This is a genomic window from Paraburkholderia sp. RL17-383-BIF-A (genome assembly GCF_046028015.1).
Lineage (GTDB): Bacteria > Pseudomonadota > Gammaproteobacteria > Burkholderiales > Burkholderiaceae > Paraburkholderia.
The window spans coordinates 287,460-343,047 of record NZ_JARESR010000003.1; the positions used below are offsets into that span (position 1 = coordinate 287,460).

Below are 55,588 nucleotides of genomic sequence, written 5' to 3' on the forward strand. Positions count from 1 at the left end.
GAAACGCCGCGTGCGCGCCGATCATGCCGGCCCAGCGGTCGCTGCCGAGCGTATGCGGCGCGGTGTAGCTGTTGGTCACGCCGCATTGCTCTGGGCACGCGCGGATCGTGGTGAGCGGCAAGTGTGGCCAGTGCGCGTCGAGCAACGCGGCAATCCGCTGAGCGACGCCTTCACCCGCCACATTCGACAACCATGCGCCGCCGGGCGTGGGCAAGTTCGACCAGTCCGGCTGATCCTCGCCGCCGTGCCCCAGCGCGCCGCCCGCAATCTGCGAACCGCCCGTCTGCACCAGCGCCCACTTGATGCGGCTATTGCCCGCGTCGATCAACAGATCAGGCTTGCCGCTCGTCATGCAGCACCGTCGGCCAGACGCAGCGAGATGTCGCCCGTCGCGACGATCTGGCGGCCGGTCGCGGTATCGAGCAGCAACTGACCGCGCTCGTCGACGCCCGCCGCCACGCCGCGCATCTGTTCCTCGCCTTGTTCCAGCAACACGACTTCGCGGCCTGCGTAAGCGTGCACCGCGTTCCAGCGCGCCTGGAACGGCGCGAAGCCTTCAGCGCCGAAGCGCTGCAAAGCCGGTTCGAGTGCATTCAGTTCGGCGGCGAGCGTATCGGTGAGGTTGGCGTTGGGGAGCGCGCGCTGCAATGCGGTCGGAACGGTTCCGCGCGCCTGCGGCGGCGCACTGGCGTTCAGCGCACCGACTTTGGCGGCGAGTTCGTCCGCGCCCTTCACGTTGGTGCCGATGCCGATCACCACCGCGCTGGCTTTATCCGTGCTCCACGCGGTTTCGATCAGGATGCCGGCCAGCTTGTCGCCTTCGAGCAGGACGTCGTTCGGCCACTTCAGCGCGATCTGGCCGGGACCCGCGACCGGCAGCGAGCGCAGCCCGTCGACCAGCGCCACGCCCACGGCGAGACTCAGGCCCGCGAGTCCTTCGAGCGGGCGCGGCAGCACGCAGGCCACCGAAAACAGCAGCGCATTGCCCGGCTCCGCGTACCACGGACGGCCGCGGCGGCCACGCCCGGCCGTCTGCAGATACGCGACCCGCACGATCGGCCGCGGCAATGCGCCGGCCTTGCGCGGCAACGCTTTGACGCGGGCCATCAAATCGGCGTTGGTCGAGCCGGTTTCCTCGACGATCTCGATCGGCCAATCGTTCGCCTGCGGGCCGAACAGGGCGACGGCGCGCTCGCGGTCGATGCGCCAATCGGTTGGGTGCGCGGCTGCGGCGGCGGCCTGCGGGGGAGTCTTGGAAGCGTTCATGACTCATATTGTAGCGACAGCGAACGCGCTCAGCCCACGTGGACGGTCCTTCTGCCGCGCCTTCGTTACAATGGCCCCTAAACCGATAACCAGATTCAGCGATCCTTGAACTACGACACTCCGCCCGGCCTCGAAGTCGCGGCAGGCAGCCAAGGCAAGATCGTCCGGCTCTCGGGCCAGTGGACGGCGCTCGCGCTCGCCCGCGACCGGGCCACCGGGCACGTGATTCCGCTGCTGCGTTCACTGGTCGGCACCGAAGGTATCGGCCAGTGGGACCTGTCGCGCATCGACCGGATGGACCACGTCGGCGGCCAGGCGCTGTGGCGCGTGTGGGGGCACAAGATGCCGGCGGATACCACGCTCACCGACACGCAGCGCGACATTTTCGAGCGCATCGCGCTGCTCGACACCGTGCGCGAGACAGCCGAGCCGGTAATCAAACTCGATCCGTTCACGCGGCTGGGACTCGCGATCTTCTCGTTCTTCGAGCATCTGTATGGCGGCGTGGCCATGCTCGGGCGCGTCGTGCTCGATCTGATAGAGATCGTGCGCAAGCCGAAAATCACGCCGTGGACCGAGATCTCCGCGAATATCTATAACGCCGGCACCAAGGCCTTGCCGATCACGGCGCTGGTCGCGTTCCTGATCGGCATCGTGCTGAGCTATCTGTCGGCGCAGCAACTGCGGCTTTTTGGCGCAAACCAGTACATCGTCAATATTCTCGGCCTCTCGGTGATTCGCGAACTCGGGCCGGTGCTTTCGGCGATTCTGGTGGCGGGCCGCTCGGGTTCGGCCATCACTGCGCAGATCGGCGTAATGCGCGTGACCGAGGAACTCGACGCCATGCGCGTGATGGGCATTCCGCACGGCCTGCGGCTTATCCTGCCGCGCGTGCTTGCGCTCGGCGTGGCCATGCCGCTGCTCGTCATGTGGACCAACATCATCGCGCTGACCGGCGGCGCACTGGCCGCCAAGATCGTGCTCGGCATCGACATGAGCTACTTCGCGCGGGCGTTGCCGGGCGTCGTGCCGGTTGCGAATCTGTGGATCGGGCTCGGCAAGGGCGTGGTGTTCGGTATGCTGATCGCGATCGTCGGCTGTCACTTCGGTTTCCGTATCAAGGCCAATTCGCAAAGTCTCGGCGAAGGCACGACGACCTCGGTGGTGACCTCGATCACGATCGTGATTCTCGCGGACGCCGTGTTCGCGATCCTCTTCCAGAACGTGGGGCTCGGATGATCGCGCCACTCACTCAGGCCGTGCGCGGCCAACCCGTCCCCTCGATCGCCGAGCCGGTGATCGAAGTGATCGACGTGACCAAGCGCTACGGCCGCAACATCGTGCACCAGCATCTGAATCTGGACGTGCGGCGCGGCGAGATCATGGCGATCGTCGGCGGCTCGGGTTCCGGCAAGACCACGCTGGTGCGGCAGATTCTCGGTCTCGAGCGTCCGTCGTCCGGCACCATCAAGCTGTTCGGCGAGAATCTCGCGACCATTTCGCCGGAGACCGCGCTGCTCATGCGCAGCCGCTCCGGCATGCTGTTCCAGCGCGGCGCGCTGTTCTCGTCGCTCTCGGTGTTCGACAACATCGCGCAGCCGGTGCGCGAACTCGGCCAGGTGCCCGAAGATCTGTTGCGCGACATCGTGATGCTCAAGCTCGAGATGGTCGGCCTGCCGTGCAAGCATGCGTCGAAAATGCCGTCGGCGCTGTCGGGCGGCATGATCAAACGGGTGGGCATTGCCCGGGCTATCGCGCTCGAACCCGAACTGCTGTTTCTCGACGAGCCGACAGCCGGACTCGATCCGCAGGCGTCCGATGAATTCGTCGAACTGATCTCCGCGCTGCACCGCGCGCTCGGCCTGACGGTGGTGATGGTTACGCACGATCTCGACACGATGATCGCGCTGTCCACCCGCGTCGCCGTGCTGGCGGATCGCAAGGTGCTGGTCGCCGCGCCGGTCGAAGAGGCGGCGGCGGTCGATCATCCTTTTATCCGCGAGTATTTCCTCGGCTTGCGCGGGCGGCGCGCATTGCAGGCGTTGCCGCCGGAGCGCCGCGCGAAGCTGCCGCGCGCGGCGCTCGAGCCGGCGTCGTCCGAATTGCCGCTGTGAACCAGGGAACCTGACAATGGAAAACAAATCACATGCCTTCTGGGCCGGGCTCTTCACGATCGTTTTGCTGGCGGCAGTCGCGGTGGCGGCTTTTTTGTTCAACGTCGACCGTTCCGTGCGGGTGCCGTACGATCTGATTGCGCGCACCAACGTCACGGGCCTGTTTACCGACGCTGCGGTGCGCTATCGCGGGCTCGACGTCGGCAAGGTGCAGTCGATCAAATTCGATCCGGATCATCCAGGGCAGATTCTGATCCGTATTCTCGTGGACACGCACGCGCCGATTACGCATTCGACATTCGGCAGCCTGGGTTTCCAGGGCGTGACCGGTATCGCCTTCATTCAGCTGGATGACAACGGGCGCGATCCGACGCCACTGCCGTCGTCGGCCAAACAGGTGGCGCAGTTGCCCATGCGCCCCGGCTTGCTCGATCAACTGCAGCAACGCGGCGACGTGCTGCTGCGTAAACTCGAAAAAGTCGCAAACGACGTCGACAATCTGTTGTCGCCGGAAATGGCCGCGCAGTTGCAAGGCACGGCGGCGAGCCTTCAGAAGGCTGCGGACGGCGTCGCCACGCTGACCCAGCAGATCGCGCCGGCCGCCGGCAAGTTGCCCGGCACGCTGGATCAGTTGGACCGGACGCTGGCGTCGACCAATCAGTTGATCACCGGGCTGAACCGCCCGAACGGTCCGTTCGAGACCAACCTGAACAAGGTCGGCACGGCCGCGCAACAGGCGGGTGATGCGCTGACGTCGATGAACGGCTCGTTGCAGGAACTGTCGGCGCGGGTCGGCTACGACACCTTGCCGCGCGTCAATTCGCTCGCTGAAGACGTGCGCTCCGCCGCCCGCTCGGTGGATCGCGCAGCCGATACGTTCAGCACCAATCCGCGCAGCGTGCTGTTCGGCGCGCCGGGTGTGGCGCCTGGCCCTGGCGAAGCAGGATTCCAGTGGCCTGCCGCCCGCGCCGCCAAATGATTTTGAAGGTTTGAAGAAAGGAAGATTGTCATGTCACGCTCGATTCACCGATTGTTCTCCTCGAGCGCCGCGCTAGCGGTGTTGCTCGCATTCGGCGTGCTGGCCGCGGGCTGCGCCGGTAACCCCGCGGCGCTCTCGGACATTCGCTACGACTTCGGGCCGCCGGCTCCGGCGGCGTCCGCGGGTACGTCACCGGCTGTGAAGGTGCTCGACGTCAGCGCACCGGACGTGCTCGAATCGGACAAGCTGGTTTACCGTCTTAGCTTCGCCGACGCACAGCAGACCGCTGCTTACGCGAACAGCCACTGGACCATGATGCCTTCGCAGTTGCTGACGCAGCGTCTGCGTGGCGCGCTCAGCTCGCGCGGCACCGTGCTGACGGGCGCCGACGGCGTGTCCGCGCCGGTGTTGAAGGTCGATCTGAGCGAGTTCGAACAGGTTTTCGACAGCCAGTCCGAAAGTCACGCCGCGGTTACCGCGCGCGCCACGCTGATTCAGAGCGGCAAGGTGATCGGTCAGCGCACCTTTATCGCGCGCGCGCCGTCCAGGTCGGCGGACGCCGCCGGCGGTGCGCAGGCGCTCGCCAGCGCCAGCGACGATCTGGTCGCGCAGATTGGCGCGTGGCTCGGCGTGCAGGCGCTGGTCGCCGCGCAATGACCGGCTCGCAGCGCACGCAACGGAGCGCTGCATGAGCGAACGACCCTGGCTGCGCCGTCCGTCGGCGCTCGCCCGGCAAGCGCTGGTGCTGTATGCCGCGTTGATCGTCTACGGTTCGTGGTATCCGTTTTCGGGCTGGCGTTCGCTCGGCCTCGGTCCGTTTGCTTTCCTGTCCGATCCCATGCCGCAGTACCTGACGGCGTTCGACGTCGTCACGAACGTGCTCGGCTATATGCCGTTCGGCGCGCTGGTGGTGCTTGCGCTCTATCCGCGCTGGCGCGGCACGCTGGCAGTCGCGCTCGCCTTCGTGCTCGGCGGCCTGCTCTCGGGCGCGATGGAAGCCGTGCAAACCTATCTGCCGACGCGTGTCGCTTCCAACCTCGATCTCGCCGCCAATGCGCTCGGCGCGCTGCTCGGCGCGGCCATCATGTCGCCGGCCACGGGCGCGCTGCTCGACCGCGGTTTGCTGCGGCGCTTGCGGCTCGTGTGGTTCGAGCGCGATCGAGCCGCGCTCGCGTGTCTGATCGCGGCGTGGCCATTCGCGACGATGTACCCGGCGCCACGCCTGTTCGGTCTCGGCAACTGGCCGCGCGCGCTCTGGCTGCGTTTCGATTCGACCACCCAGGATGCGTTGCTCTCGTGGACGCCGCCGGGCTGGCACGTTGGCGCCTGGCCGGCCGTCGTCGCCGCCTGGATGCCCGACGACGTGTGGGAAGCGGTGATCACCACGTTCAACCTGTTCGCGGCGCTCGCGCTGGCGTCGTTGCCGGTGCGTCGGCATGCGCCGCGCGTGCGTTTGTTGCTCCTGTTCATTTTCATGACCTTGTGCGTGAAGGTCGGCGCGACGTTTTTGCAGTCGCAGTCCGGTCTCGCGTTCGACTGGGCCACGCCCGGCGCGCTCGCGGGGCTCGTGTGCGGCACCGCGGCCGCACTGTGCGCGCTGCGACTGCGGCGCCGGTCCCGCGCGATGCTGGCAGGTGTCGCGCTGACGGTCGCGCTGGTGTTCGTCAATCTGTTGCCCGTGAATCCTTATTTCGATGCCGTGCTCGCCGACTGGCGGCAAGGGCGCTATCTGCACTTCAACGGGCTGGCGCACTGGCTCGCATGGATCTGGCCGTACGCCGCGCTGGTGTGGCTGGCGTATGTGGTCGAGCAGGCGTGGCTCAGGCGGCGCGTGAAGCGCGCATAAAGCCCGCGCGAAGCGCAGCCGGCATCGGCGGCCGCCGGTCCCGCTCGTTATAATCGTTCGCACAACAGGCGCGCCGTCGTGCATTCAGCGCCATTCCCACCCTGGCAGTTTCGCCCCGGACATCATGGACTCTTTCTACAAGTACCACGTCTTCTTCTGTCTCAATCAGCGCGAGCCCGGCGCCGAGCGCCCGAGCTGCGCGAACTGCAACGCGCAGGAGATGCAGGAGTATGCGAAAAAACGCGTGAAGAAACTCGGTCTCGCAGGTCCGGGTCAGGTACGTATCAACAAGGCCGGTTGCCTCGACCGCTGCGAGCTCGGCCCAACGCTCGTCGTGTATCCGGAAGGCGTCTGGTACACGTATGTCGACGAGAGCGACATCGACGAAATCGTCGACTCGCATCTGGTGAACGGCAAGATTGTCGAGCGTCTGAAAATCGATCAATAAGCCTCGCCATGAACACACATACGAAGAAGTATCTGATCGACGGCCCGGTCGGCAAGATCGAGGTCGCGCTGGATCTGCCCGATGCAACGCGCGAGAGCGGCGCCGCGCCGCGCGGCATCGCGCTGGTCGCGCATCCGCATCCGCTGTTCGGCGGCACGATGGACAACAAGGTCGCGCAAACGCTCGCGCGCACGCTCGTGCAGTTGAACTACGTGACCTATCGCTCGAATTTTCGCGGCGTCGGCGAAACGCAAGGGGAGCATGACGCGGGCATCGGCGAGCGCGACGACCTGCGCGCCGTGCTCGATCACATGCGGGCCGAACCGGGCCAGGCCGATCTGCCGCTCGTGCTCGCGGGTTTTTCGTTCGGCACTTTCGTGCTGTCTCACGTGGCCGCGAAGCTGCGCGAAGAAGGTCAGGAGGTCGAGCGAATGGTGCTGGTCGGCACGGCGGCGAGCCGCTGGGAGGTCGCGCCCGTGCCGGAAAACACGCTCGTGATTCACGGCGAGACCGACGAGACGGTTCCCATTCAATCCGTTTACGACTGGGCGCGTCCGCAGGAATTGCCCGTGGTCGTGATTCCGGGGGCGGAACATTTTCTGCATCGCAAGCTGCACGTTCTGAAGCGGATCATCGTCGACGCGTGGCGGTGATCGGCATGCGCCGTGTGTTTTCCGGGGTACAGGTACGCGCAAACGCAAATTAATCGCCGGCCTTTGCGCAAAGTTACCGGGAGAGCACGCGTATAATGGCGACTCTTTTTTGGGCGCAGCGCCGCCCATCCGGCAGTTCGCGCGACGCGTAGCGTCTTTTCGCCGCAGCGGTGCCGGATGCAGGGCGTGCTGCGCGAACCGATCGCGTGGCCGGAAGTCCAATGGCGCTGTGTCGTTTTACGGCCAGACGCCGCCGACCGGCTCTTCCAAACAATGCGCCCTGCGCGCGATGTACTTTTCTGCACGAATCGACCCTATGCGTTTCTCCACCTCCGGCCGCACGTCGTTCCCTTCTGTTGCTTCCTTCGTTTCCCCTACGCTTAGCCGTGCCGTGACTCTCGGCATCGTGTTGCCGGCCACGCTCGCCGCCAGCACGGCGTTCGCGCAGGTGCCGCCGCCGGCGGTGAACGCGCGCTCGTGGGTGCTCGTCGACGCCACGAGCAATCAGGTGCTCGCCTCGGGCAACGCCGACGAACGCGTGGAACCTGCGTCGCTCACCAAGCTGATGACGGCGTACCTCGTCTTCGAAGCACTGCAGACGAAGAAGATCACGATGGAACAGACGGTCATGCCGAGCGAAGCCGTGCGCCGCGTGCGCACCGACGAATCGCGCATGTTCATCGAAGCGAACAAGCCGGTGACCGTGCACGATCTGGTCTACGGCATGATCATCCAGTCGGGTAACGACGCGGCGATCGCGCTGGCCGAACTGGTCGGCGGCAGCGAAGCGCAGTTCGTCAACATGATGAACACCGAAGCGCAGCGCCTCGGCATGAAGCACACGCATTTCGCCGACGTGAACGGCATGCCCGACCCGCAGCACTACACGACCGCGGGCGACCTCGCGATCCTGTCGGCGCGTCTGATTCGCGACTTCCCCGACTACTACAACATTTTCTCGGTCAAGGAATTCACGTACAACAAGATCAAGCAGCCGAACCGCAATCGCCTGCTGTGGATCGACCCGACGGTGGACGGTCTGAAAACCGGTCACACGCAAGCCGCCGGTTACTGCCTGATCGCCAGCGCGAAGCGTTCGCTGCCGGGCACGACGGACGCATCGCGCCGTCTCGTCTCGGTCATGATGGGCGAGACCAAGGAGCACGACCGCGTGCAGGACAGCCTGAAGATGCTGAACTACGGCTACACCGCGTACGACACGGTGCGTCTGTACAAGGCGAATCAGGTGGTGGGCACGCCGCGCGTCTATAAGGGTGCGCAGGACACCGTGCAGATCGGCGTGAAGGGCGATCAGTACATCACCGTGCCGAAGGGCATGGGCGACAAGGTGAAGCCGCAGATCGAGCAGATCGATCCGCTGATCGCGCCGCTCGCGAACGGTCAGCAGGTCGGCACGGTGAAGCTGGTCGCCGACGGCAAGGTGCTGGCGCAGTTCCCGGTGGTGGCCTTGCAGGCCGTTCCGCAAGCCGGCGTGGTTGGCCGCGTGTGGGATTCGCTGATGCTCATGTTCAACAAGAAGAAGTAAGAGCCCGATTGCAATGACCGCTGTTACCGATGTTTCGCCTGATCCGATTGTCTATCTGAACGGCGAGTTGGTGCCGTTGTCCGAAGCGCGCGTGCCGGTTCTCGACCGCGGCTTTATTTTCGGCGACGGTATCTACGAAGTCGCGCCGCTCTACGCTCATCCCGCGCAAGCGGGCGGCCGTACGCCGTTTCGTTTCCAGCAGCACCTGGCGCGGCTCGCGCGCTCGGTCGGCAAGATCGGCATCGCCAATCCGTTCGACGACGCCGGCTGGCGCGCGCTGATCGGGCAGGTGGTCGCGGCGAACGAGGCGGATGGCGGTTTGCGCGCCGATCAGGACGCAATTGCCTATATTCAGGTCACGCGCGGTGTCGCGAAACGCGGTCATGCGTTTCCGGCCGGCATTCAGCCGACCGTGTTCGTGATGGTCACGCCGCTGAACCTGCCGGACGCGGCGCAGCGCGCGCAAGGCGTGCGTTGCGTCACCGCGGAAGATCGTCGCTGGCTCAATTGCGATATCAAGTCGGTCTCGCTGCTCGGCAACGTGCTGATGGCGCAATACGCCGCGGAGAACGACGCGTTCGAGACCATCCAGTTTCGCGACGGCATGCTGACCGAAGGGTCGTCGTCGAATGTGTGGATGGTGAAGGACGGCGTGTTGTCCGCGCCGCCGCGCAGCCACAAGATTCTCGAAGGGATTCGGTACGGCCTGATCGAGGAACTGGCGAGCGAATGCGGCATCCGTTTCGAGGCGCGTGAGATTGGCGAGGCCGAACTGCGCGCGGCGGACGAGATCATTGTCAGTTCGGCAACCAAGGAAGTGCTGCCGGTCACGCAGCTCGACGGCCAGCCGGTCGGCGAGGGCAAACCGGGTGCGGTCTTTGCGGCGCTGTACGCGGCTTATCAGCGAGCCAAGACCCAGGAAGCGCGCGAGGCGCAGCAAGGAGTAGAAAATGAGTCCCGTGAACGAATCACTGTTTGAGTTTCCCTGCGATTTCCCGATCAAGATCATGGGCAAATCGCATCCCGAGTTCGCCGAGACGATCGTTACGGTGGTCCGGCGGTTCGACAATGAAGTCGACGAATCGCGCGTGGAGATGCGGCCGTCCAGCGGTGGCAACTACACCGGCCTGACCGTCACGGTGCGCGCCACGAGCCGCGAGCAGCTCGACGATATCTACCGCGCGCTCACCGGCCACCCGATGGTGAAGGTCGTGCTGTAACGCTTCTCCCCGCGTCTGATTTACGGCGTGATGCGCAATGCGTCCGCCGTCCTTCCCGCGCTTGAGCCGGGTCCCGCCTCGCAAGCCCGGTCGAAAAGCTGCTTGAAGCGTCCCACCTCTTCGAACACCCAGTCGCGAAATGCTCTGACCCGGGCGGTTTCGAGCATCTGCGGCGGGCAGATGAAGTAGTACTGCCACGGGCTCGGTCCATCCACATCGAATAGCCGCACAAGGCGGCCTGCCGCGATCTCGTGCATGGCCAGTGAGCGGCGCGTGAGCGCAACGCCCTGGCCGTCGATGGCCGCTTGCAGCAGATTCGACGAATCCTGGTACAACACGCCGCGCTTGGGCTCGGGCCAGTCGGTGAGGCCGGCGGCGTCGAACCAGGGGCGCCATAGCTCGTCGTCGGAACGCAGCAGCGGGACGTTGGCCAGATCGGCCGGCTTTTGGGGCAGCTTGCCGCCGTTGAAATTCGGCGCGCAAGCGGGAAAGAAAATCTCCTCCAGCAATAATTCCGAATGCAGCCCCGAATATTTGCCGAAGCCAAAACGGATCGCCACATCGACGTCGTCACGCGCGAAATCCGTTAGTGCGTTGGTGGACAGCAGTTCGAGGTCCCACTGCGGATGCGCCTCGATAAAGCTGCCGACGCGCGGCGTCACCCAGCGCGCCGCAAACGACGACAGCATGGACACGACAAGCCGCCGCTCGCGGTCGCCGGCGCGGATCTGGCGGGTGGCGTCGGCGAGCGCCATCAGCGCGGAGCGCACGTGCGTGGCATAGCGCCGGCCGGTCTCGGTGAGCCGCACCCGCTTGCCGTCGCGCGCGAACAGCGAGACGCCCAGTTCGGCCTCGAGCGCGCGGATCTGGTGGCTGACGGCGCCGTGGGTGACGAAGAGTTCGTCGGCCGCGCGCGAGAAGCTTTCGTGACGGGCGGCGGCCTCGAACGCCTTGATCGCGTTCAGTGCGGGGAGTTGCCGGAGGTCCATGCCAATATTTCTCACATAGAGGTGAAAATAGATCGTTTTGCGTAAACCCTTGCTACGCCTAGGATTGTAGTCACGAAACGTTTTTTGGCGAGGGCATCATGCGAGAAATTTCCTCTAGCATCGCGTTTGAAATCCGCAGTGGCGAAACACTTCCGTTGAAGGTGGCGCGCAGTACCAAGCTGGTCGTTCGCGGCGGCGCGGTATGGGTCACACGCAGCGACGACATCGAGGATTACTGGCTGCAACCCGGTCACACGCTGCGACTTCGGCGCGGAGAACGGTTGTGGCTGAGCGCTGAAGGCGACACGCAGGCAAAGGTGGCGTTTTCCGTGCCGACGCGTTGCGATGAGCGCGCGCTGAACTGGTTCGCGCGGATCGGCGAACGGCTGGCGGCGCGCGTGCGGGGCGGCTGGCGGACGGTTTGACGGATGCCACGGGCGCGCCAGGTTCGGCGAACGATGCTGCTGAACGGTTGAGCGTCGCCTCTGGCCTGAGCACGCTGCTGGCTCAGCCACGCGACGGCGGCTGGCAAGACCGGCGAGGCTGGACCACACCGGTTTTGCCCTTCAAGGGCGAACGAGTCGCCCCCGACGTGACACTCCCAACGCGCCCAGTTCCGGCGAGGATTCCCGTATTTCGGTAAACTGGCGAAATCATGTGCGCCACCCCGGTTTTACCCAACCCCTTGCCTGCCTCTGTGCCGCTTACGCTGCGTTGGCGTGGCAGCGAACCCTACCAGACCAGTTTCGACGCCATGCGCGCGTTCACCGACGAGCGCACGGCAGATACCCCCGACGAAATCTGGCTGGTCGAACACCCTCCCGTCTTTACGCTAGGCCAGGCGGGCGATCCCGCCCATCTGCTGGCCGCCGACAGCGGCATTCCTCTGGTCAAAGTCGACCGGGGCGGGCAAATCACGTATCACGGGCCCGGCCAGGTCGTGGCTTATCTGCTGCTCGATTTGCGCCGTCGCAAGCTGATGGTGCGCGAGTTGGTCACGCGGATCGAGCAAGCCGTGATCGACACGCTTGCGGCGTATAATCTCGCCGGAGAACGAAAGGCGGGCGCACCCGGTATCTACGTGGCGCCCGGGCCGGACGCCGGGTTGCATGCCGGCGCCAAGATCGCGGCGCTGGGTTTGAAAATCCGCAACGGCTGCAGCTATCACGGCGTGAGCCTGAACGTGAGCATGGATTTGCGACCGTTTCTGGCCATCAATCCGTGCGGCTACGCAGGGCTCGAAACGGTCGATATGGCAACGCTAGGCGTTACCGCCGGCTGGGACGACGTGGCCCATACCTTTGCAGCACGCCTCACCGCAAACCTCGACGGCAGTCCCGCGGCCGTCGCCCAACCACAGGCCGGTGCACTCACCGCCTGACTGGACCGAACGAATGACTGACGTTACCGCGAACCTCGCAGCTTCTCCCGCTCCTGATGCCGTGCCGGCCCCCGCCGCCTACGACGCTACCGCGAAGCAGAAAGCCCAAGCCAAGACCGCCCGTATTCCCATCAAGGTCATCCCGATCGAGAAGCTGAAGAAACCGGACTGGATTCGCGTCAAGGCGGCCACCGGCAATTCGCGTTTCTACGAAATCAAGCAGATTTTGCGCGAGCACAATCTTCACACGGTGTGTGAAGAAGCGAGCTGCCCGAACATTGGCGAATGCTTCGGCAAGGGCACCGCGACCTTCATGATCATGGGCGACAAGTGCACGCGCCGTTGCCCGTTCTGCGACGTCGGCCACGGCCGCCCAGATCCGCTCGACGCGGATGAGCCGGGTAATCTCGCGCGCACAATTGCTGCGCTGAAATTGAAGTACGTGGTGATCACCAGCGTTGACCGCGACGATTTGCGCGACGGTGGCGCGGCCCACTTCGTGGAATGTATCCGTCAGACGCGTGAGCTTTCGCCGGAGACGCGCATTGAAATTCTGACGCCGGATTTCCGCGGCCGCCTGGATCGCGCGCTCGGCATCCTGAACGCCGCACCGCCCGATGTGATGAATCACAACCTCGAAACGGTGCCGCGTCTGTACAAGGAAGCGCGGCCGGGTTCGGACTACGCGCATTCGCTGAAGCTGCTGAAAGACTTCAAGGCGCTGCATCCTGACGTGGCCACCAAGTCCGGTCTGATGGTCGGCCTTGGCGAAACCGAAGAAGAGATTCTGCAAGTAATGCGCGACCTGCGCGAGCACGACGTGGACATGCTGACGATCGGTCAATACCTGCAGCCGTCTGAGCACCATCTGCCGGTGCGCTCGTACGTGCACCCGGACACGTTCAAGATGTACGAGGAAGAAGCGTACAAGATGGGTTTCACGCACGCCGCAGTGGGCGCAATGGTTCGTTCGAGCTACCACGCAGATTTGCAGGCGCATGGAGCCGGTGTGGTCTGAGTATTTTCGCTAGCGGTTGGATTGAGAAAAGCCTGCACGTGTTGCAGGCTTTTTTCTTTGGGGCGGCGAAACATCGAGAACAGGAATCGCGCGCTGTTGTTCTGCTCCCGCGAGTTACCGGTAGTACCGTGCAAGCAGCATGCAGATCGAGGACATCGTTCCGCCGATGATGGAAAAAGGAATGCTGAGCTCGATAATGCGATAGCGCAGCTCGCGGTTCTCGATAATGTAGTCGATCAGATTGGGCATATTGGATATCCCTGTTGGACGTGCATGGAAGTAGAGCCGGGGCAATTAAAAAGTAGTTAGGTTAACGAATAATGAGATAGTGAGAATGAGGCGGCGACGGTCGCGGTCATGATTAGCGAAGGCCACATCAGCCTGCCTTCCTGTGCTGTGTCGCCGCTACGGTATTCAAGGTGTGGCGATGAGTCAGCCGCGCCGAACGACACGAGGATAGACGCCGCCTGGCGCACATCGAAATGACGCAGCAGCAGTCGCCGCTAACCAACCGAACATGAAAAGCAATGCTAAAACAGCGTGATTAGCAATCGCGGATTAATTAGAACCGGCCGCGAGCAAACTGCCTATAGTCGAAAGCCTCCCGAACCCTACCTACTCATGAGGCTTCACGATGAACCGCTTTCGCCGTTCGCTTACCGCGTTCGCCACGTTGCTCGCACTGTCCGCGCCGTTTGCTTCCGTGGCGCACGCCGACACCAAAGAAGTCGTGATTGCGTATCAGGACATGGTGGTGCCGTGGCGCTACGCGCAGGCCACCGGCGAAGTGGAGAAAGCCACCGGCTACAAGATCACCTACCGCAAGCTCGGCAGCGGCGCCGACGTGATCCGCGCGTTGGCGTCCGGTTCGGTGCAACTCGGTGAAGCCGGCTCCAGCCCGATCGCGGCCGGGCTGTCGCAGGGCGTGGATATTTCGCTGTTCTGGATTCTCGACAATATCAACGACGCCGAAGCGCTGGTCGCCCGCGACGGCTCCAATGTCACGAGCATCGCGGGCCTTAAAGGCAAGAAAATCGGCGTGCCGTTCGTGTCCACCTCGCACTTTCATACATTGGTCGCGTTGCAGAGCGCAGGCGTGAATCCGGCCGACGTCAAGATCGTCAACCTGCGCCCGCCTGAAGTCGCGGCGGCGTGGGAGCGTGGCGACATCGACGCAACGTACATCTGGGATCCGGTACTGGCCAAGGTCAAGAAGAGCGGCAAGGTGCTCATCACCTCGGGGCAGGTCGCGCAGCAAACCGGCAAGGCGACGTTCGACGGGTTCGTAGTCGATCGCAAGTTCGCCAGTCAGAACGCCGAATTTGTCACGCGCTTCGTGAAGGTGCTGGCCGCAACCGACGCGAATTATCGCGACCACACCTCCGCATGGACGGCTTCGTCGCCGCAGGTCGAAGCGGTCGCGAAAGAGTCCGGCGCGAACGCGCAGGAAGTGCCGGCGAGCCTCGCGTTGTACGCGTTCCCGACGCCCGCCCAGCAGGCTTCGAATGCATGGCTTGGCGGCGGCGCGCAATCGGGCGCGGCGAAGTCGCTGGCTGCGACCGCGGCGTTTTTGAAGACGCAAGGCACGATCCAGAACGTGCTGGCCGATTACTCGACCGGTGTCGATCCGCAGTTCGTGCAACGAGCGGCGCACTGATCGGCGCGAGCAGATTTCAATCAGCATCATGAGGTCCGGCGATGAGCGGTCTTGAAATACGGCAATTGCAAGTCGCCTACGAAGGCACGCGCGGCGCGGTGTCGCATGTCGCGCTGGCCGATGTCGATCTGCGTATCGAACCCGGTGAGTTCGTGGTCGCGCTGGGCGCGTCCGGCTGTGGCAAAACGACTTTGCTCAACTGCATTGCGGGCTTTATCCAGCCGACTGAAGGCGAGGTGCGGCTGAACGGCGAACCCGTCATCGGGCCGGGTGCGGACCGCGGTGTGGTGTTCCAGAAGTATGCGTTGATGCCGTGGCTCGACGTGCTCGACAACGTCGCACTCGGCTTGCGTTTTCAACGCGTACCCAAGGCGGAGCGCGAGCGCATTGCGCTCGACATGCTGAAGCTCGTCGGACTCGAAAAGCATGCGCGCTCGCAAGTCTATGCGCTGTCGGGCGGCATGCAGCAGCGTGTGGGAATCGCCCGCGCGCTGGCCAGCGATCCGCAAGTGCTGCTAATGGACGAGCCGATGGGCGCACTCGACGCCATGACGCGCGAGTCGATGCAGGAACTCGTACTCGACGTCTGGGGCCGCACGCGCAAGACGGTGTTTTTCATTACCCACAGCGTCGAAGAGGCGCTCTTTCTCGCGACCCGCCTCGTCGTCATGACGCCGGGTCCGGGCCGCATCGCCGATAGCTACGACTTACCGTTCGCGCAGCGTTTCCTGCAGACGCGCGATGCACGCGCGGTGAAGTCGTCGGCGGATTTCATCGAGTGGCGCGAGCGGTTGGTGCATCGTCTGCACGAGCGTAATCAGGAAGAGGTGGTGTCGTGACGGCTTCGCGTGAATCATTGGGCAATGTGCCGCTCGCAGGGACCGGCAAGCGGCCGCGGCGTACCGCGCGCCCCGTACGCGGCTGGCGTTTGCCGGGCGAAGGCCCGAGCGCGGCACTCAGCGCGCTCTCGGTCACGACGCTCGCGGCGTTGTGGTGGCTTGCCACGCATCTGCACTGGCTGCCGCCGCTCTTTCTGCCGACGCCCGAAGCCGTCTGGGCCGCCTTTATCGACGCGTGGCACGGCCGCATTCAAGGCGGCTTGCCGCTTTCAGCGCATCTCGCATGGAGTGCGTTGCGCGTGTTCGGTGCGTTTGCGCTCGCCGCAGTCACGGCCGTGCCGGTCGGTATCCTGATGGGCGTGAGCCGGGTCGCGCGCGGCCTTCTCGATCCGCCGCTGGAGTTCTACCGGCCGCTGCCGCCGCTCGCTTATCTGCCGCTGGTGGTGATCTGGTTCGGCATCGACGAAACGGCGAAGATCGTCGTGATCTATCTCGCCTGCTTCGCGCCGATTGCCATGGCCGCACGCGCCGGCGTGCGCAGCGCAACGATCGAGCAGATTCATGCGGCGTATTCACTGGGCGGCCGCTTCTCGCAGATCGTGCGGCACGTGGTCCTGCCCGCCGCGTTGCCGGAGATTCTGACGGGCCTGCGGATCGCAATCGGCTTCGGCTGGACCACGCTGGTCGCCGCCGAAATGGTCGCGGCCACCGCGGGCCTGGGTCAGATGGTGCTGAACGCGTCGAGCTTTCTGCGTACCGACGTGGTGGTGATGGGCATCGTGCTGATCGGTCTGATCGCGTGGTTCTTCGATCTGGGTATGCGAGCGCTCGAGCGGCGGCTCGTGCCGTGGAAAGGGCGCGTGTAGCGCGGCGGCTGCCGCGCCGCATCGAACTCAATAAAACACAAGCTCAGGCAAATAGTTCGATCACCGGCCAGCCGCGTTCCGCGGCGACCGCACGCAAGCGTGGATCGGGATTGGTCGCGACCGGATGCGTGACGCGTTCCAGCAAGGGGACGTCGTTGATCGAGTCGCTATAGAACCAGCTCTGCGGAAAATCCTGCAGGCGGTGCCCAAGCGACGCGAGCCAACTCTCGGTGCGCGTGATCTTGCCTTCGCGGAAGGTTGGCGTGCCGACAGCCGTTCCCGTAAAGCGCGCCAACGGATCGCCGCCTTCGGTGCCGAGCTCGATGCCCAGCAGATGCTCGAAACCGAGTGCCTTGCCGATCGGCTCCGTGATGAACACGTTCGTAGCGGTGACGATGCAGCACAGGTCGCCCGTATCAAGATGGCGTTGCACGAGTTCGCGCGCAGCCGGCAGGATGGCCGGCGCAATCACCTCTTGCATGAACTGCGCATGCCATGCGTCGAGCTGCTCGCGCGAGTGGCGAGCAAGCGGTGCTAGCGTGTAGTTCAGATAGGCGGTCATGTCGAGCGTGCCGGCCACATACTGCCGGTAGTAATCGTCGATTTCCTGCGCGTGCCGCACGGCGCCTTCTATACCCAATCCGGCGATGAAGTGGGCCCACGCCTGATCGCTATCGAGCGGCAGCAACGTGTGGTCCAGGTCGAACAGCGCAAGGTTGCGGCTCATCCAGAGTCCTCATGATTAAGTGGTCAAGCCGTCGAACCCGATGCATGACTGACCACGAGCCGGCACACAGTCATCCACAGCTTGACACGAGCGTATATTTAAACGCACAAAATTACAATATGGCAAAAATGTGCAACACTACTGTCATATACGCCCCGGTGCCGGTTCACGCGGCATGCGGTTCGGGTCATGGCAGCAGGAACGGATGCGCAGCGCCTTATGTTGATTCTCCTAAACCTTCTGGCCGGTGTGGCGCTCCTCGTGTGGGGCTCGCACATTGTGCGCACCGGCATCCTGCGGGTCCTCGGCGCCGATCTGCGCAGCGTGCTGGGGCGCAGCACCAGTAGCCGCTGGCGGGCCTTTCTCTCGGGTGTCGGCGTTACGAGCCTCGTGCAGAGCAGCAACGCCACCGCGGTGATCGTCACGTCGTTCGCGGCGCAGGGCCTCTTGCCGCTCACCAGCGGTCTCGCGATCATGCTCGGCGCCGACGTCGGCACCGCATTGATGGCGCGGGTTCTCACTCTCGATCTATCCTGGTTGTCGCCGATCCTGATTCTGCTCGGCGTGCCGCTCTTCCTGTCGCGCAAGCAAACCCGTCTCGGCCAGGCCGGGCGCACGTTGATCGGTCTCGGCTTGATCCTGCTGGCGCTGCGTTTGATCGTCGAAGCCGCCCAACCCATGATGCAAGGCGCCGGCGTGCGCGTAATGTTCGGTGCGCTGACCGGCGATACGATGCTCGACGCACTGGTCGGCGCCGCGTTCGCCATGCTGTCCTATTCGAGCCTGGCCGCCGTGCTGCTGACCGCAACGCTCGCCTCATCCGGTGTGATTTCGCTGAAGGTCGCGCTGTGCCTCGTGATCGGCGCGAATCTTGGCAGCGGCTTGCTCGCGCTTCTCGGCACCGTCGCGCAGAACGCGGCCGCGCGGCGTCTCGCGTTGGGCAGCTTTGCGTTCAAGCTGGCCGGCGCGTTGCTGATTTTGCCGTTCACTTCGCTGCTCGCGCGCGGGCTGCCGGTGTTGATCGCGAATCCGCGTGAAGCGACCGTCGGATTTCACCTGATCTACAACACGCTGCGCTGCTGCGCGTGCCTGTCGCTGATCGATCCGGTGTCGCGCATCTGTGTGCGCCTTCTGCCGAACCGGCCGCTGCCGAATGGTGAGCTTCGGCCGCTTCACCTGGATGCCGCGGCGCTGTCCACGCCTACGCTCGCGCTTGCGCATGCCGCACGCGAGGTGCTGCGCATCGGCGACATCGTGCGCACCATGCTCGACAATGTTTCAGACCTGATTCATCACAACAATCTGGACAAGGCGCGGGAAACCGTCCGCATGGACGACGATGTCGACGAACTCTACGCCGCGGTCAAAACCTATCTGACGCTGATCTCGCGCGAACAACTCGACGAAGCCGATAGCCGCCGCTGGACCGACATCATTTCACTGACGATCAATCTCGAACACGCGGGCGACATCATCGAGCGGATCGTGGGCGACATCGAGGAAAAGAAGATCGCTCACCGGCTGTCGTTTTCGGAAGAGGGGCTGGGTGAGCTGGACGACTTGCAGGCACGCCTCGTCAGCAATCTGCAGCTTGGGCTGTCGGTGTTTCTGAACAACGATCTGCGATGCGCAGAGCGCCTGCTTGCGGAGAAGGAACGCTTTCGCGATCTGGAGCGGGCCTATTCATACCGGCATCTGGACCGGCTTACCGGTCAGACCTTGCGAAGCATCGAGACCAGCGCACTGCATCTCGATCTGATCAGCGACATGAAACGCCTCAATTCGCTGTTCTGTTCGACCGCCTATCCGGTGCTCGATGCAGCCGGCGCGTTGCACGACACTCGCTTGCGCAAGCGCTCGCTCGATACGATGCATGTGAAGGAATAGACATCAGACCTCAAGGCTCCGGCATGGAGCCTCGGGCCTTGTGTCTGGTGCGTCAGGCAAGAACGATCTCTTCGAGCTTCTTCTTCAGCGATGCAAAATCGGCGGCTTCGGCCGCCTTTTTGTTGGTGACGAGCACGTCGATCCGATCGACCGGGCAGTAGGAGATGCGGCTGCGTTGGCCGATCTTGCTGTAATCGGCGAGGATCGCCACGCGGTCCGCATTGGCGACCATGGCGCGCGCCACTTCGGTTTCAGCGTGGTCGTAATTGGTCGCACCGTGCCGGTGATCGATGCCGACCGGCGATAGCAGTGCGAGGTCCGCGCGATAGCGCTGGATATCGAGCACGGTGGTGGCGCCGGTGGTCGCCATGGCGCGGTCGCTGATCGAACCGCCGAGCAGGATGACCTCGTTGGCGGCTTCGGTTTGATCGACGCCGCCGCGCATCTTCAGCGCGACATCGATCGAGTTGGTGACGATGGTGAGGTTCGCGAGTTTCGCCAGTTCTTCGGCCAGCGCGGCGGTGGTGGTGCCCGCGTCGATGAACAGTGTCTGGCCGCTCGCGATCAAGCCCGTGGCCGCCTTTGCGATCGCTGTCTTGGACTTGACGCGCATGTGCGCGCGCTCGGCGATCGGCGCTTCGTCGGCTGGTTTGATCGCGCCGCCGTGCACGCGCCGTAATTCACCTAGCGCTTCGAGGTCGAGCAGATCGCGCCGTACTGTTTCGCGCGACACCCCGAGGTCCGCCATGATCCGTTCCGTGGACACACGTTGAAGCGTGGACAGCAACGCGCGAATTCTCTGATGACGGTCTTCCTGCCACATGCATGTTTCCTTGGCTGCGTACGCGCGTTTATTTAGCTTGTTGTTAACTGCGACATCGTGCTCACGAATGTGTGTCCGGACGATGTCAAGCGTACTACTTTAGTCGAATTGTGTTGTATTTTTTTGGCAGCTTGCAAGTTTGTGTATTTAACTTTAGCCTTCGCAGATCGAAGCGCCAAGCCCGTTTCGAACATCAAATGTTCGAAAAGGAATTGAAATGTCCGATTTCGAGCATTTTGCGGCGTTTTTTGGCAATCTGATTGGCAAGTGTCGCCGCCATAATGGATCTTGGGATCGGCCGCCTGAGCGAAGCACGCCCGGTGTCGAGTTGCACGGTGGCGGCACGCTTCGTCATCCTGACAAAGACGCAGAGGGGGGCCGGCGCGGTGAATGCCTGGAGCGTACGTCCGACTATCGCAGCGCCTGCCTTAGCGCGATACTACGCGCCAGGCTCGCGCGTGAACGGACAACTAGAGACCTGCGTGGATCATGAAGGTCAAGGCGGCAGTGACGGCTGGGAACGTGTCGAGAGCATGGTCAACCGCTCTATCTGAAAGGTAGCGAGACGTGGGAAACGGGATTAATCGCGCTTTATCCGCAGACTGGCCTTATCCGCGACTAGCCGCGCATCGCTGCGGCGGCACGCTGGCGCCGGAGAACACGCTCGCCGGTTTCGACGCCTGCGTGCGCTATGGCTACCGCATGGTCGAGTTCGACGCCAAGCTTTCCGCCGACAACCAACTCTTTCTGCTGCACGACGACACCCTCGAGCGCACCACCAACGGCCATGGCGCCGCTGCGGAACACACGTGGCAGCAACTGGCCGCGCTCGACGCCGGTGCATGGTACGGGCCGCAATTCGCCGGCACGCGTTTGCCGACGCTCGCCGAGGCGGCGGGGCGCTGTGCGCGCGACGGCATTGCCGCCAACATCGAAATCAAACCGTGCCCCGGCCGTGACGAGATCACCGGGACTCTGGTCGCAAGCGGCGCGCTGACACTATGGCAAGGCCAGACGCCGCCGTTGCTCTCGTCGTTTTCATTCGAGGCGCTCGCCGCCGCGCGTGACGCGGCGCCGTCATTGCAACGCGGCATGCTGTTCGACGAGGTGCCGGCGGACTGGCTGCGCGTGGTGCGCGAACTCGACTGCGTGTCCTTTCACGCGAACCACCGGTACCTGACCGAGCCGCTGATCGAGGAGATTCATGCCGCCGGCCTGCGCGTGCTCGCCTACACCGTCAACGATCCGGCGCGCGCGCAACTGCTCGCGCAATGGGGCGTCGACATGATTTGTACAGATCGCATCGATACACTGCGACACGACATGTTCTCCATGCCGGCCAACCCGGCCTGAACATGGCGAGGCCGCGCAAGTGCAAGGGTGCACGGGCGCGTCCTGAGGCTCGAAATAGAAATTTTCCAAACGTAGCAATTTCGGCAGAGGATGGGGAAGACTATGAACCGCACCGCGTTAGCTCGCATACTCTCGATGTCGGCCGTTGCGGGTGTCACCGCGGCCGGCGTCAGCAGCAGCGCTTCGGCCGCGCCGCTCGATGCACTGGTCGCCGCCGCCAAGCAGGAAGGCCAACTCACCGTGATCGCGTTGCCCCACGACTGGTGCAACTACGGTGAACTGGTCGCCGGCTTTCAGAAGAAGTACGGCATCAAGATCAACGAACTGAATCCGGATGCGGGTTCGGGGGACGAAGTCGAAGCCATCAAGGCGAACAAGGGCAACAAGGGCCCGCAAGCGCCCGACGTGATCGACGTGGGCCTCTCGTTCGGTCCGTCCGCGAAGGCCGAAGGGCTGCTGCAGCCGTACAAGGTCGCCTCGTGGAACTCGATCCCGAAAGAGTCGAAAGACGCCGACGGCTATTGGTATGGCGATTACTACGGCGTGCTGTCGTTTGAAGTGAACGCCGACATGATCGACAAGGCGCCGTCCGACTGGAGCGATCTGCTCAAGCCGGAGTACAAGAACGCCGTCTCGCTCGCGGGCGATCCGCGCTCGGCCAATCAGGCGATCCAGGCCGTCTATGCCGCGGGTCTCTCGCAGAGCAAGGGCGATGCGAGCAAAGCCGGACAGGCCGGCCTTACTTATTTCGCCAACCTGAACAAGAACGGCAACTTCGTGCCGGTGATCGGCAAGGCCGCCTCGCTCGCGCAAGGCACCACGCCGATCGTCGTGCGTTGGGATTACAACGCGCTGGCCGATCGCGACACGCTGAAGGGCAACCCGAAGGTGCAGGTGGTGATTCCGAAAACGGGCGTGGTCGCGGGTGTGTACGTTCAGGCGATCAGCGCGTATGCGCCGCACCCGAACGCAGCCAAGTTGTGGATGGAATATCTGTACTCGGACGAAGGTCAGATTGGCTGGCTGAAGGGCTACTGCCATCCGATGCGCTACAACGAACTGGTGACCGGCAAGAAAGTGCCGCAGGCATTGCTGGACAAGCTGCCGCCGCCTTCGTCGTACAAGAATGTCGTGTTCCCGACGCTCTCGCAACAGGACGCGTACAAGGAAACCATTACGAAGCACTGGGACGAAACGGTCGGCGCGAACGTCAAGTAAGCGACGTAGTGGATGTCGCGGCCGCAGGGGAACACGCGAGCCGCGACGCCAAACAGTAGCCTGAAGTTTTGCCGCTCCGGCGCGCCGCTCTTCGTCATGAGCGCGGCGTGCCAGGCGCGTTTGCCAGATTGCCCCAAGGGTGAGCTATGAGCGCTTCATCGGATGCTGGATCGGTGCAGCCGGAATTGCTGGTTCCGCCTGTACCCACCCCAACGCCTCGCGTCGACGGTCCGGGCCGCGCGTCGCAGTTCCTCGCCTGGATCGGCGTGGTGCCGTTTTTTACTTTTGCGCTGCTGTTCCTGATTCTGCCGACTGGCTTCCTGATGGTCGGCGCGTTTCAGGATTCGCAAGGCCACTTCACGCTCGCCAACTTTCGCGACCTGCTCCAGCCGACCGTGCTGGACGCTTACTGGATCAGCTTCAAGGTGAGCGCGGCCTCGTCGCTCGGCGGCGCGGTGATCGGCTCGCTGCTCGCATGGGCGGCGGTGCAGGGCAAGCTGCCCGGCTGGATTCGCCCGACCCTGATGACGTTTTCCGGCGTCGCGTCGAACTTTGCCGGCGTGCCGCTCGCATTCGCTTTCATCTGCACGTTGGGACGCGTCGGGCTCGTCACCGTATTGCTGAAGAAATACCTCGGCTTCAATCTGTACTCGACGGGTTTCAGCATCCTGAGCTTTTCCGGGCTGACGCTGACCTATCTGTATTTCCAGATTCCCTTGATGGTGCTGATCGTCACGCCCGCGCTCGACGGTCTGAAGCGCGAGTGGCGCGAGGCCTGCGACTGCCTCGGCGGGACCTCGTATCAATACTGGCGCTACGTCGCGCTGCCGGTGCTGTGGCCGAGCGTGCTCGGCGCCGCGCTGCTGCTGTTCGCCAATTCGTTCGGTGCGGTCGCCACGGCTTATGCGCTGACCGGCAGTTCGCTGAACATCGTCACGATCCTGTTGTATGCGCAGATTCGCGGCGACGTCATGCATAACCAGAATCTCGGTTATGCACTCGCGCTCGGCATGGTGCTCGTCACCGGTCTGTCGAATGGCGGCTACATCTGGCTGCGCTCGCGCGCTGAAAGGGGGCGTCGATGAAAAGCCAATCGCGCGTGGGTGCGTGGACCGCGATGATCGTCGGTTCGCTGTACTTTCTCATTCCGTTGATCGCGACGTTCGAATTCAGCCTGCGCATGAAGCGCGGTACCTACAGTTTCGAAGCGTATAGCGTCGTACTCGGCGATCCGCGCTTTCAGGCCTCGTTCGGCTACTCGATTCTGATGGCGCTGCTGACGATCGTGGTCGGCGTGCTGCTGGTGGTGCCGACGGCTTACTGGGTGCAGTTGCGCTTGCCGAAGCTGCGGCCGGTCGTCGAATTCATCACGCTGTTGCCGTTGGTGGTGCCGGCCATCGTGATCGTATTCGGTTATCTGCGCATCTATAACAGCAGTTCGATTCTGCCGCTCACCGGCAACGAGCGCGCCACGGACCTATTGCTGGTGTTCGGCTACGTCACCCTCTCGCTGCCGTACATGTACCGCGCCGTCGACGCCGGCCTGCGCGCGGTCGACGTGCGCTCGCTCACCGAGGCGGCCGAGTGTCTCGGCGCGAACTGGCCGACCATTCTTTTCAAAGTGATCTTCCCGAATATCCGCTCGGGCATTCTGTCCGGCGCGTTTCTCACCTTTGCGGTGGTGATCGGCGAGTTCACGCTGGCGAGTCTGCTGGACCGTCCCGCGTTCGGCCCGTATCTGCAATTGATCGGCGCGAACCGCGCGTATGAACCCTCGGCGCTCGCGATCATCGCGTTCGTGATCACGTGGGCATCGATGGGTTTGATACAGGTGTTCGGCTCGGCCCGCGCCATGAGCGGCCAGAAAGTGTGACCAACGAGTTTGGCCGATAAGTTTGATCCAATGAGTTTGACGGACTGGGGCAGCGAATCATGGCATTCCTGGAAATCGAAAATCTGCATAAGTCCTTCGGGGCGAACACGGCGCTGCATCACTTCGATATGAAGATCGAACGGGGCGAGTTCATCACTTTCCTCGGGCCGTCCGGCTGCGGCAAGACGACGGTGCTGCGCATGATCGCCGGCTTCGAAACGCCCACGCGCGGCATCATCCGGCTGGACAACAAGGACGTCACGCACCTTCGCACGCGGCAACGCAAGGTCGGCATGGTGTTCCAGTCGTATGCGCTGTTTCCGAACATGACCGTGGCCGAGAACATCGGCTTTGGGCTGAAGATTACGCATCGGCCGCAGGCGGAGATCAATCAGCGCGTCGACGAGATGCTGCAACTGATCAAGCTGCCGCACCTGGGCGGCCGTTATCCGTGGCAATTGTCGGGTGGCCAGCAGCAACGCGTGGCGCTCGCGCGGGCGCTTGCCGGCAAGCCGCAAGTGTTGCTGCTCGACGAACCGCTTTCCGCGCTGGATGCCAAGATCCGCATTTCGTTGCGCCAGGATATTCGCGCGTTGCAGCGCGAGTTGGGTATCACGTCGATTTTCGTCACCCACGATCAGGAAGAAGCGCTGTCCATTTCCGATCGTATCGTCGTGATGAACGAAGGCCGCGTCGAGCAGATCGGTACGCCGTCCGAAATCTATAACTATCCGCGCACCCGCTTTGTCGCGTCGTTCGTCGGCACGCTGAACATTCTGGCCGGACATGTGGTCGATCCGGCGACCGGCAAGATGGTGGTGGACGGTCAGGAGTTGATCACCACGCAGGAGTTGCCGTCGGCCGATGCGGGCAAGAAGCGTTTGCTCGCGCTGCGTCCCGAGGCCATCGTGCTGGAGCCGGCCGCGCCTGGACGCAACACGTTGAACGCGACCGTCGAAGAAGTCAATTTCCTCGGCGCGGTGGTGCGCATCAGAACGCGCGTGAAAGACGCCGTGATTTCTCTCGACGTGTTCAACGACCCGAATCGCGGTTTGCCCGAACGCGGGCAGCCCGTGTCGCTGGGGTTCTCGCACGAGAATCTGCTGGTGTTGGAAGAGGGCGCGGTTTAGAGGCCGCACGTTGGACGGCGCGCAGGCTTCTGGCCAGCGCGCGTCGTCGTAGAAAGCCTTACGGGTTATCCCGTAGCCGCCGCCGCGTTCGATTCCGGATTCCCCGACACCCCTCGTCCGGATTTCCGGAATCCCGGACGGCGCATCCTGTGTGGCGCCAAAAAACCCATAGAAATCAACGCGCCGAGCCCGGCTTCGAGCTGGCATCGACCTTGCGAAATAGATATCGCGGCCGCAACGGTCCGACAACTAAAGCAAGGAGACAACGATGTCCGATTTCCCTTCCCGGTATTTCTGAATTCGTCCCTTGTCGCGGCCTAATGCCGTGCACAGGCGTGACGACTATTCGTTCGCATGATGCGCAGCGTGGCAGGCCATTGAGCTCATCCACATCGCAGGAACCATCGTGAAGAAACCTATCCACAAAGTACTGTACGTCCAGGTGATCGTGGCGATCCTTATAGGTATCGCGCTCGGACATTTCTATCCGAATCTCGCCGTCGACATGAAGCCGCTCGGCGACGGCTTCATCAAGCTGATCAAGATGGTGATCGGACCGATCATCTTCTGTACGGTGGTGACGGGTATCGCCGGCATGGAGGACATGAAGAAGGTCGGGCGCGTCGGCGGCAAGGCGTTGCTGTACTTCGAAATCGTCTCGACCTTCGCACTGGTGCTCGGCCTGATCGCCACGCACGTGCTCAAACCGGGCGTCGGCTTCAACATCGACCCGGCCACGCTCGACGGCAAGGCGGTCGCCTCGTATGCCGCGAAAGCGCACGGGCAGACCACGGTCGACTTCCTGATGCACCTCATTCCGGACACGCTCGTGTCAGCGTTCGCGCAGGGTGAAATCCTGCAGATCCTGCTGATCGCGCTGCTGTTCGGCGCGGTGCTCGCGACCGCCGGTGAGAAAGGCAAGGTCGTAACGAGCTTCATCGACGGGCTCTCGCATGTGCTGTTCGGCATTGTGCGCATCATCACGAAGCTGGCGCCGATCGGCGCGTTCGGCGCAATGGCGTTCACGATCGGCAAGTACGGTATCGGCTCGTTGCTGCCGATGCTCAAGCTGATCGGCACGTTCTATCTGACCTCGATCGTGTTCGTGGTGGTCGTGCTCGGCATCATTGCGCGTGCGGTGGGTTTCAACATCCTGCGCTTCGTTGCGTACATCAAGGAAGAGATGCTGATCGTGCTCGGCACGAGCTCATCCGAAGCCGCGCTGCCGCAACTCATGCTGAAGCTCGAAAAGCTCGGCTGCTCGCGCTCGGTGGTGGGCCTCGTGGTGCCGACCGGTTATTCGTTCAACCTCGACGGCACCAACATCTACATGACGATGGCCGTGCTGTTCATCGCGCAAGCCACTAACACCGACCTCACCTGGACGCAGCAGCTCACGCTGCTGGCGGTGACCATGCTCACCTCGAAGGGCGCGAGCGGCGTGACGGGCGCGGGCTTCATCACGCTGGCCGCGACGCTTGCGGTGGTGCCGACCATTCCGCTGTCGGGCATGGTGCTGATTCTCGGTATCGACCGCTTCATGAGCGAATGCCGCGCGCTGACGAACATTGTCGGCAACGGCGTGGCGACGGTGGTCGTGTCGGCATGGGAAAAGGAACTGGATCGCAACAAGCTGAACGCCGCCTTGCGTGGCGACGTGGCGATCAAAGAGCCGGCCGGCGTCTGAGCCGCGCATCGGCAACGCCTTTTAACGTCATCCTCACAGCCGCGGACACCAGCGTATGAAACCGGTGTCCGCGCGCCAAACCCCCGCCTCGTCGGCCGACGAGGCTGACGCCGGCGACGCGTCGCCTTATGCCACAATAAACGATCCTTACCGTTCGGATATTGCCAACGTGACGCGACGCCTGCTGATCCTCTTCGCGCTCGTCGCCGGGCTCGTCGCAGCATGCGGGCTCACCTACAGCATCGCTTGGCAAAGCGGTATCGACCATTTGCGGCGCAACGCCGCGGTGCGGGTCGACCGTACGACCAGCGCGCTGAAGAGCACGCTCGAACGCTACGAGTCGCTACCTTATCTGCTGGCGGAACATCCGATCGTGCAGGATGTGCTGGTCAATCCCAGTGCGGCCAATGTCGCGCGCGCCAATCTTTATCTCGAAGACCTGAACCGCCACGCGCGCGCCACGGTCACCTACATCATTCCACTCGACGGCTTTTGCGTCGCGGCGAGCAACTGGCGCGGGCCGGGCAGTTTCATTGGTGCCGGCTATCAGTTCCGGCCGTATTTTCTCGACGCGGTGAAAGGCGGCGTGGGCCGCTTCTTCGGCATCGGCACGATCTCGCAAGCGCCGGGTTATTACATCTCTCAGCCGGTGCGGCGCGACGGCAAGATCGTCGGCGCGGCGGTCGTCAAACTCGATCTCGAATGGTTTCAGGGCGCGGATGCGTCCGAGCCGCTTGTCGTGACCGACGACCACGGCGTGATTTTCCTGTCGTCGATGCCGGCGTGGAAATACCACACGATCCGGCCGCTGTCGGGGCCGGTCGCGGATTCGATCTACCAGGCGCGTCAATACGCGCAGCAGCCGATCGCGCCGCTGCCGGTGACGATCGAACGCACGCTCGAAGGCAACGCGCAGATCGTGCGCATCGGCGGCGGCCGCTATGCGCCACGCTATCTCGCGTCGCGCCGCGGCATGGGCGAGCCGGACTGGCATCTGATCACCATGTCGCCCGTCGATCCGGTCGACGCCGACGCGCGCAAGGCGACCATCGTCACCGGCTTCGGCTACGTGTCGCTCGTGTTGCTGGCGTTCTACTGGAGAATGCGCCGGGCTCGCGTGCGCGAAGTGATGCGCAGCCGGGCGCTGCTGCAAAAGGCCTACGCGGAATTGAACCGGCGGGTCGCCGAGCGCACCGCGGATCTCTCAGAGGCGAACGAACAGTTGCAAAAGGAAGTGGCCGAACGAACCCGCGCCGAACAGGAATTGCGCGCGGCGCACGACGAACTGATTCAGGCGAGCAAGCTTGCCGCGCTGGGTCAGATGGCCGCCGGCATCACGCATGAGCTGAACCAGCCGCTCGCCGCGTTGCGCGGTTTCTCGGACAACACGCGAGTGCTGCTCGAACGTGGCGACCAGGCGTCGGCGCGCGAAAACCTCGAAGCGATCGCGGCGCTCACGGAGCGCATGGGCAAGATCACCAACCAATTGAAGCTGTTCGTCGGACGCGCGCGGCCGCGCAGTGCGCGAGCGCCGATCATGCGGGCGTTGCGCAACGTGGTCGCGCTGTTGCAGAAGCGCCTGGCAGGCGTCGAGGTGGAGTTCGCTCTGCTCGACGCGCAAAGCGGCACGCGCACGCCGCTGAGTCTCGCCGACGACCATCCCGAACTGATTGCGCATTGCGACGATTTGCGGCTCGAACAGGTGCTGATCAACCTGCTCGGCAACGCCCTCGATGCGACGGCCGACATCAGCGCGCCGCGCATTTCGATCGAGATCGAAGTCGCCGATGCGAATCTGTCGTTCGCCGTGAGCGACAACGGCCCCGGCATTGCCGAGGATGTTCTGCCGCGGCTCTTCGAGCCGTTCTTCACCACCAAAGAAATGGGCCAGGGGTTGGGGCTTGGCCTTGCGATATCGTCGTCTATCGCGCGCGACTGCGGTGGCTCGCTCGTGGCGCGCAACGCGCCGCACGGCGGTGCATTATTCGTGTTGACGCTGCGCCGCGCGCGCGTGCAGACGAGCCACACACCGGACCCGCTGACGACGGGCTCCTGAATCACACGGAAAACGCCATGCTGAACCACGGCCTGCAAGTGCTGTATATCGAAGATGACGAACTGGTGCGGCGCGCCAGCGTGCAGAGTCTGCAACTGGCGGGCTTCGACGTGATCGGCCATGCGTCGGCGGAGTCCGCGGCGAAGATGATCGGCGCGGACTTCTCCGGCGTGATCGTCAGCGATATTCGCTTGCCGGGCGCAAGCGGCCTCGAACTGCTTGCGCAATGCCACGAGCGCGCGCCCGATGTGCCGGTGATTCTGGTGACGGGCCACGGCGACATTTCAATGGCCGTTCAGGCCATGCGCGACGGCGCGTATGACTTCATCGAAAAACCGTTCGCGTCCGAACGTCTGATCGAAACCGTGCGGCGCGCGTTGGAGCGCCGCAAGCTGGTGCTGGAGAACCTCGCGTTGCGCCGCGAACTGGCGGAGCAGAACTCGGTGGCGCCGCGGATTATCGGCAGAAGTCCGGCTATCGAACAGGTGCGGCGGCTAATCGCCAATATCGCGCCGACGGATGCCTCCGTGCTGATCAACGGCGACACCGGCGCGGGCAAGGAGCTGATCGCGCGCAGCCTGCATGAACTGTCGCCGCGGCGTGACAAGCCGTTTATCGCGGTGAATTGTGGCGCACTGCCGGAGCCAATGTTTGAGTCGGAAATGTTCGGCTACGAGCCGGGCGCTTTCACGGGCGCTGCGAAACGGCGCATCGGCAAGCTCGAGCATGCGTCGGGCGGCACGCTGTTTCTGGATGAAATCGAAAGCATGCCGCTCGCGTTGCAGGTCAAGCTGCTGCGCGTGCTACAGGACGGCGTGCTGGAACGGCTCGGCTCGAATCAGCCGATCCGCGTGAATTGCCGCGTGGTCGCCGCCGCCAAGGGCGACATGGCCGAGCACGTCGCGGACGGCTCGTTCCGGCGCGACCTGCTGTATCGGCTGAATGTGGTGACGATCGCACTGCCGCCGCTCGGCGAGCGGCGCGAGGACATCGTGCCGCTCTTCGAACACTTCTTGCTGGACGCGGCGGTGCGTTATCAGCGTCCCGCGCCGATCCTCACCGATCGTCAACGCGCCGGCCTGATGCAGCGCGACTGGCCGGGCAACGTGCGGGAGCTGCGCAATGCCGCCGACCGCTTCGTGCTCGGCGTCGCCGACGATCCCGTCATGTCTTTCGGCGACGACGGCGCGGCCACGCAGCCTTTGAAAGAGCGCGTCGAACAATTCGAGCGGGCGGTAATCGCGGAGGCGCTGGAGCAGGCCGGCGGCGCGGTCGCGGTCGCGGCAGACAAGCTGCAGCTCGGCAAAGCCACGCTCTATGAGAAAATCAAGCGATATGGCCTCGCGGCCAAAGGGGAAGCGGAGCGGTGAGGATAGGAAAACGCCGGCGTCGAAGTGCGACGCCGGCGTGTTTGAATCGGTATGAATCGGGTCGGGCGACGCCGCGCGTTCAGGCCGGTTTCAGCGCCTTTTCCAGCAGCTGGTCGAGTTCCGCGAATTGCGGCTCGCCGACATAGCGCTTGAGGATCCGGCCGTCCTTGTCGATCAGGAAAGTGGTCGGCGTGAGCTGGACGTTGCCGAACTGCTTGGCGGCCGAGCCGTCGTCCATGGCAACCTTGAACGGCAACTGGCGGGTTTGCGTGTAGTTGGCCACGTACATGGGCGCGTCGTAGTTCATCGCCACGGCGACGAATTCGAGGCCTTGGTCCTTGAAGCGGTTATACGTCTGGACCATCTGCGGCATTTCCTTCATGCAGGTATCGCAGCTCGTCGCCCAGAAGTTGACGAGGTAGACCTTGCCTTTCAGGTCGGCAGTCGAGACTTTCTGGCCGGACAGCAACGTGAAGGTCGCATCGGGCACACGCTGCTGGCCGGCAAAGGCGAAATAACCGGCGACGGCGATCGCAAGGGCCACGGCGGCAATGATGAGGTAGCGAAGCGGATTCGCGCGCCGCGCTGCGGTGGTCGGAGTGGAACTCATGAACGGAACCTCGAGAGTCGCGCGGAACGCGCGGAACAGTGCGTCGCTTCGGGCTTACGGCCCTGTGCTGGAGGCGGCGCTACAGCGTCGCTATTGTAGCCCCATTCCGGCGGCACGGCAGGAGCCGCGCCGGGAGCGGATAATAGGGTTTTACGTCCCCGTCCGTCCGATCTTCTGTCCCCATGCTCCGAACCGTTTTTTGCCTTGATCAAGTCCGTCCCTTCCTTGCACGAATTCTGTCCCGCAGTCCCGTGGCGGGCCGCTCCTTGAGCCGGCTTTCGAGCCAATCTGCGCCCGGTGACGGTTCCCGGACGCCGAGCGCGCGGGCAGTGTTGAGCACACTGGCTTGCAGTATCGCGTTGGGCTGCGCGTTGAGCGCATGCTCGCCGACCTTCGACTGGCGCACCATCGCGAACAACGACAACGGCTACACCGTCGACCTGCCGGCGAAGCCGGGCAACGATCAGCGCGCCGTCCAGATCGACGGCACGCCTATGCAGATGGCGATGCAGACGGCCGAAGCCGGCGATGCCGTCTTCGCGGTCGGCACGGTGATGTTGCCCAACGACGGCGAAGCCACGCAGCGCGCCGCACTCGAATTCCTGCGCAACGGTCTTGCCCGTAACGTAGGCGCCGCGCCGGAAGCTCGCGCGGTGCAGGTCCCACTGGCGGCCGGCGGCCGGGTACTCGGTCTGGAAATGAAGCTGAGCGGTGAGGCAGGCTCGCAGCACGAAGCCCGCACTGTCTACGCCCGGCTGGTGGCGCGCGGGCGGCATGTCTACCAGGTGGCCATCATTTCACCCAAGCCGATGCAGCAGGAACAGGTCGACCAGTTTTTTTCGTCGTTCCAACTGTATTGAGAGCGGTATTTTTGGCCGATGCGACGCCTGATGGATCGCGGTGCATGCGCGCCGCACAGTGAAAGTTCCTTCGCAGAATTGCACGCTAATTCACGGTTTACGTTGAAGTTTTTCTATTACTCACAGAGCCTGTGGATAACTCTGTTGAGAACTCGCCCGAATCGCTCGGAGATGCCCATTCTATGGGCACTCTGTCAGATTCGCCCGGTTCGACGCCGCTGAAAAAAGCCAGTCAAATCAATGCCTTTTGGATGCTGCTCGCGGTGGACCTTTCAGATGTATCAAAATCTGTCTGGAACGTGAGCATGTGCATAAGTCAAGTCTTGACAGCAAGTTTTTCGCCTCATAGAGAGCCAAAAGCCCGCCGATATTGGATCGCTTCGCCGATCTGCGCGGCGTTCGGCATGGCTGTGCCGGCAAGGTCGGCAATGGTGCGCGCCACCTTCAGAACCCGGTAGTACGCACGCGCGGACCATCCGAAGCGCTCTCCGGCTTCGCGTAGCAAACCTTCGCCCGCTGCGTCGGGGCGGCAGACCTCGTCTACTTCCCGTCCTCCCAATTCCCGATTGGTTTTGCCCTGGCGGCTCAACTGGCGCTCGCGTGCGCGGTTCACGCGCATGGCAATGGCCGCGCTTGTCTCCCCGGCGGCTGTCGAACGGGCGGACAGTTCCGACGGTGTGAGCGCCGGAATTTCGAGTTGGATGTCGATCCGGTCGAGCAGGGGCCCGGAGAGCTTGCGCAAGTAACGCGCGGCGATCTCGGGTGTGCACCGGCAGCGGCCTTGGGGATCGCCGCGCCAGCCGCACGGACACGGATTCATGGCGGCGATCAACTGGCAGGCAGCCGGAAAATCCACCTGCAAGGCAGCGCGTGAAATCGTGATGCGGCCCGCTTCGAGCGGCTCACGCAGCGTTTCGAGCACGTCGCGGTGGAACTCGGGTAGCTCGTCCAGAAACAGCACGCCAAGGTGCGCCAGCGTGATTTCACCGGGCTGCGGCGGATTGCGCCCGCCCACCAGCGCTGCGGCGCTAGACGAGTGATGCGGAGCGCGAAACGGCCGTCGACGCCATTGCGACGGCGTAAAACCGGCCCGGCTGGCGGACAGCAAAGCGGCGGAGCTGAGCGCTTCGTCGTCGGTCATGGGTGGCAACAGGCTCGGCAGGCGGGCGGCGAGCATCGATTTGCCCGCACCGGGCGGCCCGACCAGCAGCACGTGATGCCCGCCGGCCGCAGCGACTTCGAGAGCCCGGCGCGCGCCGCGCTGACCGATCACGTCGCCCATGTCGGGAACGACGGCGGTGGCGCTCTCGGCGAGATCCGGCGCGGCGAGCGGATAAAGTCGCGCGTCGGGCGCACCCGCCAGGTGAGCGCACAGCGACGGCAGATCGGCGGCGCCGTAGACGTCGACGCCGGGCACGAGCGCCGCTTCCGCCGCGCTCGCGGCGGGCAGATAGAGCTGTGGAGTGGAATGAGCAGGCGGCTCGGATGCAGCAAGCTCGCCAGACATACCAGACGATGTGGCTCCGGCGTGAGCGACGCCGCCGCGCGCGGTTCCGCAGGCCATGGCGAAGGCGCCGCGCATTGGCCGGAGCGCGCCCGTCAACGAGAGTTCGCCCGCGAATTCGCGATGCAGCAAGGACTCGGCGGGAATCTGGCCGCTCGCCGCGAGAATGCCCAAAGCGATCGGCAGATCGAAGCGGCCGGATTCCTTCGGTAAATCGGCCGGCGCGAGATTGACGGTAATGCGCCGCACAGGAAAGTCGAAGTTGCAGTTCTGCAGCGCCGCGCGCACGCGCTCGCGGCTTTCGCGCACTTCCAGATCAGGCAGGCCGACAATCGAAAAAGAGGGTAATCCGTTCGCGAGGTGGACCTCGACGGTTACTTCGGGCGCGCGGCCAGCGGCCGGCGCGCGACTGCGCACCACGGCAAGCGACATGTTTTCTCCCGTCGGACGGCGCGCCAGCGGCGCGCGCAAATCCCCTAAAACGCTGATGACGTCACGGCTCGCTTGCCTGTGATGTGCAGCACTGCGCGGCGGATGAGCCGCGAGCAGACCTATTTAGGGTGTTTGCGTGACCGGCAGCTTCTGTTCGAGTTCGGCGACACGGCGCTCCAGTTCTTCGAGGCGCGCGCGGGTGCGCACCAGCACCTGGGTCTGCGTATCGAATTCTTCCCGGGTTACCAGGTCGAGCTTCGAAAAGCCCTGCGACAGCATGGCCTTCACGTTGCGTTCGACATCTTTGGCCGGCGAGTTCTTGAACAGCTCGCTCATGCGGGCCTGAAAATCGTTAAAAACATCATTCGGTTGTTTCATGGTGTTCCCTTTGTTGCACAAAAAGTGTGCGTGTTTCGTTGCGCCTGTGCTTTGTCGCGTTAAATGGGCGCTGTTGGTGCATGACCCGTTGCGCGCCGCGGCCGTATGGGCCCCTTTGGTGCGCGCCCGTGCGTTCAGAACCTTCGAACACTCTAGCAATGATCCATAAGCCGCGCCAGCTTGCTCCGCCAGCGCTGGCCTTCCGGCCAGGGCCGCTTGCGCCCCTTTTGCGAGGCCTGCGGTGCGGAGTCTGACACAACATGGCATGCGAGTTGCTGTTACTGCCCCGCGCGCTCTGCCGGCACCTGTTTGCCGGCAGCGAAACGAGACCACGCGAACGGGTTACGGGTACGCAAAACGGGTTACGCAACGGGTTACGCAACTAAGCGAGGGATTTCATGAAACTCATTACCGCAATCATCAAGCCGTTCAAGCTCGATGAGGCGCGCGAAGCCTTGTCGGCCATCGGCGTCTCGGGCATCACGGTGACTGAAGTCAAAGGTTTTGGTCGCCAGAAAGGCCACACGGAGCTGTATCGCGGCGCTGAATACGTCGTCGATTTCCTGCCGAAGGTGAAGATCGAGGCTGCGGTCTCGGACGACATCGTCGACCAGGCGATCGAGGCGCTCGAGCGCGCGGCACGCACCGGCAAGATCGGCGACGGCAAGATCTTCGTCACGCCGATCGAGCAAGTGATTCGGATTCGCACCGGGGAGACCGGCGCGGACGCTCTGTAATACCAAAAGATAGCGACACAGATAGCGACAAGAGGAAACGAAAGATGCGCAAATTAATGATGTCCTTGCTGATGGCCGGTTCGCTGCTCGCGGGCGGTATCGGCGCCGCCCTCGCGGACGACGCTTCCGCCCCCGCAGCCGCTTCGGCCGCTGCTCCCGATACGACGGCGAGTGCGCCGGCGTCGGACGCAACGGCCGCCCCCGCAGCCGCCGCGGCTTCGGCACCGGCCGCAGACGCGTCCGCCGCACCGGCTGCCAGCGCGGCCGCCGCCGCACCCGCAGCATCGGACGCTGCGCCGGCTGCCCCGACCGCGCCGTTCTCGGTCGATTCGTCGAAGATCAACTCCGGCGACACCGCCTGGATGCTGACCTCCACCGCGCTCGTGCTGTTCATGACAATCCCGGGTCTGGCACTGTTCTACGGCGGCATGGTCCGCAAGAAGAGCGTGCTCGCGATCCTGATGCAAAGCTTCGCGATCACCTGCCTCGTGTCGATCATCTGGGTCGTGGTGGGCTATACGCTCGCCTTCACGCCGGGCAATTCGTTCATCGGCGGTTTCTCGCGCTTCTTCATGGCGGGCATGAACTACATCAAGGGCGACAAGGCCACGACGCTGACCGTCAGCCACCTCGCGCCGACGATCCCGGAAACGGTCTATGTCGTCTATCAGATGACGTTCGCGATCATCACCCCGGCACTGATCACGGGCGCGTTTGCGGACCGTATGAAGTTCTCGGCGATGCTCGTTTTCATGACGCTGTGGTCGATCATCGTCTACTCGCCGATCGCGCACATGGTCTGGGAACCGACCGGCTGGCTGGCTAGCGCGGGCGTCCTCGACTTCGCGGGCGGCACGGTGGTGCACATCAACGCCGGTATCGCGGCGCTGGTCTGCGCGCTGGTGCTCGGCAAGCGCGTCGGCTACGGCAAGGAAGCCATGGCGCCGCACAACTTGACGCTCACGCTGATCGGTGGCGCCATGCTGTGGGTGGGCTGGTTCGGCTTCAACGCAGGTTCGGCAGTGGCGGCAGACGGCCGTGCCGGTTTCGCGATGTTCGCAACGCAAGTGGCAACCGCAGCAGCAGCACTCGCATGGATGTTCGCCGAATGGGCAACCAAGGGTAAGCCGTCGGTACTCGGTATCGTGTCGGGTGCCGTGGCCGGTCTGGTGGCGATTACGCCGGCTTCGGGCTTCGTCGGTACGGCGGGTTCGCTGGTGATCGGTATCGCGGCAGGCGTGATCTGCTTCTGGTCGGCAACGTGGCTCAAGCACAAGCTCGGTTACGACGACTCGCTCGACGCGTTCGGCGTGCACTGCATCGGCGGTATCGTGGGTGCGATCCTGACCGGCGTGTTCGCGGTCAAGGACATTGGCGGCGCGGACGGCAGCGTGATCCTGCAGGCCAAGGGCGTGCTGACGACGCTGATCTACAGCGGCGTGGTGAGCTTCATCCTGCTGAAGATCATCGACATGGTGATGGGCATCCGCGTGACGGAAGAACAAGAACGCGAAGGTCTGGACGTGAGCCTGCACGGCGAACACGTCGAGTAAGCAACGTATCGCGAGCCCGCGCTCCCGGGCTCGCCGGTTCAGAAATAAGCACAGCGACTTTGGCCCGCCTTCATGGCGGGCTTTTTTCTTGCGCGCTATCTTGTAAACGGTAGTTTTCCCTGCCTATCATGGCGATAGCGAGAATGCATTCGCGTCCGCTTGCGAATGGAGAAACCGTCCCCAAATGGACAAAGCATTTGCTCTACAATCTTTTTTCTCCAGTCTGCGAGTGATCAATGGTTCCGCACCTAGTTACGGCGTTAAACGGCCCGCTGCTCGATCTTGAGCGGAAGATCCTCGACGCCACACCCGCCATCGAACGCTGGTTCCGGCTCGAATGGCAGGAGCACACGCCGCCGTTCTACTGTTCCGTCGACCTGCGCAACGCGGGCTTCAAGCTCGCGCCGGTCGACACCAATCTGTTTCCTGGCGCATTCAACAATCTGCCGCAGGAAGTGCTGCCGCTCGCCGTGCAGGCCGCCATGGCCTCGATCGAAAAGATCTGCCCGGACGCCAAGAATTTGCTGGTGATTCCCGAGCGCCACACGCGCAACGCGTTTTATCTCGAGAATGTCGCCCGTCTCGCTGCGATCATGCGCCAGGCCGGCTTGAACGTGCGTTTCGGCACGCTCGACGAAACCATCAACGGGCCGGTCACGATCGCGCTTTCCGACGGGCAGAAGCTCGTGCTCGAACCGCTCGAGCGCTCGCAGCGTCGTCTTGGTCTGAAGAATTTCGACCCGTGCTCGATTCTGCTGAATAACGATCTGTCGGGCGGCATTCCGCCTGTGCTCGAAAATCTGCACGAACAATATTTACTGCCGCCGCTGCATGCCGGCTGGGCCGTTCGCCGCAAATCGACGCATTTTTCCTGTTATGACGACGTCGCGAAGAAGTTCGCGAAGATGGTCGAGATCGATCCGTGGATGATCAATCCGTATTTCGCGCATGTGGAAGGTGTCGATTTCCAGGAACGCACCGGTGAGGAAGCGCTAGCGGATGCGATCGACGGCGTGCTGAAGAAGATTGCCAAGAAGTATCGCGAGTACGGCATCTCCGAGAAACCGTACGTCGTCATCAAGTCGGATGCGGGCACTTATGGCATGGGTGTGATGACCGTGCACGACGCGTCGGAAGTTGCCGCGCTCACCAAGCGCGAACGCGCCAAGATGGCGGCGACCAAAGACGGCCTGGAAGTGCACGACGTGATCGTGCAGGAAGGCGTGTACACCTTCGAGCGCATTGGCGAGGAAGTGGCCGAGCCGGTCGTGTACATGATCGACCGATATGTCGTGGGCGGCTTCTACCGCGTGCACGGCAGCCGCGAGCGCGATCAGAATCTGAACGCACCCGGCATGCACTTCGTGCCGCTCGGCTTCGAGCACACGGCGCTGCCCGACGCGCACGCCAAACCCGGCGCGGCGCCGCCGAACCGCTTCTATATGTACGGCGTGGTGGCGCGGCTCGGGCTGCTGGCCGCCTCGGTCGAACTGGAAAAGACCGATCCGGAAGCGATTCAGGTCTAAGCAAGCTTGGGTGGTCGATGGCGGCATGCGTGCCGCCATCGCCATTTTCAACGACTATATTTACGATCAACGCCAAGCCCATCAGGGCGCACCAGGACCTTCATGGACATTCTTTTCATCGCCGACCCGCTCTCGCAATTCAAGATCTACAAAGACTCGACCTACGCGATGATGGCCGAGGCGGCGCGCCGCGGTCATGTGGTCTACACGTGCGAGCCTAAGCATCTGGCGTGGACGGGCGGCGACGTCGAGGCGAACGTTCAGCGCGTGGCGATTGTCGGCGACGGCGCCGATCTCCATCGCGACGTCTGGTACGACGCGGAAGCCGCCACGCCGCGCGCGCTCAAGACATTCAGCGCGGTGGTGATGCGCAAAGACCCGCCGTTCGACATGGAATATGTCACGTCGACCTGGCTGCTGGAAATGGCCGAACGCGCCGGCGCGCGCATTTTCAACAAGCCGCAATCGATTCGCGACCACTCGGAAAAACTCGCCATCGGCGAATTCGCACAGTTCGTCACGCCTACGCTGGTCACGCGCGACGCAACCCGCTTACGTGCCTTCCACGAGGAACATGGCGACGTGATCCTGAAGCCGCTCGACGGCATGGGCGGCATGGGCGTGTTCCGCGTGAAAGCCGACGGCATGAACCTCGGCTCGATCATCGAAATGCTGAGTCACGACGGCGCGCGTTCGGTGATGGCGCAGAAATTCATTCCCGAAATCAAGGAGGGCGACAAGCGTATTTTGCTGATCGGTGGCGAAGCCGTGCCGTATTCGCTGGCCCGTATTCCTCAGGGTAATGAAGTGCGCGGCAACCTCGCGGCCGGCGGCCTTGGGGTAGCGCGTCCGCTGACCGAGCACGACCGCAAGATCGCCGATACGCTGGCGCCGGTGCTCGCCGCGCGCGGTCTGCTGCTGGTCGGACTGGACGCGATCGGCGACTGGCTGACCGAAGTGAACGTGACCAGCCCGACATGTTTCCGCGAGATCATGGATCAGACCGGTTTCGACGTCGCCGCCATGTTCATCGACGCCTTGGAGCGGGCGGCAGGTTGATGATCTGGGCCGATTTGCGCTCTTGAATGGCCGCCATGATCCCCAAACTGTGTATTAAATCCGCATCAGGCAGCACGCCGGCTTTGGCGCGAAAATGAGCCTGATACAATGCCCGCTCTCGCGCGCCAAGCCTTTTCGATGGCACCTCGACGGTGTCATGGAGATGGATCGCGGGCAATGAGCGGGCAGGTTTTCGCTAGCGCCGGCTCTGTGCCGCGCGGCGGGGCGCTCATCGATTCACGCGTTCCGGCCCTCATGGCCCACGGCCGGTCGAGGGCGCTGACGAACCGGGCTTCGTCCCGGTCCACGGTTGGGGCCGTTCTTTTGCAGTAAGGCTGACATGGCAGGCATTCTGATCATTGCGCACGCTCCGTTCGCCACCGCGTTGCGCGATTGCATTTCGCACATCTATGGTGGCTTGCCGGCGCGCATCGGCGTGATCGACGTATCGCCGGATTGCGATCCCGCGCAGCAGGTTGCATTCGCGCACGCGGAGATCGAACGTCTGAAGGAAGAAAACGGCGCGCTCGTCCTCACGGATATGTTTGGCGCCACGCCGGCGAATATCGCCGGCCGGCTCGCTTCAATACCGGATGTGCGCGTGCTGTGCGGCGTCAACCTGCCGATGCTGGTGCGCGCGGTCTGTTATCGCGCCACACCGCTCGACACGTTGGTCGACAAGGCGCTCGCCGGCGCCACCAAGGGCGTGCACGCCATCGGACCGGCCACGCCGGCACCCGTCGCGCCCACCGCGGAGTCCGGCGACTGTTTGCCCGCACTGCCGCCCGATGCGGCATCCGGCGGCGCGTGTTTGCCGGCCTTGCCGGTCGACGCCGATCTGACGCAAAAAGCCGACTCAGCCGGCTTGTAAGCGGATCGCCCGGTTGCCGGGTTTTCGCCCGCAATGCCACTGGTTTGCAGATTCACCTTTCATAACCACACTTACCCGCGCTTCGGACCATCACATGCTGCAACAGGAAACGACTATCGTGAACAAGCTGGGGCTGCACGCGCGCGCGTCGGCCAAGTTGACGCAACTCGCAGGCAACTACCAGGCGGAAATCTGGATGAGCCGTAACGGCCGCCGTATCAATGCCAAGAGCATCATGGGCGTGATGATGCTGGCCGCGGGCATCGGCAGCACGGTGCTGATCGAAACAGAAGGCGCTGACGAAAAAGAAGCGATGGACGCATTGCTGAAACTGATTGCCGATAAATTCGGCGAGGGTCAGTGAGCGCCTCCACGTTGCGATATGCGCAAACGCCGCGGCTGTCCGCGGCGTTTTTTTTAGCGCGTGACAATGGGCGGGCGAAAGCGCGTGAGGGCGCGCACATCGACCTTTGCATACGGTTCACGTTGCCGGAACGCGAGTCAGATGAAGGCTCGTTGGCAGCTCGCTTACGGTAATTCGTGCTGCGCTGCACACAGGCCCGACATACCGGCGAAGGGCGCGGAATTTATAATGGCGCAGAGTGTCTGAGAGCATTGCAGCGGTTTGCCGCGGCATCACACAACTAGAGGAGGTGCGCGTGTCCTTCACGCTGCATGGAATTCCCGTGTCACGCGGTATCGCCATCGGGCGGGCTTATCTGATCGCCCCGGCTGCACTCGACGTAGACCACTATCTGATCGAGCCCGCCCAGATCGAAGGCGAGGTCGAGCGCTTTCGCGCGGCCCAGCAACACGTGCATCACGAGCTCGACGCGTTGCGCGCCGATCTCGCCGTCGACGCACCCAGCGAGATGGGCGCGTTTATCAACGTTCATTCAATGATCCTGAACGATGCGATGCTCGTGCAGGAAACCATCGACCTGATCCGCACGCGCCGCTACAACGTGGAATGGGCACTGACCGAACAACTCGAGCGCCTGTCGCGCCATTTCGACGATATCGAAGACGAGTACCTGCGCGAGCGCAAAGCCGACATCGAACAGGTGGTGGAGCGCGTGCTGAAGGCGCTCGCGGGCGCGTCGGTGGCGCTCGTGGACGGCGTGCACGGCGCCTGCGACGAGATGATCGTGGTCGCGCACGACATCGCGCCGGCCGACATGATGCAGTTCAAAACGCAAACGTTTCAGGGTTTCGTCACGGATCTGGGCGGCCGCACGTCGCATACGGCGATCGTCGCGCGCAGTCTCGGTATTCCGGCCGCGGTCGGCGTGCAGCACGCGAGCGCGTTGATTCGCCAGGACGACCTGATCATTGTCGACGGTGATCACGGCATTGTGATCGTCGATCCCGCGCCGATCGTGCTGGAGGAGTATTCGTATCGGCAAAGCGAAAAGGCGCTCGAGCAGCGCAAGCTGCAACGGCTGAAGTTTTCGCCCACTCAAACGCTGTGCGGCACGCGTATCGAGTTGTGCGCGAATATCGAGTTGCCGGAAGACGCGAGCGCCGCGCTCGACGCGGGAGCCATGGGCGTGGGTCTGTTCCGCTCCGAGTTTCTGTTCATGAATCACAAGGACCGGTTGCCGGAAGAGGAGGAGCAATTCGCCGCGTACCGTCGCGCGGTCGAATTGATGAACGGCCTGCCGGTCACGATTCGCACGATCGACGTGGGCGCCGACAAGCCGCTCGATTCGATGGGCGGGGGCGATGGTTATGAAACCGCCGCGAACCCGGCCTTGGGTCTGAGAGCGATTCGCTGGAGCCTTTCCGAGCCGCAGATGTTTCTCACGCAGTTGCGCGCGATACTGCGCGCGTCTGCGTTCGGTACGGTGAAAATTCTGATTCCGATGCTCGCGCATGCGCAGGAGATCGATCAGACGCTCGACCTGATTCGCGAAGCCAAACGTCAGCTCGACGACGCCGGCATCGCCTACGATCCGAACGTGCAGGTCGGCGCGATGATCGAGATTCCGGCCGCCGCCATCGCCTTGCCGCTGTTTCTCAAGCGGCTCGATTTCCTGTCGATCGGCACGAACGACCTGATCCAGTACACGCTGGCGATCGATCGCGCGGACAACTCCGTCGCGCATCTGTACGACCCGCTGCATCCGGCGGTGCTGCACCTGATCGCGTTCACGCTGCGCGAGGCGAAGCGCGCGGGCGTGCCCGTCTCGGTGTGCGGTGAGATGGCCGGCGACCCGGCGTTGACGCGTCTCTTGCTCGGCATGGGTCTCACCGAGTTTTCGATGCATCCGAGCCAACTGCTGGTGGTCAAGCAGGAAGTGCTGCGCGCGCATTTGAAGACGCTCGAAAAGCCGGTGGCCGATGTGCTGGCTTCGTTCGAACCCGAAGAAGTGCAGGCTGCGTTAAAGCGCGTGTCGCTGGCCTGAGTTCACGTCTTTGAATAAGAAACGCCGCCTCACGGGCGGCGTTTTTTTAGCCTTACGGCAGCAGATCAAGCCGGGTGCGTCTGCCCACATACCGGGCAATCCGGCTGCCGCGCAATACGCATCGTGTTCCACTCCATGCGCAGCGAATCGAGCATCATCAGGCGGCCGAGCAACGGCGTGCCGATTCCGCCGATCACCTTGAGCGCCTCGGCGGCCTGCATCGAACCGACGATACCGACTGTCGGCGCGAACACACCCATGGTCGAACACGCGACTTCCTCGAACGGCTGGTCTTCGGGAAACACACACGCATAGCAGGGCGACGCTTCGTCGCGGAAGTCGAAGGTGCTGATCTGGCCGTCGAATCGCAACGCCGCGCCCGACACGAGCGGCACGCCGTGCTTCACGCACGCGCGGTTGATCGCGTGGCGCGTCGCGAAGTTATCCGTGCAGTCGAGCACGACCGTGGCATGCGGCACTTGTGCGTCGAGCCACGCGTCGTCCACGCGCTCGGCCACCGCATTCACCACCACCTCGGGATTGATCCGCGCGATTGCCTCGCGCCCGGACTCGACCTTCTTGCGCCCGATAGATGCGGTCACATGCAGGATCTGGCGCTGCAGATTGGTCAGGTCGACCGTATCGGCATCGACCAGCGTCAAACGGCCGACACCCGCGGCAGCGAGATACATCGCGGCCGGCGAACCCAGGCCACCCGCGCCGACGATGATCGCGTGAGCGTCGATAAAGCGCTGCTGAGCCTCGATGCCGATTTCGTCGACGAGGATGTGGCGGGAATAGCGAAGCAGTTGATCGTCGTTCATGGCGGGGCGCGTGAGTGTGTCGCGCGTTGAGATGCAGGACCGAAGGGTCTGCCGTGCGCGGTTTCTTTATTTTAATCGCGCGGGGAGCGGGTGTTCTGGCTGATGCCCGGTATGACAGCGTGTCTTCGCAGCAGCTTGCGCTGCGAAGACACGCTTTGATGCTTACTTGCTTTGCGTAGCGGGCGTCGAGGCCGGCGCCGGGCCCGATGCGCCCGGCACCGGTTGCGTCGGCTTGACCGCGACCGGCGCGGACGCCGACGCGGCCGGCTTGTTCTGCGCGAGACGACGCTCGGTCAGCGACTTCGATTCCTGCACCGGCTTGCCTTCCAGCTTGTTCAGCGCCTGTTGCAGCATGAAGTCGTCAGTCGAACCGAATTCCACCGGTTTGCGCTCACGATCCTTCTGACGCTGTTCCGGCGTCTTCTTGTCGTTCTGCTCTTCAAGCAGGCGCAACTGGTCCATACGTTCCTGCTCGCGCTGTTCCGCTTCCTTCTTCTCGTTCGGATCCTGCGTGTTCGCAAGGTGATTCGAGTAGTCGACTTCGCGGGTCACGAGTGCGTCGTCCGGATCGCCTTCCGCGTATTGATCGACCGCGATATCAGGACGGATGCCCTTGTTCTGGATCGAACGGCCGCTCGGCGTGTAGTAGTACGCCGTGGTCAGACGCAGTGCCGTGTCCGCCGTCATGGGTCGCACGGTCTGCACCGAACCCTTGCCGAAGGTGGTCTTGCCGACGATCAACGCACGATGCTGATCCTGCAGCGCGCCCGCGACGATTTCCGACGCCGACGCGGAGTACGCGTTGGTCAGCACGATCATCGGCACGGTCTTGAAGATCGGCGCTTCGTCCTTCAGCGGATCGCTGTCGAAGGACTGCAGGCGGTAGTTGTCGTAGGTGTCGCGATAGACCTGCTTCGAATCCGGAATCTGGCCATTGGTGGACACCACAACCGAATTCGGCGGCAGGAATGCGCCAGCCACGCCGACCGCGCTTTGCAGCAGGCCGCCGCCGTTGTTGCGCAGGTCGAGCACGAGACCCTTCAGATTCGGCTGCTGACGCGCGATATCTTGCAGCTTCGCGGCGAGGTCAGGCGTGGTGCGTTCCTGGAAGCTCGTGATCCGCACATAGGCGTAGCCTGGCGCGAGGATCTTCATCTTGACCGACTGGACCTTGATGACCGCGCGCGTGACGGTGAGCGGGAAGGTGCGGTCGTCGGTCTTGCGGAAGATCGTGAGCGTGACCTTGGTGCCCGGCTCGCCGCGCATCTGCTTGACCGCCTGGTCGAGCGTCATGCCGCGCACGGGCTTGTCGTTGATACGCGTGATCAGGTCGCCCGGACGGATGCCGGCGCGGAACGCGGGCGTGTCTTCGATCGGCGAGATCACTTTGATCAGGCCGTCTTCCGACGAAATTTCGATACCGAGTCCGGCGAAGCGACCCTTGGTCTGCTCCTGCAGTTCCTCGTAATCGGTCTTGTCGAGATACGACGAGTGCGGGTCGAGGCTCGACACCATGCCTTTGATGGCGGCGGTGAGAAGCTTTTTATCGTCGACGGGTTCGACGTACTCGTGCTTGATTTGCCCGAACACTTCGGCAAAGAGCCTGAGCTGGTCCAGCGGCAGCGGGGCGACAGCGTTGGACGCTGCGCTGGCCGGTTGCTGCGCCGAAGCGGAAAGTTGCAGGGTGGCAAATACACCGGTAGCAAGGCCCGCGGCAATCAGGCCGATATTTTTCAGGTTCTTTCGCATAGAGTCTGTTGCGGTCGGAAGCGCGTGGCAGCGTCGATAGAGATGGGGACGGACAAGTATAACTGCACACCCGCCCAGTCAGGGCGTAGCGCAGGCAATCGTGATTCGACAGCGCGAGCCGGGCCTGGTTCGTGAGATGCGGCCCGCGACGCCGAAGTAATGTGCGGTAACGGATTGATGGCGCGAGAATGGCGCGCTTGACAGACGTGACAGGCGCGAGCCGCGCCGACCGGTATGTCTTGCCGGTCGGCGCGGCCATTAGCCGCCATGTGTCACCAATCTGCGCCAGTAGCCGCCGTTGCGCTGTATTGACGGCGGCAGCTTGGCGGCGAGATTGCGGAATCAGCCGGCTTTGCCTTGCTTGGCGACTGCGGCTTGCGCCTTGGCGATTGCGTCCTGATCGCCCAGATAGTAGTGCTTGAGCGGCTTGAGATTTTCGTCGAGCTCATAGACGAGCGGCACGCCGTTCGGAATATTCAGACCGACGATGTCGTTGTCCGAAATATTGTCGAGGTACTTCACCAGCGCGCGGATCGAATTGCCGTGGGCGGCGATCACGACCTTGCGGCCCGACTTGATCGCCGGCGCAATCGACTCGTTCCACAGGGGCAGAACGCGCGCCACCGTGTCTTTCAGGCATTCGGTGAGCGGCAGTTGCTCGCGCGGCACCTTGGCATAGCGCGGATCGCTATAGGGCGCGCGTTCGTCCGTCGGCTCGAGTGCGGGCGGCGGCGTGTCGTAGCTGCGGCGCCAGACCAGCACCTGCTCGTCGCCGAATTTGGCGGCCGTTTCCGCCTTGTTCAGACCCGACAGCGCGCCGTAGTGGCGCTCGTTCAGACGCCACGAATGCACCACCGGCAGGTACATGAGATCCATTTTGTCCTGCACGTGCCACAGGGTGCGGATCGCGCGCTTGAGCACCGACGTGTAGGCGATGTCGAACGTGTAGCCCGAATCCTTCAGCAGCACGCCGGCTTGCTGCGCTTCACTGTTGCCTTGCTCGGTGAGGTCGACGTCGACCCAGCCCGTGAAGCGGTTTTCCTTGTTCCACGTCGATTCGCCGTGGCGGATGAGAACGAGTTTGTACATGAGATTGCCGGTCGGTAGTGAGGAAGCGGTAAAGCGTTGCGGGGGTCCTCTGGAGGAGCGCCGCCATCGCGTCAGACGGTTATTTTATAATGGCTGGATTGTCCTTTTCGATTTCTCTCTTTTTCGGCGGATTTTCCGTGAAGTTTTTCACTGATTACACAAACCTTGTACTGATCGCGATCGTCCTCATCTCCGGTGGGTTGCTGCTGTGGCCGACGATCAGCCGGCGCGGCCGCGGTGGCCTGTCGGCCGCTGAAGCCACGCAACTGATCAACCGGCGCAATGCGGCGGTCATCGACCTTCGTCCGTCCGCCGACTACGCCAAGGGGCATTTGCCCGCGGCCCGGCACCTTGAATTTGCGGAGTTGCAGGCGAAAGTTGCGCAACTCGTGAAGAATAAGAGCAACCCGGTGCTGCTGGTTTGCCAGACCGGCCAGCAGTCGAACAAGGCAGCGCGTATCGTGCAGGATGCAGGGTATGCGGAAGTCCATGTTCTCGAAGGCGGTGTCGACGCCTGGCAGAAAGCCGGCATGCCGGTTGTGAAACAAGGAGCAGCCAAGTGAACAAAGTGATCATGTACAGCACCCAGGTGTGCCCGTATTGCCAGATGGCCGAACGTCTTTTAAAGTCGCGCGGCGTCGAGCACGTTGAAAAGGTACTGATCGACAAAGACCCGGCCCGTCGTGAGGAAATGATGACCCGGACCGGTCGCCGCACGGTGCCGCAAGTGTTCATCGGCGAGACGCATGTGGGCGGGTACGATGACCTCTCCGCGCTCGATCGCGCGGGCGGGTTGATGCCGCTGCTCGAAGCAACCGCCTGAATTCGCGCGCCCGCGGGTGCGCGATAAGGGCGGCTGAACACCAAGCCGGCGCGGTCTCGCCTCATCAGGGCGGGCGGCGCGCCGCAACGATCTGGCGGCCCATGCAACCATGGGCCGCCGCCATGCATACCTATCAGGGAATCACTTCATCATGTCCGACGAGAATAACCAGCCGTTCTTCAACATCCAGCGTATCTACCTGAAGGACATGTCGCTCGAGCAGCCGAATTCGCCGGGCATCTTCCTCGAGCAGGAAATGCCGTCGGTCGAAGTCGAAGTCGACGTGAAGGCCGAGCGCCTCGCCGACACCGTGTTCGAAATCCTCGTTACGGGTACGGTCACGGCCAAGGTGTCGGACAAGGTTGCGTTCCTGATCGAAGCCAAGCAAGCCGGCATTTTCGACATCCGCAATATTCCGGCTGAGCAGATCGACCCGCTGGTTGGCATTGCTTGCCCGACCATTCTGTTCCCGTACCTGCGCTCGAACATCGCCGACGCGATCACCCGCGCCGGTTTCCCGCCGATCCATCTCGCCGAAATCAACTTCCAGGCACTGTACGAGCAACGCCTCGCGCAGATGGGCGGCCAGGACGGCGCGGCGCAAAACGGCGTCACGCACTAACGTGTCGCCAGCAGTGCCGGCTATGAAGGTTGCTGTCCTTGGCGCCGGCGCATGGGGCACCGCCCTTGCCGGCCATCTGGCCGTACGGCACGACACGGTATTGTGGGCGCGTGAGCCCGCGCTCATCGCCGATCTCCGCGCTTCGCACGAAAACGCCCGCTATCTGGCGGGCGTTGCTTTGCCGCCCGCGCTGCGCTACGAGGCGGATCTCAACGCAGCGCTCGAGCACGCGCTCGCCGGCGACGCGTTATGCGTCGTGGCAACGCCCGTGGCCGGACTGCGTAGTCTCTTTCGGGCCATGCGCGATGCGGGCAAAGTGCCGGCGCATGTGGTGTGGCTGTGCAAAGGCTTCGAGGCCGATTCGCAGTTGATGCCGCATCAGGTGGTCGCGGCCGAGCTGCCGGAACATGGCAGCAACGGTGTGCTGTCCGGTCCGAGCTTCGCGCGCGAAGTCGCGCAGGGCTTGCCGGTCGCGTTGACCATCGCGAGTGCTTCGGCGGCGTGCCGGGAGCGCACGGTCGCTGCGTTCCATCACGGCGCCATGCGCATCTATACCGGCGACGACGTCGTCGGCGTGGAAGTGGGCGGTGCGGTGAAAAACGTGCTTGCCATTGCAACGGGCATTGCCGATGGCCTCGGGCTCGGTCTGAACGCGCGCGCGGCATTGATCACGCGCGGCCTCGCTGAAATGTCGCGCCTCGGCGTGACGCTCGGCGGGCGCGCGGAAACGTTCACCGGCTTGACCGGTCTGGGCGATCTGATCCTGACCGCAACCGGCGATCTGTCGCGCAATCGTACGGTCGGCCTGCAACTCGCCGCGGGCCGCACGCTCGACGATATTCTCGGCGGCCTCGGTCATGTGGCCGAGGGCGTGCGTTGTGCGCAAGCGGTCCTCGCGATCGCCCGTGCTCATGCAATCGACATGCCGATCACGCAGGCGGTCTGTGCCGTGCTGTTCGACGGCGTGGCTCCTCGCGACGCCGTCAGCGCCCTGCTGCGGCGCGACTCCAAAGCTGAATAAGCCTTGTCTTTCAGCCGTTTAGCGCGCCAAAGCGCTGAACGGCTGCCCGCTGTCGCTGTCCACGTTTTTATCGACGCTTCGCACCAGCGAGGTTCCCATGCTCCGTCTCAATCGTTGCACGCTGGACGAGCGGATGGTGTTCGCCTGTTTCAGCGACACCATGTTCGCGCGCTACGAGGCGGAATTGCAGCGCCGTCAGGCCCCGCCTTCGAAGCCCGTCTGACGCCAGGCCTCGAACACCACGACCGCAACGGTATTCGACAGGTTCAGGCTGCGGTTGCCCGGCCGCATGGGTAGGCGTACGCGCTGCTCGTTAGCGAACTGGTCGAGCACGGAGTCGGGCAGGCCGCGCGTTTCGGCGCCGAACACGAACCAGTCGCCCGACTGAAACGCGTGCTCGTGAAAGCGGCCCGAACCGCGCGTGGTGAAGGCGAACATGCGCGCCGGATCTGGCAATTCCTTGGCGATAAACGCTGCCCAGTCGGCATGCACGTTCATTTGCGCGTACTCGTGATAGTCGAGACCGGCGCGGCGCAGCTTGGCATCGTCGAGCGGGAAGCCGAGCGGTTCGATCAGATGGAGGCGCGCGCCGGTGTTGGCGCACAGACGGATCACGTTGCCGGTGTTCGGCGGGATTTCCGGTTCTACGAGAACGACATTGAACATGGTGAGCTCAGGTTGAGACTAGTTTTTCGGCGTGCGCAGCGCGACGAAGTTGGTGATGCGCCTTGCTCCGGCGGCCTTGAGCGTGCGAGCCAGCGCTTCGAGTGTCGCGCCGGTGGTCATCACGTCGTCGACAATGCCGACGTGCAGACCTTGCACGGATCCGGCGACCTTGAAGGCGCGGCCTACGTTCAGACGGCGGGCGGAGAGATCGAGCCGCGACTGCGGTGCGGTGTGAATCATTCGATGCAGCAGGGTTGCGTCGCTGCGTACATTGAGCGTGCGAGCCAGTGGCCTCGCGATCTGCCAGGCCTGGTTGTAGCCGCGCTCAATGAGACGTTTTTTGGCAAGCGGCACGGGTGCGATCACATCGGGCCATTCAGCCAGCTCTTGGCAGGAATCCTGGGCGAGGCGCGCGAGGCGTTGCCCGAACTCGCGCGCCAGCATCAGCCGGGCGCGGAATTTCAGGCCGACGGCCAGCGTGTCGAGCGGTGCCCGGTAGTCCGCAAGGGCGAACGTGGCGTCGAACGGTGGCGGCTCGCCAATGCAATCCGCACACCGGTATTGCGCGTGGATCGGCGATCGCGTGGTGGATAACGGTACCGCGCAGACAGTGCATCGCAACCGGCCTTCATTCCAGTAGGCCTCGTCGCAACCGGCACAAAGCGTCGCGTGCGACAAATTGCCGCACAACGCGCACAGGTTCGGCAACGCAGCCTGCGCCACCCGCGGCCATGCGGAATTTGCAGCACGCGCGAAACGCGCGAAGCGGGCGCCGGAAGATGACGAAATGGGTCGGAGTGGCATGGCTGGACCGCCCGCGAAGGCCTTTCACACTGAATGGAGGGGAGCGAGCGAGTATACTTCGGGCTCTACGCCAGTACGACACTCATGTCCTCAACTTCCGCTCAATCAGGCCGTCCGGCCTATGATTCCCAGCGCCTCCAGCGGATCTTCGACCGCCGCGCGGCGACCTTTGGCGACGTCGCGTTCCTGCCGCGCGAAATCGCGCAGCGCATGCGCGAGCGTCTCGACTACATCAAGGTCACGCCGGCGAGCGTGCTCGACGCCGGTTGCGGGATGGGCGAAGACATCCCAGCTTTGCGCGAGCGCTTTCCCGAGGCGCCGGTGTTCGGCTCCGACCTGTCGCACGGCATGCTCACGCGCGCGCTGCAGCACGATTCGGGTGACACGAGCTGGCGGCGCTTTCTGCCGGCCACGCTCGGCAAAGCGCTCGGCGCCCGCGGGCCGCGCTTCGCGCAAGCCGACTTTTCGGCGCTGCCGTTCGCGGCCGGCGCCTTCGAATTCATCTGGTCCAATCTTGCGCTGCATTGGCACTCGCGGCCCGATCTCGTGTTTCCCGAGTGGCAGCGTGTGCTGAAGGTCAACGGCCTCTTGATGTTCAGCACGCTCGGCCCCGACTCGCTCAAGGAGTTGCGCGGCGCCTACGCCGAAGTCGAAGCCGCGCACGGCGTTGCCTCGCGCAAGCATGTGATCGATTTCGTCGACATGCACGACCTGGGCGACATGCTGGTGGAAAGCGGTTTCGAGATTCCGGTGATGGACCAGGAAGTGCTGACCATTACCTATAAGTCGCCCGAGTCGCTGCTCGCCGACGTGCGCCGCTGGGGCGCCTATCCGTTCGAGCGCGAGGCCTCGTCGGGCGCCGTCGCGCGCAGGCTGCACAAGGCTTTGCTGGCAGCGCTCGAAGCCCGTCGGCGCGCCGACGGCACGATCGCGCTGACCTTCGAGGTGATCTACGGGCACGCATGGAAAGCCGTGCCGCGCACGACTGCCGAAGGTCATGGGATCGTGCGGATCGAGGACATCGGGCGAGGTTCGGCGAGGAATCGTTGAGGAATCAGTGAGGCGGTAAAGAGGACATCTGTTATGTCTGAAATTACCGCTTCAAAAGACGCGCAAAAGCTGCGTCAAAACGGCGCGGAGGCTTGTCACGCCTGGGTTGTGGGCCAATTGACGCTTGCTTGTGGATGCTATGGATCGCGCCTATAATGCGTCAGTTTGTCGCCCGGAGTTCCCACATTTGGGGCGGCAGCCCCGAGGCATAGGGCAGCAAGATAAGATGACGCGGCGGTGATCGGGTGACCGGATTAGCGGTCGCAAGAAATGGCCGCAGGCGGCGATTGGAGACAATCGGCGGGAGGCAGCGATGGAAGCATCAGATCTGCTGGCGGATTCAGAACCGGTTCTCAAAGACTGGACGATGAAACGCAACTGTTCGATATCGCCGCGGCAGTTCGTCTGTTTCTACGTGTCGCTTGCGTTGTTCTCGTTGGCAATTGCATTCATGCTGGTTCTGGTCGGCGCCTGGCTGGTGTTGCCGTTCACCGGTGTCGAATTGCTGGCGGTGGGCATCGCGTTTGCCATATATGCGCGTCATGCTGTGGACTACGAGCGCATCCGGCTGTTTCAGAACCGGCTCGTGGTCGAGCAGGTCAGCGCCGAGCAGCTCACGCAGTTCGAGTTCAATCCGCGCTGGGTGCGGATCGAGGCAGGCGCAACGCCACGTGACCGGATCAAACTGGTCTCACGCGGCCAGACGATCATGATCGGGCAACATCTCGCGCAGTATCGGCGCGCGCAGTTCGCAGGCGAATTGCGTATGTGGCTCACGCGTTGTTAGACGTGTTGAGAAGCGCGGCGTTCACGGGGAGCGCGAGGTTACCTGCCAGCGGGGTCGAGGGTTTGAATGGAAATTTTGGGTAAGGAAGCTATGAAAACAATCAAGCGAGCCCTCATGGGCGTGCTGGCGATGAGCGGACTGCTTTTCGCCGGTGCCGCCCTGGCAGTGGGCGATGTTCCGGGCGGCCCTGCCGTCAACGAGATCAATCTCCAGCCGCCTGCGACGAAAATCGCTGAGGAGCTTTTCAGCCTCCACATGTTCATGCTGGTGCTTTGCACGGTGATTTTCGTCGGCGTGTTCGCCGTGATGTTCTATTCGATCTTCGCCCACCGCAAATCGAAAGGCCACAAGGCATCGAATTTCCACGAAAGCACCACCGTCGAAATCATCTGGACGATCGTGCCGTTCATCATCGTCGTGTTGATGGCGCTGCCCGCCACCAAGACCGTCGTGGCGATGAAAGACACCACCAACGCCGACGTCACCATCAAGGTCACGGGCTATCAGTGGAAGTGGGGCTACGACTACGTGAAGGGCCCGGGCGAGGGCATCAACTTCCTGTCCACGCTGACCACGCCGCGTGCGGAAACCGATGGTCGCCAGCCGATTTCCACCACGTACCTGCAGGAAGTCGACAATCCGCTGGTCGTGCCGGTCGACAAGAAAATCCGCATCATCACCACCGCGAACGACGTGGTCCACTCCTGGTACGTGCCGGCCTTCGGCGTGAAGCAGGACGCGATTCCGGGTTTCGTGCGCGATACGTGGTTCAAGGCTGACAAGATCGGCACGTTCCGGGGCTTCTGTACCGAGTTGTGCGGCAAGGAACACGCGTTCATGCCGGTGGTGGTTGAAGTGCTGTCCGCCGACGACTACGCGAAGTGGGTCGACACCCAGAAGAAGAAAATGGCCGCAGGCCAGGACGATCCGAACAAGACCTACACGATGGCCGAGCTGATGGAACGCGGCGGCAAGGTGTACGCGGCGAACTGCGCGGTCTGCCACCAGCCGACCGGCAAGGGCGTGGGCGCATTCCCGGCGCTCGACGGCAGCAAGATCGCCAACGGCGCGATTGCCGAGCACGTCAGTCTGGTGCTGAAGGGCAAGAACGCGATGCCTTCGTGGGCGCCTACGTTGAACGACGTCGAAATCGCATCGGTCGTCACGTACGAACGTAATTCGTGGGGCAACCACACGGGCGACATTCTCCAGCCGAAGCAGGTTGCGGACGCGCGCAACGGCAAGCTGCCGGAAGGTGGCAACCATCTGGCCGACGCAGGCGCGGCAGCGATCGGCGCTGAGGCGGCTTCGGGCGCCTCGGGTGCGGCAGCGGACAGCGCGGCATCGCCGGCAACACTTCCGGCCAGCATCTACTTCGACACCGGCAAGAGCACGCTGCCGGCCGACGCGAAAGCGGCGGTCGACGCGGCTGCGGCCTATGCGAAAGCACATCCGGACGCGAAATTCACGCTGTCGGGCTTCACCGACGCCACCGGCTCCGCCGACCTCAACGCGAAACTCGCGAAGAGCCGTGCCGAAGCCGTGCGCGACGCTTTGAAAGCAGCCGGCATTGCCGAAGACCATATTATTTTGAAGAAGCCGGAAACGATCACGGGCGGCAGCGACGCGAAAGAAGCCCGGCGTGTTCAGATCAGCCCGGCTGCCTGACGTGTTCATGGTCAGCACCGCAGTATTCGCTTTAGGAGATTGTCATGTCTAGCATCGGACACGATGTAGTCGCGGGCCACGAGCACGTGCACGGCGACCATGCCCACGAAACGCCGCATGGTTGGCGCCGTTGGCTGTTCGCAACCAATCACAAGGATATCGGTACGCTGTACCTGATCTTCTCATTCACCATGTTCCTCTCCGGGGGCGTGATGGCGCTGATGATCCGTGCCGAACTGTTCGAGCCGGGTCTGCAGATCATGCGTCCCGAGTTCTTCAACCAGTTGACCACCATGCACGGCCTGATCATGGTGTTCGGCGCGATCATGCCGGCTTTCGTCGGCTTCGCGAACTGGATGGTGCCGCTGCAGATCGGTGCATCGGACATGGCTTTCGCCCGCATGAACAACTTCAGCTTCTGGCTCCTGCCGGTGGCGGCTGTTCTGCTGGTCGGTTCGTTCTTCTCGCCGGGCGGCGCGACCGCCGCAGGCTGGACGCTGTACGCGCCGCTGTCCACGCAGATGGGCCCGGGCATGGACTTCGCGATTTTCGCGGTCCACTTGATGGGTGCTTCGTCGATCATGGGCGGGATCAACATCGTCGTGACGATCCTGAACATGCGCGCGCCCGGCCTCACGCTGATGAAGATGCCGATGTTCGTCTGGACGTGGCTGATCACCGCGTACCTGCTGATCGCCGTGATGCCGGTTCTGGCAGGCGCGATCACCATGGTGCTGTTCGATCGCCACTTCGGCACGTCGTTCTTCAACGCGGCAGGCGGCGGCGACCCGGTCATGTACCAGCATATCTTCTGGTTCTTCGGGCACCCCGAGGTGTACATCATGATCTTGCCGGCGTTCGGGATCGTCTCGCAGGTGATTCCGGCGTTCTCGCGCAAGCCGCTGTTCGGCTACAGCTCGATGGTGTACGCAACCTCGTCGATCGCGATTCTGTCGTTCATGGTGTGGGCGCACCACATGTTCGCAACCGGCATGCCGGTGACGGGCCAGTTGTTCTTCATGTACGCCACCATGCTGATCGCCGTGCCGACGGGTGTGAAGGTGTTCAACTGGGTCGCGACGATGTGGCGCGGTTCGCTGAGCTTCGAAACGCCTATGCTGTTCGCAGTCGGCTTCCTGCTGGTGTTCACGTTCGGCGGCCTGTCGGGTCTGATGCTGGCCATGGCGCCGCTCGACATCCAGTATCACGGTACTTATTTCGTGGTGGCGCACTTCCACTACGTGCTGGTGGCGGGCTCGCTTTTCGCGCTGTTCTCCGGCTGGTACTACTGGGCGCCGAAGTGGACCGGCTGGATGTACAACGAAACGCGCGGCAAGATTCACTTCTGGGCGTCGATGTTCTTCTTCAACCTCGCGTTCCTGCCAATGCACTTCGTCGGCCTCGCAGGTATGCCGCGTCGTTATGCTGACTACCCGGCGCAGTTCACCGACTGGAACCAGGTCATCTCGATCGGCGCGTTCGGCTTCGGTCTGGCGCAGGTCTACTTCCTGTTCGCGGTTGCACTGCCGGCCTACCGTGGCGGCGGCGAACTCGAAAAAGCTGGCGACAAGCCGTGGGACGGCGCAACGGGTCTCGAGTGG

General features: G+C 63.3%; 56 protein-coding genes (2 of these 56 only partly in view). 42 read left to right on the forward strand and 14 right to left on the reverse strand.

What is annotated here, in order from left to right; translation table 11 throughout:
* Together P0D71_RS05340 and P0D71_RS05345 are read right to left on the reverse strand one after the other, a co-directional pair.
* Positions 1-352 carry the start of a type III pantothenate kinase gene (locus tag P0D71_RS05340; protein WP_408479430.1) on the reverse strand. 449 nt of this gene lie to the left of the window's left edge, so 352 of the gene's 801 nt are visible here — the first part of the coding sequence; its start codon is at positions 350-352; its stop codon lies beyond the left edge, outside the window.
* Positions 349-1,266, reverse strand: a complete 918-nt coding sequence (locus tag P0D71_RS05345) for a biotin--[acetyl-CoA-carboxylase] ligase (protein WP_091796904.1) — start codon at positions 1,264-1,266, stop codon at positions 349-351. The genes P0D71_RS05340 and P0D71_RS05345 overlap by 4 nt, the downstream gene beginning before the upstream one ends.
* A 105-nt stretch (positions 1,267-1,371) precedes the next feature.
* Between P0D71_RS05345 and P0D71_RS05350 the strand changes: the two genes are divergently transcribed.
* The 10 genes from P0D71_RS05350 (at position 1,372) to P0D71_RS05395 (ending at position 10,072) form a co-directional block, all read left to right on the forward strand.
* The gene (locus P0D71_RS05350) at positions 1,372-2,505 is read left to right on the forward strand and encodes an MlaE family ABC transporter permease (protein WP_091796903.1); all 1,134 of its coding nucleotides are present in this window, start codon (positions 1,372-1,374) and stop codon (positions 2,503-2,505) included.
* On the forward strand, positions 2,502-3,380 hold the full coding sequence (locus P0D71_RS05355) for an ABC transporter ATP-binding protein (RefSeq protein ID WP_091796902.1): 879 nt from the start codon (positions 2,502-2,504) through the stop codon (positions 3,378-3,380). The genes P0D71_RS05350 and P0D71_RS05355 overlap by 4 nt, the downstream gene beginning before the upstream one ends.
* Positions 3,381-3,396: 16 nt before the next feature.
* Positions 3,397-4,359, forward strand: coding sequence for an MlaD family protein (locus tag P0D71_RS05360; protein WP_091796901.1), 963 nt, complete (start codon positions 3,397-3,399; stop codon positions 4,357-4,359).
* 30 nt (positions 4,360-4,389) lie between these two features.
* Positions 4,390-5,016, forward strand: a complete 627-nt coding sequence (locus P0D71_RS05365) for an ABC-type transport auxiliary lipoprotein family protein (RefSeq protein WP_408184519.1) — start codon at positions 4,390-4,392, stop codon at positions 5,014-5,016.
* Between the two features lie 31 nt (positions 5,017-5,047).
* Positions 5,048-6,205 carry a VanZ family protein gene (locus tag P0D71_RS05370; protein WP_408479431.1) on the forward strand — a complete coding sequence of 386 codons (1,158 nt, stop codon included), beginning with the start codon at positions 5,048-5,050 and terminating at the stop codon, positions 6,203-6,205.
* A 124-nt stretch (positions 6,206-6,329) separates the two neighbouring features.
* Entirely contained in the window at positions 6,330-6,653 is a 324-nt protein-coding gene (locus P0D71_RS05375) for a (2Fe-2S) ferredoxin domain-containing protein (RefSeq protein ID WP_408184521.1), read from the forward strand.
* A gap of 8 nt (positions 6,654-6,661) precedes the next feature.
* Positions 6,662-7,306 (forward strand): alpha/beta hydrolase, encoded by a 645-nt coding sequence (locus P0D71_RS05380; RefSeq protein WP_091796897.1) that lies wholly within the window; start codon positions 6,662-6,664, stop codon positions 7,304-7,306.
* Between the two features lie 316 nt (positions 7,307-7,622).
* Complete coding sequence (locus P0D71_RS05385; protein WP_091796896.1) at positions 7,623-8,852, forward strand: D-alanyl-D-alanine carboxypeptidase family protein; 1,230 nt, start codon at positions 7,623-7,625, stop codon at positions 8,850-8,852.
* A 13-nt stretch (positions 8,853-8,865) separates the two neighbouring features.
* The gene (locus P0D71_RS05390) at positions 8,866-9,831 is read left to right on the forward strand and encodes a D-amino acid aminotransferase (protein WP_408479432.1); all 966 of its coding nucleotides are present in this window, start codon (positions 8,866-8,868) and stop codon (positions 9,829-9,831) included.
* On the forward strand, positions 9,803-10,072 hold the full coding sequence (locus tag P0D71_RS05395) for a DUF493 family protein (protein WP_095417619.1): 270 nt from the start codon (positions 9,803-9,805) through the stop codon (positions 10,070-10,072). Before P0D71_RS05390 ends, P0D71_RS05395 begins: the two co-directional genes overlap by 29 nt.
* 20 nt (positions 10,073-10,092) lie before the next feature.
* Here the strand turns inward: P0D71_RS05395 and P0D71_RS05400 are convergent, their stop codons facing one another.
* Positions 10,093-11,061, reverse strand: a complete 969-nt coding sequence (locus P0D71_RS05400) for a transcriptional regulator GcvA (RefSeq protein ID WP_408479433.1) — start codon at positions 11,059-11,061, stop codon at positions 10,093-10,095.
* Positions 11,062-11,159: 98 nt separating this feature from the next.
* On the opposite strand from P0D71_RS05400, the gene P0D71_RS05405 reads away from it, so the two are divergent.
* From P0D71_RS05405 to lipA, 3 genes are all read left to right on the forward strand, one after another.
* Complete coding sequence (locus P0D71_RS05405) at positions 11,160-11,486, forward strand: DUF2917 domain-containing protein (RefSeq protein ID WP_091796892.1); 327 nt, start codon at positions 11,160-11,162, stop codon at positions 11,484-11,486.
* Positions 11,487-11,716: 230 nt separating this feature from the next.
* Positions 11,717-12,442 (forward strand): lipoyl(octanoyl) transferase LipB, encoded by a 726-nt coding sequence (gene lipB, locus P0D71_RS05410; RefSeq protein ID WP_408184524.1) that lies wholly within the window; start codon positions 11,717-11,719, stop codon positions 12,440-12,442.
* A 13-nt stretch (positions 12,443-12,455) separates the two neighbouring features.
* Positions 12,456-13,460, forward strand: coding sequence for a lipoyl synthase (gene lipA / locus P0D71_RS05415; RefSeq protein WP_091796890.1), 1,005 nt, complete (start codon positions 12,456-12,458; stop codon positions 13,458-13,460).
* A gap of 114 nt (positions 13,461-13,574) precedes the next feature.
* Here lipA and P0D71_RS05420 read toward each other — a convergent pair whose 3' ends face one another.
* The gene (locus P0D71_RS05420; RefSeq protein ID WP_286161997.1) at positions 13,575-13,709 is read right to left on the reverse strand and encodes a hypothetical protein; all 135 of its coding nucleotides are present in this window, start codon (positions 13,707-13,709) and stop codon (positions 13,575-13,577) included.
* A 385-nt stretch (positions 13,710-14,094) separates the two neighbouring features.
* Between P0D71_RS05420 and tauA the strand changes: the two genes are divergently transcribed.
* The 3 genes from tauA to P0D71_RS05435 are packed head-to-tail and all read left to right on the forward strand — an operon-like array spanning position 14,095 to position 16,822.
* Positions 14,095-15,117, forward strand: coding sequence for a taurine ABC transporter substrate-binding protein (gene tauA / locus P0D71_RS05425; RefSeq protein ID WP_091796889.1), 1,023 nt, complete (start codon positions 14,095-14,097; stop codon positions 15,115-15,117).
* A 41-nt stretch (positions 15,118-15,158) separates the two neighbouring features.
* On the forward strand, positions 15,159-15,956 hold the full coding sequence (locus P0D71_RS05430) for a taurine ABC transporter ATP-binding protein (RefSeq protein WP_408479434.1): 798 nt from the start codon (positions 15,159-15,161) through the stop codon (positions 15,954-15,956).
* Positions 15,953-16,822 (forward strand): ABC transporter permease subunit, encoded by an 870-nt coding sequence (locus P0D71_RS05435; protein ID WP_408479435.1) that lies wholly within the window; start codon positions 15,953-15,955, stop codon positions 16,820-16,822. Before P0D71_RS05430 ends, P0D71_RS05435 begins: the two co-directional genes overlap by 4 nt.
* Positions 16,823-16,865: 43 nt before the next feature.
* On the opposite strand, the gene P0D71_RS05440 is transcribed toward P0D71_RS05435, so the two are convergent.
* Positions 16,866-17,549, reverse strand: a complete 684-nt coding sequence (locus P0D71_RS05440; protein WP_408184528.1) for a histidinol-phosphatase — start codon at positions 17,547-17,549, stop codon at positions 16,866-16,868.
* Positions 17,550-17,768: 219 nt separating this feature from the next.
* Between P0D71_RS05440 and P0D71_RS05445 the strand changes: the two genes are divergently transcribed.
* Entirely contained in the window at positions 17,769-19,436 is a 1,668-nt protein-coding gene (locus P0D71_RS05445) for a Na/Pi cotransporter family protein (RefSeq protein ID WP_408298552.1), read from the forward strand.
* A 52-nt stretch (positions 19,437-19,488) separates the two neighbouring features.
* Here the strand turns inward: P0D71_RS05445 and P0D71_RS05450 are convergent, their stop codons facing one another.
* Positions 19,489-20,259 carry a DeoR/GlpR family DNA-binding transcription regulator gene (locus P0D71_RS05450; protein ID WP_091796884.1) on the reverse strand — a complete coding sequence of 257 codons (771 nt, stop codon included), beginning with the start codon at positions 20,257-20,259 and terminating at the stop codon, positions 19,489-19,491.
* A 567-nt stretch (positions 20,260-20,826) separates the two neighbouring features.
* Between P0D71_RS05450 and ugpQ the strand changes: the two genes are divergently transcribed.
* The 8 genes from ugpQ to P0D71_RS05490 all read left to right on the forward strand — a co-directional run bounded on the left by ugpQ (position 20,827) and on the right by P0D71_RS05490 (position 30,946).
* Positions 20,827-21,612: a glycerophosphodiester phosphodiesterase gene (gene ugpQ / locus P0D71_RS05455; protein WP_091796883.1), complete on the forward strand. Its 786-nt coding sequence runs from the start codon at positions 20,827-20,829 to the stop codon at positions 21,610-21,612.
* A 102-nt stretch (positions 21,613-21,714) separates the two neighbouring features.
* Entirely contained in the window at positions 21,715-22,830 is a 1,116-nt protein-coding gene (locus P0D71_RS05460; protein ID WP_408343642.1) for an ABC transporter substrate-binding protein, read from the forward strand.
* Between the two features lie 146 nt (positions 22,831-22,976).
* On the forward strand, positions 22,977-23,915 hold the full coding sequence (locus P0D71_RS05465; RefSeq protein WP_091796881.1) for an ABC transporter permease: 939 nt from the start codon (positions 22,977-22,979) through the stop codon (positions 23,913-23,915).
* Positions 23,912-24,703 (forward strand): ABC transporter permease, encoded by a 792-nt coding sequence (locus P0D71_RS05470; protein ID WP_091796880.1) that lies wholly within the window; start codon positions 23,912-23,914, stop codon positions 24,701-24,703. Before P0D71_RS05465 ends, P0D71_RS05470 begins: the two co-directional genes overlap by 4 nt.
* Positions 24,704-24,762: 59 nt before the next feature.
* Complete coding sequence (locus tag P0D71_RS05475; protein ID WP_091796879.1) at positions 24,763-25,833, forward strand: ABC transporter ATP-binding protein; 1,071 nt, start codon at positions 24,763-24,765, stop codon at positions 25,831-25,833.
* A 406-nt stretch (positions 25,834-26,239) separates the two neighbouring features.
* Entirely contained in the window at positions 26,240-27,520 is a 1,281-nt protein-coding gene (locus tag P0D71_RS05480; RefSeq protein WP_091796878.1) for a dicarboxylate/amino acid:cation symporter, read from the forward strand.
* Between the two features lie 55 nt (positions 27,521-27,575).
* On the forward strand, positions 27,576-29,576 hold the full coding sequence (locus P0D71_RS05485) for a sensor histidine kinase (RefSeq protein WP_408479436.1): 2,001 nt from the start codon (positions 27,576-27,578) through the stop codon (positions 29,574-29,576).
* 17 nt (positions 29,577-29,593) lie between these two features.
* Positions 29,594-30,946, forward strand: coding sequence for a sigma-54-dependent transcriptional regulator (locus P0D71_RS05490; protein WP_177205036.1), 1,353 nt, complete (start codon positions 29,594-29,596; stop codon positions 30,944-30,946).
* 79 nt (positions 30,947-31,025) lie between these two features.
* Here P0D71_RS05490 and P0D71_RS05495 read toward each other — a convergent pair whose 3' ends face one another.
* Positions 31,026-31,556: a TlpA disulfide reductase family protein gene (locus P0D71_RS05495; protein WP_408298562.1), complete on the reverse strand. Its 531-nt coding sequence runs from the start codon at positions 31,554-31,556 to the stop codon at positions 31,026-31,028.
* Between the two features lie 182 nt (positions 31,557-31,738).
* Here P0D71_RS05495 and P0D71_RS05500 point away from each other — a divergent pair, with 182 nt between their 5' ends.
* A complete protein-coding gene (locus tag P0D71_RS05500; RefSeq protein ID WP_408479437.1) occupies positions 31,739-32,416 on the forward strand; it encodes a hypothetical protein in 678 nt (225 codons plus the stop codon).
* 343 nt (positions 32,417-32,759) lie between these two features.
* Here the strand turns inward: P0D71_RS05500 and P0D71_RS05505 are convergent, their stop codons facing one another.
* Together P0D71_RS05505 and P0D71_RS05510 are read right to left on the reverse strand one after the other, a co-directional pair.
* On the reverse strand, positions 32,760-34,352 hold the full coding sequence (locus P0D71_RS05505) for a YifB family Mg chelatase-like AAA ATPase (protein WP_408479438.1): 1,593 nt from the start codon (positions 34,350-34,352) through the stop codon (positions 32,760-32,762).
* A gap of 123 nt (positions 34,353-34,475) precedes the next feature.
* Complete coding sequence (locus P0D71_RS05510; RefSeq protein ID WP_012431591.1) at positions 34,476-34,730, reverse strand: accessory factor UbiK family protein; 255 nt, start codon at positions 34,728-34,730, stop codon at positions 34,476-34,478.
* A 398-nt stretch (positions 34,731-35,128) separates the two neighbouring features.
* On the opposite strand from P0D71_RS05510, the gene P0D71_RS05515 reads away from it, so the two are divergent.
* From P0D71_RS05515 to ptsP, 7 genes are all read left to right on the forward strand, one after another.
* Entirely contained in the window at positions 35,129-35,467 is a 339-nt protein-coding gene (locus tag P0D71_RS05515) for a P-II family nitrogen regulator (protein ID WP_006048089.1), read from the forward strand.
* A 44-nt stretch (positions 35,468-35,511) separates the two neighbouring features.
* Positions 35,512-37,020, forward strand: coding sequence for an ammonium transporter (locus tag P0D71_RS05520; protein WP_408479439.1), 1,509 nt, complete (start codon positions 35,512-35,514; stop codon positions 37,018-37,020).
* Positions 37,021-37,256: 236 nt separating this feature from the next.
* Complete coding sequence (gene gshA, locus P0D71_RS05525; protein WP_408161807.1) at positions 37,257-38,546, forward strand: glutamate--cysteine ligase; 1,290 nt, start codon at positions 37,257-37,259, stop codon at positions 38,544-38,546.
* 102 nt (positions 38,547-38,648) lie between these two features.
* Positions 38,649-39,605, forward strand: a complete 957-nt coding sequence (gene gshB / locus P0D71_RS05530) for a glutathione synthase (RefSeq protein ID WP_408343628.1) — start codon at positions 38,649-38,651, stop codon at positions 39,603-39,605.
* Positions 39,606-39,945: 340 nt separating this feature from the next.
* Positions 39,946-40,476: a PTS sugar transporter subunit IIA gene (locus tag P0D71_RS05535; protein WP_091796871.1), complete on the forward strand. Its 531-nt coding sequence runs from the start codon at positions 39,946-39,948 to the stop codon at positions 40,474-40,476.
* A 94-nt stretch (positions 40,477-40,570) separates the two neighbouring features.
* The gene (locus tag P0D71_RS05540) at positions 40,571-40,840 is read left to right on the forward strand and encodes an HPr family phosphocarrier protein (RefSeq protein WP_007179472.1); all 270 of its coding nucleotides are present in this window, start codon (positions 40,571-40,573) and stop codon (positions 40,838-40,840) included.
* Positions 40,841-41,135: 295 nt separating this feature from the next.
* Positions 41,136-42,884, forward strand: coding sequence for a phosphoenolpyruvate--protein phosphotransferase (gene ptsP, locus P0D71_RS05545; RefSeq protein WP_408479440.1), 1,749 nt, complete (start codon positions 41,136-41,138; stop codon positions 42,882-42,884).
* 65 nt (positions 42,885-42,949) lie between these two features.
* Here ptsP and P0D71_RS05550 read toward each other — a convergent pair whose 3' ends face one another.
* The 3 genes from P0D71_RS05550 to gpmA form a co-directional block, all read right to left on the reverse strand.
* Entirely contained in the window at positions 42,950-43,708 is a 759-nt protein-coding gene (locus P0D71_RS05550) for a HesA/MoeB/ThiF family protein (protein ID WP_091796869.1), read from the reverse strand.
* A 162-nt stretch (positions 43,709-43,870) separates the two neighbouring features.
* Entirely contained in the window at positions 43,871-45,457 is a 1,587-nt protein-coding gene (locus tag P0D71_RS05555; protein WP_408298573.1) for a S41 family peptidase, read from the reverse strand.
* Between the two features lie 342 nt (positions 45,458-45,799).
* Positions 45,800-46,546 (reverse strand): 2,3-diphosphoglycerate-dependent phosphoglycerate mutase, encoded by a 747-nt coding sequence (gene gpmA, locus P0D71_RS05560; protein ID WP_408343626.1) that lies wholly within the window; start codon positions 46,544-46,546, stop codon positions 45,800-45,802.
* 137 nt (positions 46,547-46,683) lie between these two features.
* On the opposite strand from gpmA, the gene P0D71_RS05565 reads away from it, so the two are divergent.
* From P0D71_RS05565 to P0D71_RS05585, 5 genes are all read left to right on the forward strand, one after another.
* Positions 46,684-47,109 (forward strand): rhodanese-like domain-containing protein, encoded by a 426-nt coding sequence (locus P0D71_RS05565; protein WP_012431601.1) that lies wholly within the window; start codon positions 46,684-46,686, stop codon positions 47,107-47,109.
* A complete protein-coding gene (gene grxC, locus P0D71_RS05570; RefSeq protein ID WP_007179466.1) occupies positions 47,106-47,369 on the forward strand; it encodes a glutaredoxin 3 in 264 nt (87 codons plus the stop codon). The genes P0D71_RS05565 and grxC overlap by 4 nt, the downstream gene beginning before the upstream one ends.
* A 151-nt stretch (positions 47,370-47,520) precedes the next feature.
* A complete protein-coding gene (secB, locus tag P0D71_RS05575) occupies positions 47,521-47,991 on the forward strand; it encodes a protein-export chaperone SecB (protein WP_007179465.1) in 471 nt (156 codons plus the stop codon).
* Between the two features lie 22 nt (positions 47,992-48,013).
* Complete coding sequence (locus tag P0D71_RS05580) at positions 48,014-49,012, forward strand: NAD(P)H-dependent glycerol-3-phosphate dehydrogenase (protein WP_091796866.1); 999 nt, start codon at positions 48,014-48,016, stop codon at positions 49,010-49,012.
* A gap of 97 nt (positions 49,013-49,109) precedes the next feature.
* A complete protein-coding gene (locus P0D71_RS05585; RefSeq protein WP_286161996.1) occupies positions 49,110-49,235 on the forward strand; it encodes a hypothetical protein in 126 nt (41 codons plus the stop codon).
* On the opposite strand, the gene trmL is transcribed toward P0D71_RS05585, so the two are convergent.
* Positions 49,208-49,678, reverse strand: coding sequence for a tRNA (uridine(34)/cytosine(34)/5-carboxymethylaminomethyluridine(34)-2'-O)-methyltransferase TrmL (trmL, locus tag P0D71_RS05590; RefSeq protein WP_408479441.1), 471 nt, complete (start codon positions 49,676-49,678; stop codon positions 49,208-49,210). The two genes, P0D71_RS05585 and trmL, sit on opposite strands and share 28 nt — an antisense overlap.
* Before the next feature lie 18 nt (positions 49,679-49,696).
* Positions 49,697-50,482 carry a phosphoribosyltransferase family protein gene (locus tag P0D71_RS05595; RefSeq protein WP_408479442.1) on the reverse strand — a complete coding sequence of 262 codons (786 nt, stop codon included), beginning with the start codon at positions 50,480-50,482 and terminating at the stop codon, positions 49,697-49,699.
* An 84-nt stretch (positions 50,483-50,566) separates the two neighbouring features.
* Between P0D71_RS05595 and P0D71_RS05600 the strand changes: the two genes are divergently transcribed.
* The 4 genes from P0D71_RS05600 to ctaD all read left to right on the forward strand — a co-directional run.
* Complete coding sequence (locus P0D71_RS05600) at positions 50,567-51,532, forward strand: methyltransferase domain-containing protein (RefSeq protein WP_091796863.1); 966 nt, start codon at positions 50,567-50,569, stop codon at positions 51,530-51,532.
* Positions 51,533-51,845: 313 nt separating this feature from the next.
* Positions 51,846-52,319: a DUF2244 domain-containing protein gene (locus tag P0D71_RS05605; RefSeq protein ID WP_091796862.1), complete on the forward strand. Its 474-nt coding sequence runs from the start codon at positions 51,846-51,848 to the stop codon at positions 52,317-52,319.
* Between the two features lie 66 nt (positions 52,320-52,385).
* Positions 52,386-53,987 carry a cytochrome c oxidase subunit II gene (gene coxB / locus P0D71_RS05610; protein WP_408479443.1) on the forward strand — a complete coding sequence of 534 codons (1,602 nt, stop codon included), beginning with the start codon at positions 52,386-52,388 and terminating at the stop codon, positions 53,985-53,987.
* A gap of 44 nt (positions 53,988-54,031) precedes the next feature.
* Positions 54,032-55,588, forward strand: the 5' portion of a protein-coding gene (gene ctaD, locus P0D71_RS05615; protein WP_091796860.1) for a cytochrome c oxidase subunit I. The gene runs 57 nt beyond the window's last position; 1,557 of the gene's 1,614 nt are visible here — the first part of the coding sequence; the start codon lies at positions 54,032-54,034; its stop codon lies off the right edge, out of view.

What these genes read in the sequence shown, in the direction of transcription:
- P0D71_RS05505 (WP_408479438.1), bottom strand. Translation starts at nt 34,352, where the DNA reads ATGTCGCTTGCCGTGGTGCGCAGTCGCGCGCCGGCCGCTGGCCGCGCG.
- gshA (WP_408161807.1), top strand. Translation starts at nt 37,257, where the DNA reads ATGGTTCCGCACCTAGTTACGGCGTTAAACGGCCCGCTGCTCGATCTT.
- P0D71_RS05485 (WP_408479436.1), top strand. Translation starts at nt 27,576, where the DNA reads ATGAAACCGGTGTCCGCGCGCCAAACCCCCGCCTCGTCGGCCGACGAG.
- P0D71_RS05460 (WP_408343642.1), top strand. Translation starts at nt 21,715, where the DNA reads ATGAACCGCACCGCGTTAGCTCGCATACTCTCGATGTCGGCCGTTGCG.
- P0D71_RS05515 (WP_006048089.1), top strand. Translation starts at nt 35,129, where the DNA reads ATGAAACTCATTACCGCAATCATCAAGCCGTTCAAGCTCGATGAGGCG.
- P0D71_RS05600 (WP_091796863.1), top strand. Translation starts at nt 50,567, where the DNA reads ATGTCCTCAACTTCCGCTCAATCAGGCCGTCCGGCCTATGATTCCCAG.
- P0D71_RS05465 (WP_091796881.1), top strand. Translation starts at nt 22,977, where the DNA reads ATGAGCGCTTCATCGGATGCTGGATCGGTGCAGCCGGAATTGCTGGTT.
- P0D71_RS05500 (WP_408479437.1), top strand. Translation starts at nt 31,739, where the DNA reads ATGCTCCGAACCGTTTTTTGCCTTGATCAAGTCCGTCCCTTCCTTGCA.
- lipB (WP_408184524.1), top strand. Translation starts at nt 11,717, where the DNA reads ATGTGCGCCACCCCGGTTTTACCCAACCCCTTGCCTGCCTCTGTGCCG.
- P0D71_RS05365 (WP_408184519.1), top strand. Translation starts at nt 4,390, where the DNA reads ATGTCACGCTCGATTCACCGATTGTTCTCCTCGAGCGCCGCGCTAGCG.
- P0D71_RS05495 (WP_408298562.1), bottom strand. Translation starts at nt 31,556, where the DNA reads ATGAGTTCCACTCCGACCACCGCAGCGCGGCGCGCGAATCCGCTTCGC.
- lipA (WP_091796890.1), top strand. Translation starts at nt 12,456, where the DNA reads ATGACTGACGTTACCGCGAACCTCGCAGCTTCTCCCGCTCCTGATGCC.
- trmL (WP_408479441.1), bottom strand. Translation starts at nt 49,678, where the DNA reads ATGTTCAATGTCGTTCTCGTAGAACCGGAAATCCCGCCGAACACCGGC.
- P0D71_RS05585 (WP_286161996.1), top strand. Translation starts at nt 49,110, where the DNA reads ATGCTCCGTCTCAATCGTTGCACGCTGGACGAGCGGATGGTGTTCGCC.
- P0D71_RS05580 (WP_091796866.1), top strand. Translation starts at nt 48,014, where the DNA reads ATGAAGGTTGCTGTCCTTGGCGCCGGCGCATGGGGCACCGCCCTTGCC.
- gpmA (WP_408343626.1), bottom strand. Translation starts at nt 46,546, where the DNA reads ATGTACAAACTCGTTCTCATCCGCCACGGCGAATCGACGTGGAACAAG.
- P0D71_RS05440 (WP_408184528.1), bottom strand. Translation starts at nt 17,549, where the DNA reads ATGAGCCGCAACCTTGCGCTGTTCGACCTGGACCACACGTTGCTGCCG.
- P0D71_RS05555 (WP_408298573.1), bottom strand. Translation starts at nt 45,457, where the DNA reads ATGCGAAAGAACCTGAAAAATATCGGCCTGATTGCCGCGGGCCTTGCT.
- P0D71_RS05345 (WP_091796904.1), bottom strand. Translation starts at nt 1,266, where the DNA reads ATGAACGCTTCCAAGACTCCCCCGCAGGCCGCCGCCGCAGCCGCGCAC.
- P0D71_RS05445 (WP_408298552.1), top strand. Translation starts at nt 17,769, where the DNA reads ATGTTGATTCTCCTAAACCTTCTGGCCGGTGTGGCGCTCCTCGTGTGG.
- P0D71_RS05430 (WP_408479434.1), top strand. Translation starts at nt 15,159, where the DNA reads ATGAGCGGTCTTGAAATACGGCAATTGCAAGTCGCCTACGAAGGCACG.
- P0D71_RS05355 (WP_091796902.1), top strand. Translation starts at nt 2,502, where the DNA reads ATGATCGCGCCACTCACTCAGGCCGTGCGCGGCCAACCCGTCCCCTCG.
- P0D71_RS05490 (WP_177205036.1), top strand. Translation starts at nt 29,594, where the DNA reads ATGCTGAACCACGGCCTGCAAGTGCTGTATATCGAAGATGACGAACTG.
- P0D71_RS05400 (WP_408479433.1), bottom strand. Translation starts at nt 11,061, where the DNA reads ATGGACCTCCGGCAACTCCCCGCACTGAACGCGATCAAGGCGTTCGAG.
- P0D71_RS05605 (WP_091796862.1), top strand. Translation starts at nt 51,846, where the DNA reads ATGGAAGCATCAGATCTGCTGGCGGATTCAGAACCGGTTCTCAAAGAC.
- P0D71_RS05420 (WP_286161997.1), bottom strand. Translation starts at nt 13,709, where the DNA reads ATGCCCAATCTGATCGACTACATTATCGAGAACCGCGAGCTGCGCTAT.
- P0D71_RS05475 (WP_091796879.1), top strand. Translation starts at nt 24,763, where the DNA reads ATGGCATTCCTGGAAATCGAAAATCTGCATAAGTCCTTCGGGGCGAAC.
- P0D71_RS05380 (WP_091796897.1), top strand. Translation starts at nt 6,662, where the DNA reads ATGAACACACATACGAAGAAGTATCTGATCGACGGCCCGGTCGGCAAG.
- P0D71_RS05535 (WP_091796871.1), top strand. Translation starts at nt 39,946, where the DNA reads ATGGCAGGCATTCTGATCATTGCGCACGCTCCGTTCGCCACCGCGTTG.
- P0D71_RS05470 (WP_091796880.1), top strand. Translation starts at nt 23,912, where the DNA reads ATGAAAAGCCAATCGCGCGTGGGTGCGTGGACCGCGATGATCGTCGGT.
- P0D71_RS05390 (WP_408479432.1), top strand. Translation starts at nt 8,866, where the DNA reads ATGACCGCTGTTACCGATGTTTCGCCTGATCCGATTGTCTATCTGAAC.
- tauA (WP_091796889.1), top strand. Translation starts at nt 14,095, where the DNA reads ATGAACCGCTTTCGCCGTTCGCTTACCGCGTTCGCCACGTTGCTCGCA.
- P0D71_RS05520 (WP_408479439.1), top strand. Translation starts at nt 35,512, where the DNA reads ATGCGCAAATTAATGATGTCCTTGCTGATGGCCGGTTCGCTGCTCGCG.
- P0D71_RS05385 (WP_091796896.1), top strand. Translation starts at nt 7,623, where the DNA reads ATGCGTTTCTCCACCTCCGGCCGCACGTCGTTCCCTTCTGTTGCTTCC.
- P0D71_RS05595 (WP_408479442.1), bottom strand. Translation starts at nt 50,482, where the DNA reads ATGCCACTCCGACCCATTTCGTCATCTTCCGGCGCCCGCTTCGCGCGT.
- P0D71_RS05540 (WP_007179472.1), top strand. Translation starts at nt 40,571, where the DNA reads ATGCTGCAACAGGAAACGACTATCGTGAACAAGCTGGGGCTGCACGCG.
- P0D71_RS05405 (WP_091796892.1), top strand. Translation starts at nt 11,160, where the DNA reads ATGCGAGAAATTTCCTCTAGCATCGCGTTTGAAATCCGCAGTGGCGAA.
- P0D71_RS05550 (WP_091796869.1), bottom strand. Translation starts at nt 43,708, where the DNA reads ATGAACGACGATCAACTGCTTCGCTATTCCCGCCACATCCTCGTCGAC.
- P0D71_RS05370 (WP_408479431.1), top strand. Translation starts at nt 5,048, where the DNA reads ATGAGCGAACGACCCTGGCTGCGCCGTCCGTCGGCGCTCGCCCGGCAA.
- secB (WP_007179465.1), top strand. Translation starts at nt 47,521, where the DNA reads ATGTCCGACGAGAATAACCAGCCGTTCTTCAACATCCAGCGTATCTAC.
- coxB (WP_408479443.1), top strand. Translation starts at nt 52,386, where the DNA reads ATGGAAATTTTGGGTAAGGAAGCTATGAAAACAATCAAGCGAGCCCTC.
- P0D71_RS05510 (WP_012431591.1), bottom strand. Translation starts at nt 34,730, where the DNA reads ATGAAACAACCGAATGATGTTTTTAACGATTTTCAGGCCCGCATGAGC.
- P0D71_RS05375 (WP_408184521.1), top strand. Translation starts at nt 6,330, where the DNA reads ATGGACTCTTTCTACAAGTACCACGTCTTCTTCTGTCTCAATCAGCGC.
- P0D71_RS05395 (WP_095417619.1), top strand. Translation starts at nt 9,803, where the DNA reads ATGAGTCCCGTGAACGAATCACTGTTTGAGTTTCCCTGCGATTTCCCG.
- gshB (WP_408343628.1), top strand. Translation starts at nt 38,649, where the DNA reads ATGGACATTCTTTTCATCGCCGACCCGCTCTCGCAATTCAAGATCTAC.
- P0D71_RS05450 (WP_091796884.1), bottom strand. Translation starts at nt 20,259, where the DNA reads ATGTGGCAGGAAGACCGTCATCAGAGAATTCGCGCGTTGCTGTCCACG.
- P0D71_RS05360 (WP_091796901.1), top strand. Translation starts at nt 3,397, where the DNA reads ATGGAAAACAAATCACATGCCTTCTGGGCCGGGCTCTTCACGATCGTT.